This is a genomic window from Delftia sp. (genome assembly GCF_059499305.1).
The window spans coordinates 1-56164 of record NZ_JCABYI010000038.1; the positions used below are offsets into that span (position 1 = coordinate 1).

Consider the following 56164-nt stretch of genomic DNA (forward strand, 5'->3'; position numbering starts at 1 on the left):
CCGATGACCTCTTGCATGCCATGCAAGCGCTCTCCCAGCTGAGCTATACCCCCTTCATGCTGCAATCGCTGCTTCTTGTTAGTTGCTGCGTTTGCATCAGAGACTCGAATTATAGACAGGTTTTCAGCGGTTTTTCAAACGCGCCAGAATTTTTTCACGACCCAGCAGCTCCAGCACCGCATCCACCGAAGGCGTGTGCGCCGTGCCCAGCGTCAGCACGCGCACCGGCATGGCCAGTTGCGGCATCTTCAGGCCCTGGGCCTTGAGCACTTCCTTGATCAGGGCAGCAATGGCTTCCTTGCTCCACTCCACCGAGGCGATGCCTTCGGCGAAGGCGTCCAGGGCGGGCGCCACGGCGTCGGTCACGTGCTTTGCCAGGTCCTCGGCGTTGCGGTCGAAGGCGTCCACATAGAACAGGCGCACCCAGCCGGCCAGATCGACCAGGGTTTCGCAGCGGTCCTTGAACAGGGCGCAGATGCGCGGCAGGCGGTCGTCTGCGTCGAGCAGGGCCTGGTCCAGGCCGGTCTTGAGCACGAAGGGGCGCACCAGCTCTGCCAGGGCCGCGTCGTCCAGCGCCTTCAGGTGCTGGGCGTTGACCCAGCGCAGCTTGGCCTCGTCGAACTGGCCAGCGCTGCGGCCCAGGTGGTCCAGGTTGAACCACTCCAGGAACTGGGCGCGGCTGAAGATTTCGTCGTCGCCGTGGCTCCAGCCCAGGCGGGCCAGGTAGTTGACCATGGCGTCGGGCAGGTAGCCTTCGTCGCGGTACTGGGTGACGGCCTTGGCGCCGTTGCGCTTGCTCATCTTCTCGCCCTGCTCGTTGAGCACGGTGGGCAGATGGGCGAACACTGGCACGCTGGCGCCCAGGGCCTCGAAGATGTGGATCTGGCGCGGCGTGTTGTTGACGTGGTCGTCGCCACGGATGACATGGGTGATGGCCATGTCCATGTCGTCCACGCAGACGCAGAAGTTATAGGTGGGCGTGCCATCGGGGCGCGCGATCACCAGGTCGTCCAGCTCGCTGTTCTGGAACTCGATGCGACCCTTGCACTTGTCTTCCCAGGCCACGACGCCGCCCTTCGGCGTCTTGAAGCGCAGCACGGGACGCACGCCTTCGGGCACGGGCGGCAGCACCTTGCCTTCCTCAGGGCGCCAGGTGCCGTCGTAGCGCGGCTTTTCCTTGTTGGCCATCTGGCGCTCGCGCAGGGCGTCGAGTTCTTCCACGCTCATGTAGCAGGGGTAGACATGGCCCGAAGCCTGCAGGCCGGCCAGCACCTCCTTGTAGCGGTCCATGCGCTGCATTTGATAGAACGGACCTTCGTCATGGTCCAGCTGCAGCCAGGCCATGCCCTCGATGATCACGTCCACCGAGGCCTGGGTGGAGCGCTCCACGTCGGTGTCCTCGATGCGCAGGATGAAATCGCCGCCCGTGGCGCGCGCAAAGGCCCAGGGATACAGGGCCGAGCGGATGTTGCCCAGGTGGATGAAGCCCGTGGGAGACGGGGCAAAACGGGTACGTACTTTTTGTGTCATTGCAGGGTATCCAGTCCGCGGGAGAGATCGTTCTTGAGGTCGCCCAGGTATTCCAGTCCGACGGAGATGCGCAGCAGACCCTGGCCGATGCCGGCGGCACGGCGCTGCTCTTCGCTCAGGCGGCCATGCGAGGTGCTGGCCGGATGGGTAATGGTGGTCTTGACGTCGCCCAGGTTGGCCGTGATCGAGCACACCCGGGTGCTGTCGGCCACATGGAAGGCGTTGGCGCGCAGCTGTTCGGCGCCCTCGCCCACCACGTCGAAGGACAGCACGCCGCCGCCCATGCCGTTTTGCTGGCGCATGGCCAGCTCGTGCTGCGGGTGGCTGGCCAGGCCCGGGTAGTAGACGCGGGCGACCTTGGGATGGGCTTCCAGCCAGGTGGCCAGCTCCAGCGCGGAGGCGCTTTGCGCCTTCACGCGCAGGGACAGCGTCTCCAGCCCCTTGAGCACCACCCAGGCGTTGAACGGCGCCAGGTTCAGGCCGCCGCTGCGCAGGAAGGTGCCCATGACCTTGTCCACCAGTGCCGTCGTGCCGCAGACGGCGCCCGACATGACGCGGCCCTGGCCGTCCAGCAGCTTGGTGCCGGAGTGCACGACCAGGTCGGCACCGAACTTGGCAGGCTGCTGCAGCACGGGCGAGGCAAAGCTGTTGTCCACGGCCAGCAGCGCGCCATGGGCGTGCGCCAGCTCGGCCAGCGCGGCGATGTCGCACAGGTCGGTCAGCGGGTTGGTCGGCGTCTCGGCGAACAGAAGGCGCGTGTTGGGACGGATGGCCGCCTTCCAGGCCTGCACATCGGTCTGCGAGACAAAGCTGGTCTCCACGCCGAAGCGCGCCATCTCGCCGCCCAGCAGCTTGATGGTGGAGCCGAACATGGACTGCGAGCAGATCACATGGTCGCCGGCCTTGAGCGTGGTCAGCGCCACGAGCAAGATGGCCGACATGCCCGTGGACGTGGCCACGGCGCATTCCGTGCCCTCCATGGCGGCCAGGCGCTGCTCGAAGCTGGTGACGGTGGGGTTGGAGGTGCGGCTGTAGGTGTAGCCGGGCTCTTCATTGGCGAAGCGGCGTGCAGCCGTTGCACAGTCGGGCTGCACGAAGCTGCTGGTCATGTACAGGGCTTCGCTGTGCTCACCCCACTGGCTTCGCTCCACGCCCACGCGCAGGGCCAGCGTATCGGGATGCAGGCCTTCGGGAAGTGTCTTGTTGGTCACGTTGATGGTCCTTGGGGATCGGGCGCAGCCCGCCAGCGGTGGCGGTGCCCGGAAAAAAGGAGCTAGAAGCACTTGTCACCTGGCGGCTTCCAGGGCCTTGCGGCCCTGGACGCTCCAGCACCAGCGCTTTTAGCTCATTTGTCAAAAAAGGCGGGCCACAGGCCCGCCCGACATTGTCACTGAATGCCCTGGCGCTCAGGCTTCCTGGGCATTGGGCAGGGACAGGCGCGACGCATCGCTGGCCTCTTCCTCCCCGCCCCGGTTACGACCCTCGTTGAGCGCCGTGACCTCGTCCTCGGAGATGTCGCCCGTGATGTAGACGCCGTCGAAGCACGAGGCCTCGAAGCCCTGCACCTGCGGATTGATCTTGCCCACGGTCTGCTTCATGGCGGCCACGTCCTGGTAGATCAGCGCGTCGGCGCCGATGACCTGGCGGATTTCCTCGACCGTGCGGCCATGCGCCACCAGTTCGGCGCGCGTGGGCATGTCGATGCCGTAGACGTTGGGATGGCGCACCGGAGGAGCGGCCGAGGCCAGGTAGACCTTGACGGCGCCGGCGTCACGCGCCATCTGCACGATTTCCTTGGAGGTGGTGCCGCGCACGATGGAGTCGTCCACCAGCAGCACCTTGCGGCCCTTGAACTCGCTGCCGATGGCGTTGAGCTTCTGGCGCACGGATTTCTTGCGCGAGGCCTGGCCCGGCATGATGAAGGTGCGGCCCACGTAGCGGTTCTTGACGAAGCCTTCGCGGTAGGGAATGCCCAGCAGCTGGGCCAGCTGCATGGCGCTGGGCCGGCTGGATTCCGGAATCGGGATGATGGCGTCGATCTCGTTGGGCGGCACGGTGGAGACCACGCGCTTGGCCAGCGTCTCGCCCATGTTCAGGCGCGCCTGGTAGACGGAGATGCCGTCGAGCACCGAGTCCGGACGGGCCAGGTACACGTACTCGAACACGCAGGGGTGCAGCTCGCTCTTTTCGGCGCACTGGCGGGTTTCGACCTGGCCGTCGCTGTGCACGAACACGGCTTCACCCGGAGCGACATCGCGCTCGAGCTGGTGCAGCGTGCCTTCCAGGGCCACGGATTCGCTGGCCAGCATCACCGTGCCGTCGGCGCTGCGGCCCATGCACAGGGGACGGATGCCGAAGGGGTCGCGGAAGGCCAGCAGGCCGTAGCCCGCAATCAGCGCGATCACGGCGTACGAGCCCTTGATGCGCTTGTGCACGGCGCTGACGGCCTGGAAGACGTCTTCGCTCTTGAGCGGTGCGCCGCTGCTGGCGCGGGCCAGCTCGTGGGCCAGCACGTTGAGCAGGACTTCGGAGTCGCTCTCGGTGTTGGTGTGGCGGTGGTCGGTGTCCGACAGTTCCTCGCGCAGCTGCTTGGCGTTGGTAAGGTTGCCGTTGTGCACCATGACGATGCCGAAGGGCGCGTTCACGTAGAAGGGCTGGGCCTCTTCCTCGCTGGTCGCGTTGCCGGCCGTCGGGTAGCGCACCTGGCCCAGGCCCACCGTGCCCGGCAGGGCGCGCATGTTGCGGGTGCGGAACACGTCGCGCACCATGCCCTTGGCCTTGTGCATGAAGAACTTGCGCTCCTGCTGGGTCACGATGCCGGCGGCATCCTGGCCACGGTGCTGCAGCAGCAGCAGGGCGTCATAGATCAGTTGATTCACGGGCGCGGTGCTGACTACACCAACGATTCCACACATAGTTGCGTTCCATCCGTTTGCGAAGGTCGCCCTTCGCTGTCTGGGCCGTAGCAGCCACCCATTGGCCACGCCTGCGCCCGATTTCTCTATCCAAACTGTTTCTGCCAGCCGACTCCTGCGCTGCAGCGCCTTGTCATGCAGCCGGCAGATAGCGTCCCCATTCCTGCGGCAGCTGCGGCAAAACCGCAGCCAGCGCCTGCATCAGCCACGGCGCCAGGGCTGAATCCTGCCACCACTGTCCCTGGTGCAGCGGCGTGTAGCTGATCACCATCGTTGCCACCAGGGCCAGCAGCGCCCCGCGCAGCACGCCGAACAGCGCGCCCAGCGTGCGGTCCACGGGCCTCAGGCCCACCGCCTCGATCAGCCGGCGCGACAGCCAGGACACCAGGCCCCAGCCGAACAGCGCCAGCACGAACAACAGCACAAAGCCTGCGGCATAGCGCAGTTGCATGTCCCAGTCCTGCATGGGCAGCCACAGCGCCACGTCGGCAGCCCAGATGCGTGCCACGACGAAGGCCACCAGCCAGCCGAGCAGCGACAGCACCTCATACACCAGCCCGCGCCAGGCGCCTAGCAGCATCGATGCCAGCACGCAGGCCAGCAAAACCCAGTCCACCGTGGACATACGCTATCTCTGTGCGCCTGTGCTGCTTTGCAAGATGTACGTCACCGCCTCAGAGCTTGAGCACCGAAGCCGGCAGGCCCTGGCCCTTGACGCGCGCCGCCGCCTTGTCGGCTTCGGCACGGCCGTTGAACGGACCCACACGCACACGCGTGCGCTTGCCGTCCTTGGTGTCCACCACCTGCGTGAAAGTCTTCAGGCCCGCCAGCTCCAGCTTGGCGCGGATTTCCTGGGCCTTGCCGGCATCGGAGAAGGCGCCGACCTGCACGATGAAGCGCTCGTCCGTCGCCGCAGCAGCCGCCGGTGCGCTGCGACCTTCCAGCAGGGCCCGGGCACGCGCGGCGTCGTCGCTCCTGGGCGGCTCGGGCTTGGGTTCGGGCTTTGGCTTCGGCTCGGGTTTGGGTTCGGGCTTGGGCTCCGGCTTGTGTTCGGGTTTGGCCGGCTCGGGCTTGGGCCTGGGTTCCGGCTTGGGCTCGGGTTTGGTCTCAGGCTTGGCGGCGGGCTTGGGCTCAGGCTTTGCCTCGGGCCGGGTTTCGGGCTTTGCTTCCGGCTTGACCGGAGCCACCTGCGAGACGGCTGGCGCCACGGGCACGGAAGGCCTGCCCATGGGAACCTCTTCCTCGTCGGCGCCCAGCGAGGCCTGGGCCGGCACGCGGCCTGCCGGGGAAGCGGCGCCCTGGTGCGGATGGGCGTCCACGGCATTGGCACCGGGCACGACCAGAGGAGCGACCTTGTCGCGGTCGGGAATCTCGATGGGGATGTCCACGGGAATCGGACGCGGCTGGGTGTCGAACAGCAGGGGGAAACCCACCACGCCCGCCAGGACCAGCACGGCAGCGCCGATGAGGCGGTGGCGCGCCCGGCGGCGCATGACATCGACGCTTTCCGCCTGTCCCAGCCGTGTGGGCCGCCTCGATGCGGACGACGAATCACCGTCGTCTTTTTTGCCGGGCCAACGAAAATTGAAAAATGCCATGGAGTGCGGACTCGTTCAGATCGGCCACCACAGGCAGCCACGATGGCCGTTTGCGGTGCGGATCACTGGATTCAGGTGCCCAGATGCTTGGCGTTCAGCCGGGGCGGGCCGTCCTGCAGCACGCCGCCCACCGTGAAGAACGAGCCAAAGACCACGATTCTATCAGTGGGACCTGCTGCAAGAACCGCGGCATCCAGCGCCAGCTGCGGGTTTGCGAAGGTGGCCAGCGAGATCTCGCGCGGCACGCCCGGCGCGGGCGGCAGGGCTTCGATCTTCTGGCGCAGCACCTCAGCGCTCTCGGCGCGCGGCGTGGGCAGGTCGGTGAGATACCAGCGGTCGATCAGCGGGGCAATCCTGGCCAGCATGGGCGCCAGGTCCTTGTCGTGCATGGCGCCGAAGACCGCATGCGTGCAGGGAAAGTAGCCCATGGCATCGAGGTTGGCCGTCAGCGCCGCCACCGAATGCGGGTTGTGTGCCACGTCCAGCACCAGCGTGGGCTGGCCCGGAATGATCTGGAAACGGCCCGGCAGCTCGACCATGGCCAGCCCCGTGCGCACGGCCTGGGCCGTGACGGGGAGGCGGCTGCGGATGGCCTCGAGCGCGGCCAGCGCACCCGATGCATTGACCAGCTGGTTGGCGCCGCGCAGCGCCGGATAGGCCAGGCCCGCATAGCGCCGCCCGCGTCCGGCCCAGCCCCACTGCTGCTTGTCGCCCGAGAAGTTGAAGTCCTGGCCCAGGCGCCAGAGATCGGCACCAATGGCCTGTGCATGGTCCAGCACGCTTTGCGGCGGCATGGGATCGCTGACCACCACCGGCCGGCCGGCGCGCATGATGCCGGCCTTCTCGCGGCCGATGCTCTCGCGGTCCGGCCCCAGGAATTCCACATGGTCGATGTCGATGCTGGTGATGACGGCGCAATCGGCGTCGATCACATTGGTGGCATCCAGCCGCCCGCCCAGGCCCACCTCGAGAATCGCCACATCCAGCCTGGACTGGCTCATCAGCCGCAGGATGGCCAGCGTGGTGAACTCGAAATAGGTGAGCGCCACTTCCGTGCCCTGCACGCGCGCCTGCTCCACGGCCTCGAACTGCGGCAGCAGCTCGGCGGCCTTCACGATCTCGCCGCCCACGCGGCAGCGTTCCTCGAAATGCACCAGATGCGGCGATGTGTAGACGCCGGGGCGAAAGCCCGATTGCAGCGCCACGGCCTCCAGCATGGCGCAGGTCGAGCCTTTGCCGTTGGTGCCCGCCACCGTGATCACGGGGCAGTCGAAACGCAGGTCCAGGCGCTGGGCAACTTCGCGCACGCGATCCAGGCCCAGCGCAATATTCTTGGGGTGCAGGCGCTCGCAATAGGCGAGCCATGCATCCAATGTGGGAAATGAGGTGTGCATACTGCGCGCTATTGTTACCCAGGGACAGTGTCCTTATGGGGTCCTCGCCATCCATTGACTGCGGCAACTGCAACCAATCATGACCACTGCAAACACTGTGACGCTCTACGGCATTCCCAACTGCGACACCGTCAAGAAGGCCCGCGCCTGGCTCACCGACCAGGGCATCGCCTACGAATTCCACGACTTCAAGAAACAGGGTGTTCCCGCCGAGCAGTTGCCCGCCTGGATGCAGGCTGTCGGCTGGGAAAAGCTGCTCAACCGCCAAGGCACGACGTGGCGCAAGCTCGATGCCGACACCCAGGCCGCCGCCCAGGATGCGGCCGGTGCCGCAGCCCTCATGCAGCAGCAGCCCAGCGTCATCAAGCGCCCGGTCGTCCAATGGCCGCAGGGACGCATCACCGTGGGTTTTGCGCCCGACGCCTGGGCAGAGATGGCCCACGGGGGCAAGCGCTGACTCTGCCATCAGGCCTGGAACAGCTTATTACGTGGATTTACGCGACCGCAAACTGCTTTCCAGGCCCGAGGAATACACTTGCATAGAGCCTGGCAGGAAATACCGCCAGCGCAACAGGAGTGCAATCATGAAATCCCTGGTTCTTTTGACGCTGGCGGCCACGACCGCCACCGTGGCCCTGGCCCAGGAGCAAGGCCGGGTGCTGTCGGTGACCCCGGTGACCCAGCAGGTGGCCGTGCCCCAGCAGGTCTGCCGCGATGAAAACGTCTATACCGGCCAGCGCACCTCGGGCGCGGGCGCCGTTCTGGGTGCCCTGGCGGGCGGCGTGGTCGGCAATGCCATCGGCCATGGCGGCGGACGGGCGGCCGCCACGGCGGCCGGCGTGATCGGCGGCGCCATGCTGGGCAACCAGGCCGAGGCCACGGGCCAGCCCCAGTACCAGACGGTGCGCAACTGCACCACCCAGACCTACTACCAGAACCGCGCCGTGGCCTATGACGTGGTCTACGAGTACGCAGGCCGCAACTACACGACGCGCACCACCACGCCGCCCGGGGACTGGATCGCGCTGAGCGTGCAGCCCGCCGCCAACAGCGCGGCCTATGGCAGCAACGGCTACTACGGCACCAACCAGCCGCCCCAGGCCGCGTACTCCACCGCACCCGTGCCGCCGCCCGTGGTCTACCAGAACAACTACTACGACGGCGGTGGCTACTACGCCCCCCAGCCTGTGCAGCCCGTGTATTCGGCCGGTGACTATGTGGCCCCCGTGGTGATTGGAGCAGCCCTTGCTGCCGGCGTGTACTACGCCTCGCGCCCCAGCTATCACGGCTGGCGCGGCGGCTACCGTCATGGCTGGCGCCGCTGAGACGGACCTGCGCATGCAAAGCCCCGACAAGGGGCTTTTTGCATGGCGGCGGCCAGCACGTACGGGCAGCGGCCGGGTGCTGGCCTAAAATGGGCGGTTTAGTCCACCCTCTGCCCAGCTTCCATGACCACCGAAACCATCTCTGGCATCACCCTGACCACCAAGGCCAATGTCTATTTCGACGGCAAATGCATCAGCCACGGCTTCACGCTGGCCGATGGCACGAAGAAGTCTGCCGGCGTGGTGCTGCCCAGCCAGCTGACCTTCGGCACGGCCGCCGCCGAGATCATGGAATGCGTGGCCGGTTCCTGCGAGTACAAGCTCGACGGCACGGACCAGTGGCTGACCTCCAAGGCCGGCGAGTCCTTCCAGGTGCCTGCGAACTCCAAGTTCGACATCCGCGTGACCGAGGCCTACCACTACATCTGCCACTACGCCTAAGAGCGCCTGAGCGCCTGGGCAGACCGACGCATTCGACCTGACGGCGCCCAGGCGCCTTCCGTGTTTTCCGGCAGCCGCGTCCCGCACGCCAGCCGCCATCGTTATTGAGAGAAGCATCGTATGGAAACCATCCTGCAAAACGTTCCCGTCGGCCAGAAGGTCGGCATCGCCTTCTCGGGCGGCCTGGACACCAGCGCTGCCCTGCGCTGGATGAAGAACAAGGGCGCCCTGCCCTACGCCTACACGGCCAACCTGGGCCAGCCCGACGAGGCCGACTACGACGAAATCCCCCGCAAGGCCATGGAGTACGGCGCCGAGCAGGCCCGCCTGATCGACTGCCGCGCGCAGCTGGCCGGCGAAGGCATTGCCGCCATCCAGGCCGGCGCCTTCCACATCTCCACGGGCGGCATCACCTACTTCAACACCACGCCCCTGGGCCGTGCCGTGACCGGCACCATGCTGGTGGCCGCCATGAAGGAAGACGACGTCAACATCTGGGGTGACGGCTCGACCTTCAAGGGCAACGACATCGAGCGCTTCTACCGCTACGGCCTGCTGACCAACCCCGCTCTGAAGATCTACAAGCCCTGGCTGGACCAGACCTTCATCGACGAGCTGGGCGGCCGCGCCGAGATGTCGGCCTTCATGACCAAGGAAGGCTTCGGCTACAAGATGAGCGCCGAGAAGGCCTACTCGACCGACAGCAACATGCTGGGCGCCACGCACGAAGCCAAGGACCTGGAGTTCCTGAACAGCGGCATCCGCATCGTCAACCCCATCATGGGCGTGGCGTTCTGGAAGCCCGAGGTCGAGGTCAAGGCTGAGGAAGTGTCGGTGACCTTCGAAGAAGGCCGCCCCGTGGCCCTCAATGGCAAGGAAATCGCCGATCCCGTGGAGCTGTTCCTGGAAGCCAACCGCATCGGTGGCCGCCACGGCCTGGGCATGAGCGACCAGATCGAGAACCGCATCATCGAAGCCAAGAGCCGCGGCATCTACGAGGCCCCCGGCATGGCCCTGCTGCACATCGCCTACGAGCGCCTGGTGACCGGCATCCACAACGAGGACACCATCGAGCAGTACCGCATCAACGGCCTGCGCCTGGGCCGCCTGCTGTACCAGGGCCGCTGGTTCGACCCGCAGGCCATCATGCTGCGCGAAACCGCCCAGCGCTGGGTGGCCCGCGCCGTGACCGGCACCGTGACGCTGGAGCTGCGCCGCGGCAATGACTACTCCATCCTGAACACCGAATCGCCCAACCTGACCTACGCGCCCGAGCGCCTGTCGATGGAAAAGGTCGAGGACGCGCCCTTCAGCCCCGCCGACCGCATCGGCCAGCTGACCATGCGCAACCTGGACCTGATGGACACCCGCGACAAGCTGGCCATCTACGCCAAGGCTGGCCTGCTGTCCCTGGGCACCAGCACCGCCCTGCCCCAATTGGGCGGCAAGGAATGACCTACACCCCCTGAGCGGCTGACGCCGCTTCCCCCCGTTGCACGGCGCCTCTCTACTCGCTTCGCGAGGGAGGGGGACGACGCCCTCGCTGCGGGGCGGCCCTTGCTCGGCGTCCCTGGCATGGGACGCGCCCGCCAAGCACGCGACGCCATGGGCCAGAAAATCGCACACTTGCATCCCACAAGCCGCCGCAAGGCGGCTTTTTTTACGCCCCTGCTACCAGCGCGCGCCCTCGAAGCGCTGCACGAGAAAATCCAGCAGCGCGCGCACGGCCACCGGCAGGTGGCGGCGCGAGCTGTACAGCGCATGCACAGTCAGCGGCTGCGGGCGCCAGTCCGGCAGCACCAGCTCCAGCTGGCCGGCCTGCAGCATGGGCTGGACCAGGTAGGTAGGCTGGAAGGCGATGCCGGCGCCTTCGACGGCAGCGGCGGCCAGCACGGTGGCTTCGTTGGCGTTGAACCAGGTGGTGACGGCGATCTGCTGCTCATCGCTTTCATCGTCACGCCGCGCCAATTGCCAGACATTGCGGCCCACGCGCATATGGCCCAGGCAGCGGTGGGCCTGCAACTGGGCCGGTGTCTGCGGCCGCCCTGCCGCGTCCAGGTAGGCAGGCGAAGCCACCAGCACCGATTCGCACACGGCCAGCGGCCGGCCGATGAGTGCGGCGCCCGGATCGGCGCTGATGCGTATGGCCAGGTCGATGCGCTGCTGCACCAGGTCCAGCGCGCCGTCGTCCACCAGCAGGTCGATCTTGAGGTGCGGGTGCAGCCGCATGAACTGCGCAATGGCCGGCGCCATCTGCGCATGGCCGAAGGACATGCTGCAGGTCACGCGCAGCAGGCCGCGCAACTGGCTGTCGCCGGCGCGCATCTCGCCTTGCACCTCATCGGCCAGGGCCAGCATCTGCTGGCTGTAGCGCAGGCACTGCGCACCGGCATCGGTAAGCGAGACACGGCGCGTGGTGCGGTGCAGCAGGCGCGCGCCCAGCCACTGCTCCAGCGACTCCACATGGCGCGTGGCCATGGCGCGCGACAGGTCCAGCCGCTCGGCCGCCGCCGTGAAGCTGCCGCATTCGGCCACCGTGGCAAACACCTGCATCGCCAGCAATCGGTCCATGGATATGCTCGATTTCTGCAACAAACAAGCGCATATTCTGCCGTTTATCTGCTCGATTTCAAAAACTAAAGTACTACCCATGGCAGCACGGCGCTGCCACCCGTTTCTATCTTGTGCTTTTTTCAAAGGAAATCGACATGCTTCGCACCACCTTGCTTTCGCTCACCCTGGCCCTGTCGGCCGGCCTGTCCCACGCCCAGGCGCCCGCCCCGCTGCAGATGAAGGTCTACCAGGCCGACGAACACAGCTTTGCCGTGACCTCCACCCTGATCACCGGCGCCAAGGAGGCCGTGGTCGTGGACAGCGGCTTCACCCGCGCCGACGGCCTGCGCATTGCCGCCAATGTGCTGGACAGCGGCAAGCAGCTGACCACCATCCTCATCAGCAATGCCGACCCCGACTACTACTTCGGCGCCGAAGTGCTCAAGAGCCTGTTCCCGCAGGCCAAGGTGGTGGCCACGCCGGCCGTGCGCGAGAAGATCGAGTCCAAGCTGCAGGGCAAGCTGGCCTTCTGGGGCCCCAAGATGGGCGCCAACGCCCCCAGCCATCCCGTGCTGCCCGAGGCCCTGCAAGGCAATACGGTGATGGTGGACGGCCAGGTGCTGGAGCTGCGCGGCACCACCGGCCCGCTGGCCCACCGCCCCTATGTCTGGGTGCCTGCGCTGCAGGCCATCGTCGGCAACGTGGGCGTGTTCGGCAACCTGCATGTCTGGACGGCGGACACGCAAAAGAGCGCCGAGCGCAAGGCCTGGCTGGCGCAGCTGGACGAGATGCAGGCCCTCAAGCCCGCTGTCGTCGTGCCCGGCCACATGCAGGCCGGCACGGCCATGGACGCCAGCGCCATCGCCTATACACGCGACTATCTCCAGCGTTTCGAGGCCGCCGCCGCCAAGGCCGCAAACAGTGCCGAGCTGATCGACGCCATGAAGCAGGCCTACCCGCAGGCCGGCATGGCGCTGTCGCTGGACATCGGCGCCAAGGTGAACAAGGGCGAGATGCCCTGGTAAGCATGCACTTTCGCAAAAATCCTCATGGAACCTGCATGCTGCGCCCTTGATCCAACCAGCTGCCGCCCTCATTCGTCGTGGCGGCAGGAGGTGCAGCCATGAAATACATGAAGCATTGGCAGGACCCGCTCAACGTCCTGCTGGGAGTCTGGTTGGCAGTCTCGCCCTGGGTGCTGGGGTTCCAGGACCAGATGGCGCCCACGGCCAACGGCGTGGTCATCGGACTGGCGCTGATTGCCGCTGCGCTGGGAGCCATCTTCATGCCCCGCGCGTGGGAGGAATGGACCGAAGGCCTGCTAGGTCTGTGGATGGTGATCTCGCCCTGGGTGCTGGGCTTTGCCGGCCAGATGGACGCCATGCGCAATGCCGTGGTGTCGGGCATCGTGGTGCTGGTGCTCGCGCTGTGGGTGCTGATGACCGACAAGGACTATATGGACTGGCGCAGTCACTCCGCCCACTGAGGCGCTGATGCGCAGCGGCCCGCAGGCGGCAATGCCCTGCGGGCCGCTGTTTTTTTGCCGCCGTGCCCCTCAAGAACCGCCCAAGGGCCGCCCAAGGCCGCTCAGACCACGACGGGCTCGGGCTCCAGGCGGATGCCGAATCGCTCGTAGACGCTGGTCTGTATCGCTCCGGCCAGCGTCATGACCTCGCCGCCCGTGACGCTGCTGTCCACGCTGTGCCGGTCGCCCCGGTTGACCAGCACCAGGGCCTGTTTGTCATACACCCCGGCGCGGCCCATGGACTTGCCCTTCCAGCCGCAGGCATCGATCAGCCAGCCGGCGGCCAGCTTGATGGAGCCGTCGTCCATGGGGTAGTGCACGATGCGGGGCTCGCGCGCAATGATGTCGGCGCACTGCTCGGGCGTCACCGTCGGGTTCTTGAAGAAGCTGCCCGCGTTGCCGATGTGCTCCGGATCGGGCAGCTTGGCGCGGCGGATCTCGCACACCCAGTCGAAGATCTGGCGGGCCGTGGGCTCGGCCACGCCCGCCTCGGCCTGGCGGCGCTGCAGGTCCAGGTAGCCCAGGCCGGGCTTCCAGTCCTTGGGCAGGGCCAGGCGCACGCGCGTGATCACGGCGCGGCCCTTGAGGCCCATGCCGCGCGGCGGCACGCCGCTCATGCGCGCACGCGCCACGGGCGTGGGCTCGGCCGGCGCATGCTTGAACACCGAGTCGCGGTAGCCGAAGGCGCATTGCGCGGCATCCAGCGTGAAGGACTCGCCCGTGGCCAGGTCGATGGCGTCCAGCGACTCGAAGCGGTCCTGCAGCTCCAGCCCGTAGGCGCCGATGTTCTGCACCGGCGACGCGCCCACGGTGCCGGGAATCAGCGCCATGTTCTCCAGGCCGCCATAGCCCTGCGACAGGGTCCAGGCCACCAGGTCGTGCCAGCGCTCGCCGGCACCGGCCTCGACGATCCAGTGGCGCTCGGTCTCGCGCAGCAGGCGCATGCCCGCTATCTCCATCTTGAGGACCACGGGATCGACATCGCCCGTGATCACCACATTGCTGCCGCCGCCCAGCACGAACACGGGCTGGCGGCCCCACAGCGGATCGGCCAGGAAATGGCGCACGTCCTCGTCGCTGCGCACGCGCACCAGGGTGTGGGCACGGGCGGCGATGCCGAAGCTGTTGCAATGCTGCAGCGGAACATTTTTCTCGACTAACATCGACCGGATTGTCGCACCGCCTCCCTGCGCCGCCGGCCCCGCGCCCGCATCGCCCGGCCGCGCGCTGCGGTACTTTTTCAGAACATTTACAGGAAATATTTGCCATGCCTTCTTTTGACACCGTGTGCGAAGCCGACTTCGTCGAAGTGAAGAACGCCGTGGAGAACACCGCCAAGGAAATCGGCACACGCTTCGACTTCAAGGGCACCTCGGCCGCCATCGAGCTCAAGGACAAGGAAATCACGCTGTTCGGCGATGCCGACTTCCAGCTGCAGCAGGTCGAGGACATCCTGCGCAACAAGCTGACCAAGCGCAGCGTGGACGTGCGCTTCCTGGACATCCAGAAGGCCCAGAAGATCGGCGGCGACAAGCTCAAGCAGACCATCAAGGTCAAGAACGGCATCGAGGCCGAGCTGGGCAAGAAACTGCAAAAGCTGATCAAGGACAGCAAGCTCAAGGTGCAGGCGGCCATCCAGGGCGACGCCGTGCGCGTCACCGGCGCCAAGCGCGACGACCTGCAGGCCGCCATGGCCCTGATCCGCAAGGACCTGGCCGACCATCCCCTGTCCTTCAACAACTTCCGCGACTGATCGCCTGGCACCCGCCTCTGCGCCACAAGCCACCCCATGCGCCACCTACGTGCCGTACTTCTGAGCCTGGCCGCAGCGGCCGCGCTGGCTCCACCATCGGCGACGGCGCAGTCCGTGGCGCTCAGCGGCGTGCTGGGCAGCAAGGCCTTGCTGGTCATAGACGGCGGCACGCCGCGCGCGCTGGCGGCGGGCGAAAGCCTGCAGGATGTGCGCGTGCTGCAGGTATCGGGCGACACGGCCGAGGTGGAAATCAAGGGCCGCCGCCAGACATTGCGCCTGGGCGAGGCGCCCATCAGCCTGGGCGGCCGGGGCGCGGCGGCGGGCGATCCCGCGCTCGGCCGGCGCGTGGTGCTCAAGGCCGACAACCGGGGGCACTTCATCGAACGCGGCCAGATCAATGGCAAGACCATGGTCTACATGGTGGACACGGGCGCCAGCTCGGTCGCCATCGGCCGGTCCGACGCCGAACGCATGGGCCTGCCCTTTCTCAAGGGCCAGCCGGTGATGATGCGCACCGCCAACGGCGATGCCCAGGGCTGGCGCCTGCGGCTGGATTCGGTGCGCGTGGGCGATGTCGAGGTCTTCGGTGTGGACGCCGTGGTCGCCCCTCTTCCCATGCCCTATGTGCTGCTGGGCAACAGCTTTCTTGCCCACGTCCAGATGACCCGCCAGGGCAGCGAGATGGTGCTGGAGCGGCGCTGATGCGGCCTGCATGCGCCCCGCTTCCCGCACCCCGCCAACGATGAGCCGACGCCCCGACGATTCCTACGAAGACCTGCTGGGCCTGTGGTCCGACCTGGAGGCCGCACTGTCCGTGCTGCTGTCCGCGCCGCTGCAGGTGCAGGGCTTCCTGGTCAAGCTGCAGCAGATCGACCTGTGGCTGCAGGAGCTGATCGCCCACGACAGCGATGCCGCGCTGTACCTGATGTTCCAGCGCGCCTGCTCGTCCACCGTGGGCTACAGCGCCTCCCATGCCCTGGTCTGCGCCTGCCTGTGCCATGTGCTGGCGCGCGAGCTGCGCCTGGACGAGTGCGAACACCGCACCCTGGTGTATGGCGCACTGACCATGAACATCGGCATGAACGCGCTGCAGGACGAACTGGCGCTGCAGCGCGAGCCGCTGACCCCCGCCCAGCAGCAGGCCGTACAGCGCCACCCGCTGCACAGCCAGGCCCTGCTGGCGCGGCTGTTCGTCAACGATGCGCTGTGGCTGGAGCTGGTGGGCCACCACCACGAGGCCGTGCCGCAGCAGCCGCTGTCCACGCTGGCGCCCGTGCAGCGGCTGGTCCGCATCCTGGGCACGGTGGACCGCTACGCCGCCCTGATCAGCCCGCGCAAGTCACGCGAAGGCCGCAGCGCCGCCGAGTCGCTGCGCGCGCTCACCCAGCAGCAGCGCTACTCCGACGAGGTGGGCTTCGCGCTGGTGCGCGCCGTGGGCCTGTGCCCGCCGGGCACCTATGTGCGGCTGGACAACGGTGACATCGCCGTGGTGCTGCGCCGTGGCGAGCCGCCGCAGCCGCCGCTGGTGGCCAGCGTGATCGGCGCCGACGGCGCCAGCCTCTACCCGCCCGTCATCCATGAAGGCGAGGACGGCCCCCGCATCCGCTCGGCACTGGCGCGCGCCGCCATCACGCTGGAGCTGGACCCGCGCACGCTGGCCCAGCTGGGCGTGCTGGCCGCACGCGGCAGCCAGTCGCTGTACCGCATGGTGCAGATGCCCGGGCCTGTCTGACCGATCTGGCGCCTGAAGCGCGCGACACCGGCGCCGCGGCCCGTGTCAGGTCCGCGCGCCAGCCCACAGGCCCGCATGGTGGCCACGCGTGAAGGCCTCCTCCAGTACCGAGTAGCCGGCCCAGTCGGAATGTGCGAACCACAGGCGGCGCGTGCCCGGCGTGGGCAGCAGGGCCACGCGCTCGCCGGCGCACAGCGCGCTGCGCCCCCGGTGCAGCGACTGCAGCGCCACCTGGCTGAGCAGCTGCTGGTCACCGGGCCGGGGTATGGCCATGGCGTGGCCGTAGCGCGTGATCTCCATGCGCGTGGCCTTGTGCAGCAGGTCGGGATGGGGGACGAGCAGGCTGCCGACGATGCGGTCCCGCCAGAAGCCGAAGGGCTGGCCCAGCAGTTGGGCGCGCCCGTCAGGCCAGTCGCCCAGCGCCTGGTAGTAGCTGAGCACCGTGGGCCGGGGCGTGAGCCGGTCCAGGCCCTGGTGGCCCGCGTCCACGTAGCCCAGGCCGCCCGCATTCGGATCGGCAAACAGCACGTTGTCCCAGGCCGGATCGGCGCCGGGCCGGTCGGCCAGCGGCCGCTGCAGATGGATGTTGGCCACCAGCCAGGGCGCCCAGTCCAGCCGGCCCGCCACCGCGCGCAGGAAGTCCGGCGCATCGCGCACCACGCGTGCCGCGATGAAGCTGGGCAGGGCCACGATGCAGCGCGCGGCCAGCCAGCGCTCGTGCTGCTGGCGACCGTGGTGGTAGACGTCGATCTCCACGCCATCGGCACTCTCGGCAATGGATAGCACGCTGCAATCGGTCTGCAGGTCGGTGGAGCCCAGCCCGGCCACCAGTTGCTGCGACAGCCAGCCATTGCCCTGGGGCCAGGTCAGCACGGCGTCGCCGGCCTCTTCTGCCGTGCGCTCGTCCTGGCGGCGCGGGGCCGAGAAGCCATGACGGCTGGCGAAATAGTGCAGGCCCGCCCAGGCCGACACGCGCGCCAGGCCCGCGCCAAAGTCGTCGCGGCAGCAGTACTCCAGATACCAGATCAGTTGCGCATCATCGATGCCCTGCTGGACCAGCCAGGCCTGCATGGTCTGGCCGTCCAGCGCGGCATGGGCGGCGGGCAGCCGGCCCTGGCGCTGCCAGACACGGATGGACGGCATGGCAAAGGGCGCCCTGTCCATCTCCTGGGCCACACTGCGCGCAAAGAGTTCGTACTGCTCCAGCGTGCGCGGCGCCACGCCATCGACGGGCAGCAGGCCCTCATGCCAGGCGCCCTGCCAGAACAGGCGCTCCTGCGGGCTGTGGCACAGATGGCGCTCGTCGTACTGCCAGCGGCCTGCGCGGCGCTGGCGCAGGCCCAGGGCCTCCAGCCAGTCCTGCACCTCGGCCGCATCGTCGCCGGGCAGGGGCAGATAGTGGGCACCCAGCGGACAGGGCAGGCCTGCAATGCTGCCGCCCTGGCTGTTTCCGCCCATGGCCGGCTGCGTGTCCAGCAGTGCCACACCCTGCACCCCCGACAGCTCCAGCGCCCGCGCAGCCGCCAGGCCCGCCATGCCGCCACCGGCAATCACCACGTTGGCGCGGTGCACCACGGCCGGCGCCGGCAGCGCCAGGCCCTGGCCCAATCGCTGCCAGAACGCGCGCAAGGCATGGCCGCGCTCCAGCGCCACGCCGCTGAAGCCACCAGGCAGGTCTTCCAGACGAGGCGGCGTTGGCGTGCAGCCGGCCAGGCCTGCGGCCGCACCGCCGGCCAGGCCCTGCAGCCATTGGCGCCGGCTCCACAAAGACGGGCGGTCGGGGCTCAACGCTCCACCCTGCCCCATTCGCGTTCGTAGGTATTGACCAGCACCTGGTTGGACAGGCGGTTGACCTCGGCCGGCACACGCGCCATGTCCAGCGGAAAGTCGAACATCAGCGCCATGGTCTGCGCGCTCAGAAAGCGCAGGCCCGCAGGCAGTGCATCGGGCTCGCGCCAGGGCCGGTGGCTGGCGATGACGAAGCCCCACTCGCCAAAGCTGGGCACATGGGCGTGGTAGGGCGTGGCCTGCAGGCCGATGGATTCGATGGTCTGCACCACGGTCCAGTAGCTCTTGCGCGCGATCAGGGGCGACGTGGTCTGCACCACGGCATAGCCGCTGGCGGCCAGGCGCTTGTCCAGCAAGGCATAGAAGCTGTTGGTGAACAGCTTGCCGATGGCGAAATTGGTCGGGTCGGGGAAATCGACGATGACGACGTCGAAGGTGTCCTGGTCCTGCTGCAGCCAGTGGAAGGCATCGGTGTTGACGATGCGCACGCGCGCATCGCTGAGCGCATCGCCGTTGAGCCGGCGCAGCATGGCGTTGTCCTTGAACAGGTCGGTCATGGCCGGGTCCAGTTCCACCAGGGTGACCGACTCCACCGAGGGGTACTTGAGCACCTCGCGCACGGCCATGCCGTCGCCGCCGCCCAGCACGGCCACGCGCTTGGGCGCGCCATGCGCGGCCATCACGGGATGGACCAGGGCCTCGTGGTAGCGGTACTCGTCGCCTTGCGCGAACTGCAGGTTGCCATTGAGGTACAGCCGCGCGCCCTGGCGTCCCTGCGTCACCACGATGCGCTGGTAGGGCGAGCTGCTGGAGAGCACGATGCGGTCCTGGTAGAAATGGTCGTCGGCCAGGCGCGTCAGATGGTCGGCTCCCCAGATGCCCGTGCCCAGCAGGGCCAGCACGGCCGCGCAGGCCAGGGCATGGGCGCGCGGGTGCCGCAGTTCATGGCGAAACAGCAGCAGTGCCCAGACCGCCACCGCCGCGTTCATGAAGCCGAACAGCAGCCCCGTGCGCACCAGGCCCAGCTTGGGCACCAGCAGCAGCGGAAATGCCAGCGACACGGCCAGCGCCCCCAGGTAGTCGAAGGTCAGCACCTGGGACACCAGCTCCTTGAGCGTCACATTGCGCTTGAGGATGCGCATCACCAGCGGAATCTCCAGCCCCACCAGCGTGCCCACCACCAGCACCATGCCGTACAGCAGGAACCGGAACGCGCCGGGCGCGTAGGCATTGGCAATGAACAGCGTGGCCGGCAACGCACCGCCGATCAGGGCCACCATCAGCTCGATGCGCAGAAAGTGCGCAGGCAGGTGGTCCTCGAAATAGCGCGACAGCCAGGAGCCTATGCCCATGGCGAACAGGTAGCTGCCGATGATGGTGGAGAACTGCAGGACGGAATCGCCCAGCAGATAGGAAGCCAGCGCGCCCGCAGCCAACTCATAGAGCAGGCCGCAGGCCGCGATCACGAAGACGCTGACCAGCAGGGCGATGTCGATGGGGCGCGCCGGCTGCGCGCCGGCAAGAGAGGCTGAGGTTTGCACGGCCGGTATTGTGCGCGATGCGCCCCCCGTGTGCGCGAGAGGCGCCGTGCAACGGGAGAAGGCGCCGCGCGCCTCCTGGGGGTTCCGTCAGAACTGGTAGTTGGCGCTGACCAGCACGCTGCGCGGTGCGCCCGGCATGGAGCTGGAGCGCCAGTACTGCTTGTCGAACAGGTTGGACAGGGCCACGGTCACGGTCCAGGCGTCCTGGCGCCAGCCCACCAGCGCATCCCAGCGCGAGTAGCCGGGCAGGATGGCCGTGTTGGCGGCGTTGGTGAAGCGGCTGCCCGTGTAGGTCACGCCGACTTCGCCATACCAGGGTCCCTTGGGCGCATAGCGCAGGAACAGGTTGCCGTTGCGCTTTGCCGTGTCACGCAGGTACAGGCCCACGTTGGCGGGGTTTTGCGCGTCTTCAGCCACCTTGGCCTGCATGAAGGCCACGCCGCCGCGCACATACCAGGAACCGGCCACGCGGCCGGCCGCGCTGAACTCGATGCCGCGCGAACGGTCCTTGCCCCGGATGGCCCAGGTGTAGGGATCATTCTCGGGATCGGGGCGGTAGCGGATGTTGTACTTCTCCAACTGGTAGACGGAGACCTGGGTGGACAGCGCACCGCCCAGCCAGTCGCTCTTGACGCCGACCTCGGACTGGCGCGAGTACTGGGGCTCGTCGTCCGGCACCGCGCCCACGGCGGTTTCCACGGTCAGGATGCCGCGCCCGCCATAGGGCGAGTAGCTCTTGTTCCAGGACGCATAGAAGCTGTGCTCGCGCACCGGCTGCCACACCACGCCCACGCGCGGGCTGAAGCCGTTGCCGTCGGTCTTGCGCGTGAGGTTGGCGATCTTGTTGGTGCTCTGGAAGTCATAGCTGTCGTAGCGCAGGCCCAGCAGCAGCTTCCACTGCTCGGTCAGGCTGACCAGGTCCTGCATGTACAGCGCCTGGCCTTTGCCCTTGTGATAGTTGTCCTGGGTCGGCTTGCCCTGCGCCGGACGGCTGGGCCAGACGATGGGCTGCAACGGGTCATAGGCGAAGGTGCTGCCGGGCTGGCCGACGCGCGGCGCGCGCTCTTCCTCGCTGGCCTCCAGGCCCACCAGCAGATCGTGCCGGATGCTGCCCGTGCTGAACTTGCCCGTCAGGTCCAGCGTGTTGGACAGCGTGGTGTTGCGGGTCTGCTGCCAGGCGTAGTTGGGCGTGATCTTGCCGGTGGCGGCACGGTAGGTGCCGGCGAAGTAGTGGTCGAAATCCTGGCTGGCCTCGCGCTTGCTGGCCACCCAGCGCAGACTCCAGCGGTTGTTGAAGTCGTAGGACAGGTCGGAGCGCAGCACGCGCAGGCGGTCTTCCACATAGTCGCCCGGCGCCGCAAAGCCCTTGCGGATGGAGACACCGGCCGGCAGCTGGTCGTAGACCGGACCGCGATCGGGCACGCGCCAGACGTTGTCATAGGTGTACTGGCCGGTCCAGCGCCAGCCCGTGCGCGAGTCCACCAGGATGCTGGGCGAGACCATCTCGTTGCGGTTGCGTATGCCTTCGCGGAAGCTGTGGGCCTGCTCGCGGTCGGCCGTCAGTCGCACGGCCACGTTCTCGTTGAGCACGCGGTTGATGTCGATGGTGCCGCCCACGTTGTCCCAGGAGCCGCCGCGCAGCGTGATGCTGCTCTTGGCATCGAAACGCGCCTGCTTGCTCACCATGTTGACCACGCCGCCGCCTGCGCTGCGGCCATAGAGCACCGAGGCCGGGCCCTTGAGGATCTCGATGCGCTCCACATTGGCGGTGCTGCGGCGCACCTGGCCGCTCTCGCGCACGCCGTCGCGGTAGATGTCGCTCTCGTCGGCCTTGAAGCCTCGGATGTACACGCCTTCGCCGCGCATGTCGTAGCTGGTGTTCACGCCGGGAACGCCGTCCAGCATGGTGGCCAGGTCGTTGATGCCGTAGCTCTTGTACTTGTTGACCTCCAGCGTGTCGATGGTCTGCGGGATGTCCTTGGGCGCCAGGTAGGTCTTGGTCGCCGTGGTCACGCCTTCGGGCCGCACATCGTCAGGGTCGTACTGGGAGGCGTTGACCTGCAGCGTGGGCAGGGTGTGGGCCTGTTGAGGCTGCGTCTGCGTCTGCGTCTGCGTCTGTGCCTGGGCCGGATCGGCTGGGGCGGCCTCCTGGGCATGGACCGCGCCTGCCAGCGCGGTGGTGATGATGCCAGCGGTCACACCCACTGAAAGCCTTGCCCTGCGGGCAGCTTGATGGTCTGTCATGGAAACCCTCTCTTCGAATGAAGGGGGCGATTTTATTTAGAATGCAAACGAATATCATTTGCAAACTCACTATCGACAAGGAATTTGTTGCGACGCAGCAACGCCGCCATGCGCAGCGCAGCCGCACCTTTTCAGGCGGGCTGCGTGTCGGCAGGAGATGGGGAATGCGGGGGCCAGGCGGCCCCGTTCAGTGGATGGCGGCAGCGACGATGATGCTGATTCCCAGGCACATGGCGGCCACCACCATGGCCAGCGCCTTGTTGTGCTTCTCGACGATCTCGGCCCACATGTCCACGGGTGTGATCTTGTCGATGATGAAGAAGCACAGCCAGAACACCACCACGCCCACCAGCGCATAGAGGATCGAGCCGAAGAAGGCGGCGGGGTTGAGCCAGTCGAAGTTCATGATCAGTTTCTCCGTTGTTTACTTGTGGCTGCCGCCCGAGGTGTAGCCACCCCAGGAGCCGCCGCTGCTGCGGGTGTAGCTGTTGCAGTTGGCGTCGGTATTGGGGTCGCAGTTGGGGCGCGATGCGCAGCCGCGCAAGGTGACGAACACCAGCCAGAGGATGAGCAGCCCGATGATGATGGTCCACAGCCCGAAGCGGCTGCCCGACATCACACCGACCTGCGAGCGGTCACGCAACTGCTTGAGGCCGAAGGCCATTGCCAGCGTGGTGGCCGAGACGGCGCTGCCATGCGACCAGGTGGTCTCGCCGCTCTCGGTCTCGCTGGCCAGGAAGGCCTTGTTCTGCGCGCCTGCGCTCACATAGTCCACATTGCGCGTGGTCTGGCCGCGCTGCACGGGCCAGTAGAACTCGCCCAGGGCGTAGGTGGTCTCGGCCGTGTAGCGCGATTCAAGCTGGTACTGCCGGCCCATGTACTTGGCCGTGCTGCGGTTCTTGGAGAGCTTGGGCACGCCCGTGGTCACGCGGGCCATGCTCCAGCCATCGGAGGAATCGACCAGGAATGCGAAGCCGGCCTTCTGGTTGAACAGCAGGTACTCCTCCCAGCCAAAGCTCTCGTCGTCGCCAGGCTCCTGGCCCATGCGGTGCTGAAAGCCCACCACCTGCCATTGCTGGCCTTCCAGCACACCCTTGCTGCCCAGCGGGATGGCCGGGCGCACGGGCTCGTTCTGTTCCGCATAGGCCAATTCCTTGCCAATGCCCTGGCTCAGGTCCACCAGCGACCCGCAGCTGGGGCAGCTCAGGCTCTTGGTGGTGGAAAAGCGCACGGGCACCACAGCGCCGCACTTGGGGCAGTTGAAGTGCCGGCCCTGCTCACCCTTGAGCGAGGCGCCGTCGCGCAGCCCCTGCATCCTGAGGTCGTCCAGCACCACGCGCTCGCCCAGGCTCAGCGCGGGCGGCTGGACGGAGAAGTCCACGGACAGCACCTGGCCCTGCTCGCTGCGCAGCTCCACCAGCCGGTACGGTGTGCCGGGCTCGGGCAGCTGCGCCAGCTCGCCCTGGGCCGATACCAGCCGCGCGTTCTGCACGCTGCTGACCGTGAAGCTCTTGCCGCCCAGCACACGCTGCGAACCCAGCAGCCAGTCGGAGGCCTTGAACGGCCCGTTGCGCAGGGCCTCGGCCTCCCAGGGCCAGGACCAGACGAACTGGCCGTTGTCCTCGCTCAGGAAGCCCAGCGCGCCATCGCTGAACGCGGCCACCCATTCGCTCCAGGCGCCCGCCTCGCTCTTGAGCTGCAGCCGCCCGACCAGGGTGAAGTGCTCGGGCTTGCCGTTGCGCAGCATCTGGCCCGTGGCGCCGATGCGCAGGGGGCTGTAGTCCTCGAAGACCTCGGCCATGGAGCCACGGCGCTGCAGCACATCGCCCTGGCGCACCACGGTGCTGCGGCAGAACTCGCAGACGGCATAGCTGGCCTGGGCGCTGGCAAATTCCACGGGCGCGCCGCAGCCGGGGCATGGTGCGCGGTACACGCGCTGCGATGGACTGGATGCCATGTGAGAGGGTCGTCAGTGAGGAGAGGGCCTGGAGCGTGACCGGCCGGCCACGCCCCGCACGCAAGCTGCGCCCGTGGTGCGCAGCGCGGCGGCGACGGTCAATGCGGCTTGCCTTTGGCCGTGCCGGGCTTGGCCGCGGCGGCTGCCGGGTCGGCCTTCTTGCTGCCCAGCCTGGATTCCTTGCCGGCCATCAGGCGCTGGATGTTCTCGCGGTGGCGCCAGATCAGCAGGGCCGCCATGGCGACGATGGCGGCGGCAATCGGTGTCTCGGCATACCAGACCACGCCGCTGCACAGCAGGTAGTAGACGGGGGCGAACACGGAGGCCACCAGGGCCGCCAGCGAGGAATAGCGGAAGAACACGGCAATGATCAGCCAGGTCAGCGCCACCGCCAGGCCCAGCCAGACGCTGATGCCCAGCAGCACGCCCAGGGCCGTGGCCACGCCCTTGCCGCCCTTGAAGCGGAAGAACACCGGGTACAGGTGGCCCAGGAAGGCAGCCAGCGCCACCATGGCCACCGTGCCGTCGCCCATGCCGAAGCGGCTGCCGAACCATTGCACCAGGGCCACGGGCAGCCAGCCCTTGGCGGCGTCCAGCAGCAGGGTGACGGCCGCTGCCGCCTTGCTGCCGGAGCGCAGCACATTGGTGGCGCCGGGGTTGCCGCTGCCATAGGTGCGCGGATCATTCAGGCCCATGGCCCGGCTGACGATGACGGCGAACGACAGCGAGCCGATCAGGTAGGCCGCCACGGTGGCGAGAAGGGGGTAGAGCGCGTTCAATTGAAGTCCTTGGCCGGTCTGTGGAGCGCCGGCGCGCGATCCGGCCGGCCCTGATGGCCCGCCCTCCCTGATCGCCGACACATGTTTTTCATCAGGACCTGCGCGAACCCGGTGGAGGCGGCGGCCGCCTTCCCGTGTGCGCAAGTCGTGTTCATTTCTTCAGGGCATCTATTCTGCCAGCGCGCAGTGCACGGGCCGTGCATCCAGCAGCCGCACGCAGACCTGCGGGTCCAGCTGCACCAGAAAGCCCCGGCGCCCGCCGTTGATGGCGATGCGCGGCAGCGCCAGGATGCTCTCTTCGATATAGACCGGCATGTCGCGTCGCGTGCCGAAGGGCGAGGTGCCGCCGACCAGGTAGCCGCTGTGGCGGTTGGCCACCTCGGGCTTGCAGGGCTCCACGCTCTTGGCCCCGATCTGCCGCGCCAGGTTCTTGGTGGAGACCTTGCAGTCGCCATGCATGAGCACGATCAGCGGCCTGGCGTCCTGGTCCTGCATCACCAGGGTCTTGACCACCATGTGCTCGTCCAGCCCCAGGCTGGCCGCGCTGTGCTCGGTGCCGCCGTGTTCCAGGTACTCATAGGGATGCTCGGTGAACTCCACCTTGTGGGCGCGCAGCAGCTGCGTGGCCGGTGTCTCGCTGACATGAGAGTTTTTCTTGGACATGAATTTTTTATCGTTTTACAATAATTTTTTATCGATTCATCAATACAAGGCTGTGCCATGAACTATACGCCCCACGCCGCGGGCAACGCCCTCAGGCGCCACTCCCAGGCGGCGCGCATCCTGATTGCCCTCGGTGCCGTCGCGCTGCTGGCCCTGCCGGCAGCCGCCCTGCTGTCGCCGCAAGATCTTTCGGGCCAGGCGCAAGGCCTGCTGGGCATGCCGCCCGGCCAGCCGCTGGACATGGCTGCGCGCTGGCGCACCGCACTGGTCAGCCTGCTGCCCGTGGGCTGCGGGCTGTATGCGCTGCGCCAGCTGTGGACACTGTTCGGCGAGTACCTGCAGGGCCGTGTCTTCGGCCAGCAGGCGCAGCACGCCCTGATGCGCTTTGCCTGGACGGTGCTGGCGGGCGCGCTGGCCCTGCCCTTCACGCGCGCGCTGATGTCGGTGGCGGCCAGCATGGGCAATCCGCCAGGGCAGCGCTTCGTCACGCTGGGCCTGTACTGGCACGATGGCCTGCTGGTCCTGCTCGGCGTGGTGCTGGTCTCCATCGCCCATGTGATGCTGCAGGCGCGGCGCATCGCCGACGAGAACGCGGGCTTCGTCTGAGCATGCCCATCATCGTCCACCTCGATGTGATGCTGGCGCGCCGCAAGATGCGTTCGCGCGAACTGGCCGAGATGGTCGGCATCACCGAACAGAATATTTCCCTGCTCAAGAGCGGCAAGGTGCGCGGCGTGCGCTTCGACACGCTGGAGCGCATCTGCGAGGCGCTCCAGTGCCAGCCCGGCGACCTGCTGGAATGGGTGGCAGGGCCCGAGGCTTGAGCAGCGGACGGCTGCGACTGATCGCGGGCCTGCTGCTGTCGCTGCTGCTGCATGGGGTGCTGCTGTGGCGGGGTCTGGCCCCGGACATTGCGCGGCCCGGCACCGGGCAGGCCGAGGCGCACCGCCTTCAGGTGGTCTGGGTCGAGGCGCCGACGCCGGCCCCCTCTCCTGCTCCAGCGGCTGCCCGGCCCGGACCGGCGCCCGCGCCCGCGTCCCCGCCTACGCGACGGCCGGACACTGCCGCCGTCGCACCGCCTTCAAGGCAAGGCGCAGGGGCTGCAAAGGCCACGGAGCAGGCCGCGACAGCCGCCGCGCCGCAAGCGCCTGTCCCCGCCGACACCGAGGCCGCTCCGGACGCCGCGCGCAGCGCCAGGGCCATGGGCCGCCTGCTGGACTCGGCCGCAGGCCGCGAGGCCGTGCAGTCGGCGGCCCGGCAGGGCCTGGTCAGGCCCCAGATTCATGCGCAGCGCGAGGACCCGCTGGCCAGCGGCATGCGCGAGGCCGCCCAGGGCGACTGCATGAAGGGCGAGTTCAAGGGCGGCGGCATGGGCCTGCTGAGCCTGCCCATGCTGGCGGCCGCTGCGCTCAAGGGCGAGTGCAGCCGCTGAAGGCGCAGAGCCTAGGCCTATTGCGCAGGGCCGAGGCCTATTGCGCAGGGTCGCGCACTTCCCAGCGGATGGCGTCGATGGCCGACAGCAGTTCGGGCGACAGTTGCGTGCCCCAGGCGTTCAGGTCCTCATCGAGCTGGGCCACCGAGGTCACGCCGATGATGGTGCTGGCCACCTGCCACTTGGTGTAGCAAAACGCCAGCGCCAGCTGCGTGGGCGTCATGCCGTGCTCGCGCGCCAGCGCGTTGTAGCGGCGCGCGGCGGCCAGGGCTTCGGGCCGGCCCCAGCGCTGCTTGCGCACGGACTCGTAGCGCGCAATGCGTGCGGCCTGCGGCGCAGCGGGATCGGTGGGAGCATGCACGTCGAACTTGCCCGTGAGCAGGCCGAAGGCCAGCGGCGAATAGGCCAGCAGCGAGACACCCAGGCGGTGGCAGCTTTCATCCATGCCGTTTTCCCAGCTGCGGTTGAGCAGGCAGTAGGCGTTCTGCACCGAGGCCACGCGCGGCAGGCCGTGCTGCTCGGCCAGGCGCACGAATTCGTGCACGCCCCAGGGGGTTTCGTTGGACAGGCCGATGTGGCGCACCTTGCCTTCCCGGACCAGGCGGCCCAGCGCCTCAAGCTGCTCGTGGATGCCGGTCTGCGAGCTTTCCTTGGCCGGGTCGTAGTACAGCTGGCCGAAGGCCGGCACGTTGCGCTCGGGCCAGTGGATCTGGTAGAGGTCGATCACGTCCGTGCCCAGGCGGCGCAGGCTGCCTTCGCAGGAGGCGGCGATGTCGGCCGCCGTCATGCCCTTGCCCTCGCGCACCCAGGGCATGCCCCGCGAAGGACCGGCCACCTTGGTGGCCAGCACGACCCTGGCGCGCGCGCCAGGGCGCTGGGCGAACCAGCGGCCGATGATGGTTTCGGTGGCGCCGCAGGTTTCGGCGCGTGCGGGCACGGCATACATCTCGGCCGTGTCGAAGAAGTCCACGCCGCGCTCCAGCGCGCGGTCCATGATGGCAAAGGCCTCGGCCTCGCCGACCTGCTCGCCGAACGTCATGGTGCCCAGGCAGATGGGGCTGACTTGCAATGCGCTTTGACCGAGCGCCACCGGTTGCATCGAGGGGGAATTCATGGGCACCGAGTGTAGGGCCGCCCGTGTTTACCCTGACGACAGCGCGCCCACCCGGCCAGGGCCGGGCGGGCGCGTTGCGTCCGTCGGGATCAGGCGCCCTGCGGTGCCTCGGTCTGCAGCACGCCGCGGTTGATCTGGTCGCGCTCCATGGACTCGAACAGGGCCTTGAAATTGCCTTCGCCGAAGCCTTCGCGGTAGTTGCCCTTGCGCTCGATGAACTCGAAGAACACGGGGCCCAGCATGGGCTGGGAGAAGATCTGCAGCAGCAGGCGCGGCTGGCCGCCCTCGGTCGTGCCGTCCAGCAGGATGCCGCGCGCCTGCAGCTCGCCCACGGGCTGGCCGTGGCCGGGCAGGCGGCCTTCCAGGTTCTGGTAGTAGATGTCGTTGGGCGCGGTCAGCAGCGGAATGCCGGCCATCTGCAGCTGGTCGATGGAGTCCAGCAGGTTGTCCGTCAGCAGCGCGATGTGCTGGATGCCCTCGCCGTTGAACTGCATGAGGAATTCCTCGATCTGGCCGCCGCCCTGGCGCGATTCCTCGTTCAGCGGAATGCGGATCAGGCCGTCGGGCGCCGTCATGGCCTTGGAGGCCAGGCCGGTGTACTCGCCCGAGATGTCGAAGTAGCGGATCTCGCGGAAATTGAACAGCTTGCTGTAGAAGTCCGCCCAGTAGGTCATGCGGCCGCGGTAGACGTTGTGCGTCAGGTGGTCCACCACCTGGAAGCCGTGGCCCTTGGGGTTGCGGTCCACGCCGGGCAGGAACTCGAAGTCGATGTCGTAGATGGACTTGCCTTCGTCGAAGCGGTCGATCAGGTACAGCGGCGCGCCGCCGATGCCCTTGATGGCCGGCAGGCGCAATTCCATGGGGCCGGTGGGAATTTCCACGGGCTGCGCGCCCAGCTCCAGCGCGCGCTTGTAGGCCTGGTGCGCATCCTTGACGCGGAAGGCCAGGCCGCAGGCCGAGGCGCCGTGCTCGGCAGCGAAATAGGCGGCCTGCCCCGGCTCATTGTTGATGATGAAGTTGATGCCTCCCTGGCGGTACAGCAGCACGTTCTTGGAACGGTGCCTGGCCACCAGCGTGAAGCCCAGCTTCTCGAACAGCGGCTCCAGCACGCCGGGCGTGGGCGATGCGAATTCCACGAATTCGAAGCCCATCAGGCCCATCGGGTTGTCGAACAGGTCTGCCATGGTTGGTTCTCCTTGAAGGTTTCAACGGGGGATGTGCGCGGGTTCCAGTACGGATTCCAGCACAGGCGTGGGACGTTGGCGGAACACGAGGCGATAGGCCCCGTAGACCACCAGGACCCAGATCGGAATGGCCAGCGCGGAGGACCGCACCGACGGTGTCAGCAGCATCACGCCCACCACCAGGGCCATGGCGGCCAGGCAGATGGCATTGGTCAGCGGCGCGGCCGGTGCGGGAAAGCCCAGCACGGTCCCGCGTGCCGCATGGGCCCGGCGAAAGCGCCAGTGCGCCACGATGATGATGGTCCAGGTAATCACCAGCGCCGCCACGATCAGCGACATCAGCAACTCCAGCACGCCGGCCGGCGCCACATAGTTCAGCACGATGGCCAGCGCCGTGAAGATGGCCGGATAGACGATGGCCCGCACCGGCACGCCGCGGCGGTTGACCTGCATCAGCGAGCGCGGCGCATTGCCTTCGTTGGCCATGCCGTACAGCAGGCGGCTGTTGCTGTAGACCATGCTGTTGTAGACCGACAGCGTGGCCGTGAGGATCACGAAGTTCAGCAGGTGGGCGGCCACGTTCTCGCCCAGGCCCGAGAACACCAGCACGAAGGGACTGCTGCTGTAGGTGTCGCCGCCGGCCTTGAGCTGGCCCAGCAGGTCGGTCCAGGGCATCAGCGACATCAGCACGGCCATGGAGCCGATGTAGAACACCAGCACGCGGTAGATGAGCTGGTTCACGGCCTTGGGGATGACGGTGCGCGGCTGGTCGGTCTCGGCCGCCGCGAAGCCCAGCATCTCCACGCCGCCGAAGGCGAACATGATGAAGGCGAAGGCCATCACCAGGCCTGAGAAGCCGTTGGGGAAGAAGCCGCCGTGCGTCCACAGGTTGCGCACGGTCTGCTCGGGCCGGTCGGCGCTGAACAGCAAATACAGGCCTGCGCCGATCATGGCCATCACGGCCACGATCTTGATCAGCGCGAACCAGAACTCGAACTCGCCATAGGCCTTGACGTTGATGAAGTTCACGCCGTTGATCAGCACGAAGAACACCGCCGCCGTCACCCAGGTGGGTATGCCGGGCCACCAGAACTGGATGAACTTGCCTGCGGCCGTCAGCTCCAGCATGCCCACGAGCACATACAGCGCCACACAGTTCCAGCCCGCCAGAAAGCCCGCGAAGCGGCCCAGGTAGCGGTTGGCGAAATAGCTGAACGAGCCCGCGTTGGGCTCCTCGACCAGCATCTCGCCCAGGAAACGCATGATGAAAAAGATGATCAGCCCGCCAATGGCGTAGCCGAGCAGCACGGACGGGCCGGCCAGCTCGATGATGCCGGCCGAGCCCAGGAACAGGCCCGTGCCGATGGTGCCGCCCAGCGCGATGAGCTGGATATGGCGGTTCTTGAGCCTGCGCTCCAGATGGCCCTGCGAAGAAGAACTGTGCATCAAGGGGGTGCTCCGGCTCTCAGCAAGGCGCGCGGCGGCGCAGGGGTTGGAACACTTCGGTGGTCTTCACGGCAATGTCTCCTCGTGGGGTGCCTGTTGGAATGCGGGGCCTTGTGCGCCCCTTGTTGATGGGTATCAACTATAAAAAACAATAAATTATTATTTCTTGTAATTTATCCCTATGGACAAGCCCAAAAAGAAGGAGTAGCAAAGGCCATCGACGCATTGCCGCCCGCCATGCCGCACTCCGGCAACGGTTGAACGCCCGCAACAAACAAAAACAATCTACTATTATTTTTTTGCCCTCTGGAGCCCAGAACATGACGACGTCCGCCACGCAGCGGCGCGCACGCACGCCGCAGACCGAGCGTGTGGAGACAACGCAACGCAAGATCATCGACTCCGCCCTGGCGCTGCTGCGCGAGGGCGGCTTCAAGAGCGCCACGCTGCAGGCCATCGCGCGCGGCGCCGATGTGTCGCTGGGCGCGCTGCAGCACCACTTCGAGAGCCGCGATGCGCTGATGGAGCGGCTGGTCATCGAGGTCATGGAGCCGCTGAGCGACCAGGGCACGGTCTGGCCCGACAAGGCCCTGCCCCTGCGCGAGCGTGCACAGACCTTCGTCACCCTGGCCTGGGACAACATCTTCGGCGCGGCCAACTACCAGGCGGCCTGGAGCATGTTCTTCGGCTGCAAGGCCTCCCCCTCGCTGTTCGACCGCGTGGACGCGCGCCGGGTACATGTGGACAGCGTGTTCTACACCCGCTTCCTGGACGTCTTCCCCGAGATCGCGGCCCACCATCCCCGCCCCCAGGGCTTTGCGGCCATGGCCTTCGCCATCCTGCGCGGCACCGGCGTGCTGGAGCTGTTCGAGGTGGGCGAGCAGGAACGCCAGGGCAGCCTCGATGCGCTGGTCGAGGCCATCGTCCAGGCAGGGACCCCTCAGGCCGGCGGCGGCGCCGCCGCCTGAACCTCGGTCAGCCCCCAGACCCTGCGCAGCTGCGACAGCGTGGCCACCAGGGCCGGGTCGTGCTCGGCCTCGCGCGGATGGATGAAGCCCAGCTGCGCCGACACGCGCGCATGCGGCCAGATGGCCACGCAGCCATGCTCGGCCGCGGCCAGGGCGCGGTCCTCGCGCAGCAGCGCCAGGCCCAGGCCGGCGCGCACCAGGCTCTCGGGCGCGGCGGCGGCATCGCTTTCCACGATCTGATTGGGGCTCAGCCCCTGGCGGGCGAACAGCGCCAGCAGCAGGGCCTGCTCATGGTGCTGCGCTGGCGCGCCGATCCAGGGCAGTTGCGCCAGGTCCTTCCAGCCCGATTGCAGGACGCGTTCGCGCAGCGCGGGCGGCGCCGCCACGCGGTAGTGCAGTGTCTGCAGCACCAGCGCGCCCAGGTCGCGCGGCATATGGGCGCCGATATAGAACGCGCCCTGCAGGCCGCCGGCCGCGACCTGCGCGCGCAGCTCCTCGGCCCAGCCCTGGCGTGTCTTGATGTCCAGCAGCGGCAGCGCCTCCACCAGGCCATGCAGCAGCGAGCCCAGGCGCAGCGCCTCGGGGTCGGCCACCGTGCCCAGCAGCAGCTGGCCGGTGACCTCGCCCTGCAGCTCGCGGGCCTGGCCCTGCAGGCGTCCTGCCGCATCCAGCACCTGCCGGGCGGGCTCCATCAGGGCCTCGCCGGCCCGCGTGAGGCTGATGCGGCCCGGGCGCCGGTCGAACAGCGCCACGCCCAGCTCTTCCTCCAGCGCCTTGATCTGGGCCGTGATGGCGGGCTGCGTCAGGTGCAGGGCCTCGGCCGTGCGCGTGACGCTGCCCAGTGTGGCCGCCGTGACGTAGGCGCGCAGCTGATACATCTCCATGGGCGGCCAGCCTAGCGCAGGCGCCAGGGCCTGCGGCCCGGGCAGGCCCGGGTTTCAGGGAACATCCCTAGCCGTCTCATCGTTCACTCATCGAGGTAGCGCAGCTGCGTGGGCTCGATGCCCAGGCGCACCGGCATGCCCATGGGGAACATGGCAATGCCTGCGTAGTGCGCCTGGTCGGCGACCACGGCCACCTCGCCCACGCGCACGCGGTAGCGCGAGAACTCGCCCAGGAATTCGGCGCTCTCGATCTGTCCTTCCACCCACACACGCGAGGCATCGCCCGCATCGTCGCGCACCGCAATCTGCACCTGGTGCGGCCGGAAGGCCAGCGCAGCGCGCCCCGGCACGGGCGGCTGGGCCGGGCGCGGCAGGGTCAGCGTGCCCAGGCCCGGCACCTTGAAGACCAGCGACTCGCCTGTCGTTGGCAGCACCTCGCCCTCCAGCACATTGGCCGTGCCGACAAAGCCCGCCACGAAGCGGTTGGCCGGATAGTCGTACAGTCCCGCCGCCGAGCCCACCTGCTGCAGCACGCCCTTGTCGAGCACGGCCATGCGGTCGGCCGTGGTCATGGCCTCCTCCTGGTCGTGGGTGACGAAGATGGTGGTCAGGCCCAGCTTGCGCTGCAGGCTGCGCAGTTCCTCGCGCATCTGCACGCGCAGCTGCTTGTCGAGGTTGGACAGCGGCTCGTCCAGCAGCAGCAGCTTGGGCGCGATCACCACGGTGCGCGCCAGCGCCACGCGCTGCTGCTGCCCGCCCGACAGCTGGCCCGGGCGGCGCTGCGCGTACTGCGACAGGCCCACCAGCTCCAGCACCTCGCCCACCTTGCGGCGGATGGTGTCGCGGCTTTCGCGGCGCTCGACCAGGCCGAAGGCCACGTTGTCGTACACCGTCATGTGCGGCCACAGCGCGTAGTTCTGGAACACCATGCCGATGTTGCGCGCATGCGGCGGCACGCCCGTGATGTCCTGCCCGCCCACCAGCAGCTCGCCGCGCTGGTGCCGGTTGAAGCCCGCGATCAGCCGCAGCAGCGTGGACTTGCCCGAGCCCGAAGGCCCCAGCAGCGCGAAGAACTCGCCGGGCTCGATCTTGAGGTTGACGTCGCGCAGCACTTCGTTGCTGCCGTAGCTCAGGCTGATGTGCCTGCATTCGAGGGAGACAGGGTCCAGGTGCATGGCGGTTCACTCCGAAGTCGATTGCACGGTGGCGCGCGAGCGCTCCACGAAGCGGTGCGAGAAATACGTGCCCAGGCCGACCACGACCACGGCCAGCACGCCCAATGCCGCACCGGGTCCGCGCCCCGAGATGCTTTGCATGTACAGGTAGATGCCGTAGCTCATGGGCGCCTGGCTCTGGGCCGAGGCCAGCATGATGGTGGCCGACAGCTCCACCGCCGCCGTGATGAAGCTGGTGACGAAGCCGGCCAGGATGCCGCCGGCCATCAGCGGCACCATCACGCGCCGTATCACGCTGGTGCGGCCCGCGCCCAGGCTTTGCGCGGCCTCCTCCAGCGAGATGTGCACCTGCTGCAGCGCCGCCATGCACGAGCGCAGCGCATACGGCAGCCGCCGCACCGCATAGGCCAGCATGATCAGCACCCAGGTGGTGACGATGGGCGTATCGGTGAAGGGCAGGTTCACGCCCTTGAACAGCCGCAGGTAGCCGATGGCCAGCACCAGCCCCGGAATCGCCAGCGCCACCGAGGCCAGGTAGTCCAGCCACTGCCGGGCAGGCAGCCGGGTGCGCAGGATCAGGTAGGCGATGGCCGTGCCGATCACCACGTCGATGCCCGCCGCCATCAGGCAGTACAGCAGCGTGTTGCCGATCATGTAGCCCGAGTCGGTGAACACCGTGGCGTAGTGCTCCAGCGTATAGCTGTCGGGCAGCACCGAAAAGCTCCAGACCTTGGAGAACGACATCAGCAAGATGCCGATGTGCGGCGCCAGCACCACCAGCAGCACCAGGGCGATCCAGCCATAAGCCAGCAGCGCCTCCCAGGCCGACAGCCGGCGCTTTTGCAGCGCGCTGCCGCCCTTTTGCAGCGTGGCGTAGTCCTTGCCCTTCATCACCCGCGCAGCCAGCCACAGGGCGACGATGGAGAACGCGATCATGATCACGCTGATCACATAGCCCAGCGGATCATCGAGCCCCACCGAGGTGATGCGCAGATAGGCCTGGGGCGCCAGCATATTGGTCACGCCCATCACCAGCGGCGTGCCCAGGTCGTCGAACACCTTGACGAACACCAGGGCCGCGCCCGCCAGGTAGCCGGGCATGGCCAGCGGAAAGATCACGCGCCGGAACAGCCGGAATCCACGCGAGCCCAGGTTCAGCGCCGACTCCTCCATGGCCCCGTCGATATTGCGCATGGCCGCCACGAGGTTGAGCAGGATGAACGGGAAGTAGTGGATGCTCTCCACGAAGATCACGCCCGTCAGCCCCTCCATGATGGGCACGGTGAAGCCGAACCAGTCGTCCAGCAGCAGGTTGACCGAGCCGCTGCGCCCGAAGATCAGCTGCAGCGCCACCGCCCCCACGAAGGGCGGCATGATCAGCGGCAGCACGCCCAGCGTCTGTATCAGCAGCGCGCCCCGGAACTCGAAGCGCACGGTCAGGTAGGCCAGCGGCACGGCGATCAGGCTGGCGAAGAACACGCTGGCCAGGGACACGCCCAGGCTGTTGAAGAACGACTCGCGGAAGACGGTCTGGCCGAAGAAATTGCCGAAGTGCCCCAGCGTGAGCCCGCCGCCTTCATTGACGAAGGCGGTGTAGACCACCATGCCCACGGGCACGATGAGAAAGGCCAGCAAAAAGGCCAGGATCAGCGCGAAGGCCAGCCACGGCCCCCAGCCCGACGGAATGCGCCGTGCGCGCGCAGCAAGGGGGGCGACGACGGGCGCCGCCATGGAATCGATGCTCATGCGAATGCTCCGCAGCGAAAGAGACTGTCAAGGGGAGTGCATGCAGGCGCCCGGTGCCGGGCCCCTGCGCCCGCCACTTACCGGGCCAGGCCGCGCGCCTCGGCGGCCAGCTTGCCTGCGCGCTCGTAGTTGGCACGCGCCTTGTCGGCCCACATCTGCTCCAGGCCCGTCAGCTCCTTGGACACGGCCACGTCGCGCCGGCTCTTGCGGAACAGCTCCAGGAACTGCTCGTCCTTCACATTGGCTTCGCCCACCAGCGGCGAGTAGGCGATGTCGCGCGCCTGCGCCAGCAGCTCCTGCCCCTTGGCATTGGGCTTGGCCTGCAGGGCCTTGTGCGCCTCCTGGATGGCGCGCGTGGCCGCCTGCAGCTCCTTGAGGCGGAAGGTCACCATCTGGTCGAACAGGCTGATCACCACGGCATAGCGCGACTCGGACAGGTTGGCATCGAACTGCACCTTGGCGCGCTGCGCCACCTCCTGCGGCACGGGGTAGCCGGCCGGCGCCTTGAGCTGGCTGTAGGGCAGGATGGGCAGGCGGCTGATCTTGGGGTCGAACAGCAGCTGCTGGCCCGGCACCGACATGGTGAAGGCCATGAACTTGCGCGCCTCGTCGGCATTCTTGGCGCCCGCGATCAGCGCGATGTTGGCCGGCACCACAGCCGTCATCGCCGGGTAGGCGAAGTCCACCGGGAAGCCCGAGTACTTGCCCGCCAGCCCGAAGAAATCGATCACGATGCCTATGCCGTACTGGCCGTTGTTCACGCCATCGGGCACGGCAAAGCTGCGGTCGGTCACGGCGGCGGCGTTGCCCATCATGGACAGCAGCTGGCGCCAGCCCTTGTCCCAGCCCTCGCCCTGCAGGATGGTCTCCACCGTCAACTGCGTGGTGCCCGAACGCGAGGGCGAGGAGATGGCGATGTGGCCGAAGTACTCGGGCCGCGTCAGATCGCTCCACTCCTTGGGCGCCGCCAGCTTGTGCGCCTTCAGGTAGCGCGTGTTCCACATGATTCCGTAGCCTGCCAGCGCCTGGCCGTAGTACAGGCCCTGCGGGTCGTTGAGCGGGTAGTTGCCGATCTTGGCGGGCGCGGCCGGATTGCGCGTCTCGGGCGCGGCGGTCAACAGCTTGTTGCGCGCCAGCACCTCGAAGGCATCAGGGGCGCTGGCCCACATGATGTCGGGCCGCTGGCCCTCGGGCAGCTCGCGCACATAGGCCACGGCGGCCGTGGTGTTCTTGTTCAGGATCTCGATCTTGATCCCCGGATTGGCCGCCTCGAAGGCCTTCTGGTAGGCCGTGGTCAGCTCCTTGGGAAACGACGTCAGCACCGTCACCGTGCCGGCCTGGGCCGCCATGGCGGCGCCCCACAATCCTGCGGCCATGGCGGCCGTCAGCCATCTGCGTTGCTGCATTGCTGTCTCCTTCGGGTTGTTGTGCGGTCGATCTGCAACCCACTGTAGGCAGCGCCGGCCCGGCCGGCCAATCATTGTTTCTGATGCCGTGCATCAGCGGCGGCGGCGCTCGGGTTACTACCTGCGGGTCTGCCGCCACAGGGAAATCCCGCGCCACCGCTGTCCCGCCCCTGACTGCTGCACAGCAGCAAACCGGAATAATCGGCGGGATGCTGCAAGCCCCCTCTTCCCTCCCCGCCACGGCCGCTGAAGAAGCGCCCATCTACGCTCCCACACGCCCCTGGCGCTCGCGCATGGTGCCGGTGCGCACCATGGAGTACCACGTGCGCGAGTGGGGACCTGTGGATGGCGATCCCGGGCTGGCGCCGCTGGTGCTGGTGCACGGCTGGATGGATGTGGCGGCCTCCTACCAGTTCGTGGTCGATGCCTTTGGCGAGGCCTTCATGGCGGGGCGCCGCATCATCGCGCCGGACTGGCGCGGCTTCGGCCTGAGCCGGCCGGCCTGGCCTGCCGACCGGCATGACTTTGCCGACTACCTGGGCGACCTGGACCATCTGCTGGACACCCTGGCGGGCGATACGCCCGTGGACCTGGTGGGCCACAGCATGGGCGGCAACGTGTCCATGATGTATGCGGGCGCGCGGCCTGCGCGCATACGCCGGCTGGTCAACCTCGAAGGCTTCGGCATGCCGGCCACCCGGCCAGACCAGGCGCCTGCGCGCTATGCGCAGTGGATGGACGAGCTGCGCCAGCTGCGCAGCGGCGGCATGGAACTCAAGAGCTATGACAGCGTGCAGGACGTGGCGCGCCGGCTGATGAAGACCAACCGCCGCCTGCCCGAGGACAAGGCGCTGTGGCTGGCCCACCACTGGGCGGCGCCCAATGCGCAGGGCCGCTGGGAAATCCTGGGCGACACGGCGCACAAGCTCATCAGCGCGCAGCTGTTCCGCGTGGAAGAAATCCTGGCCCTGTACCGTGCCATCACCGCGCCCGTTCTGGCCATCGAAGCCAGCGACGACAGCCTGGGCATGTGGTGGAAGGACCGCTACACGCTGGCCGAGTACCACGAGCGCATCGGGCAGATTGCCGACTGCCGCACGGCCGTGGTCCAGGACGCCGGCCACATGCTGCACCACGACCAGCCGGCGGCCGTGGCCGGGCTGATCGAGCAATTCCTCGGCACCTGAGGCCTGCGCGCGCCGCTGCTGCAGCCTGCTGCAACCTACTGGGGCCGCAGCATCATGGAATGGCGCCAGCGCGCGGGCGCCATCTGCAGCGGCCGGTAGCGGCCGTCGGCCCATTCGGCAGACATGTCCGCATAGCGGCTGGACAGGGCCACGCCGCTTTGGCCGGTCTGGTAGATGAACAGCGAGCGCTCGGGCTCGGCCAGGTCGTAGATGGCGCGCAGCGATGCCGCATGGCGGTTGGCGAACGGCGCCCTGGCATCGCCGGGCAGGTACTGGCCCACGTTGACGGTGTAGCTGTCGCCGCCCGAAGGCACGCTGACATTGAAGATGCCCGCCAGCAGCCCCACGCTGCCCAGCGGCCGGTGGCTGCTCAGGGCCGCATGCACCGCGCCCCAGCGCCAGCGGCCCAGGTCGCTGCCCTGCGTGGCCTGCAGGCGCGCCAGCGCCCGGTCCAGCGCCTGGCTGACCTGGGCGCTGCAGCCCGCCGCTGCGCACCACCAGCCATCGCGGCGCTCCAGCATGCCTTCGATGCCCGCGCGGTAATCGCGCTTGCCATAGGTGGCCGCAAAGGTCTGGGCGCCAATGCGCGGGATCACCAGGCCGCGCGTGAGTTCGTCCACCCAGGCGGCAAAGATCAGGGGCGCGGCCTGCGCGGCATCCATGCGGCCGTCGAACTGCGCCATCACCCGGCGCGCCTGCCCGGCCAGCGGATGTGCGGCCGGCGCTTCGTCCAGGGCCTTGAGCATTTGCGGCAGCAGGGCGCGGGCGGCCAGCGAGGTCTGGTCGTTCTGGATGGAGGCCATGCTGACCACGTCGTGCCTGTCCTTCGCATCGATGAGTTCGGTGATGCGCAGGTGCCGGTACGGCAGGCTCCAGTCCTGGGTGAGGAAGTGGGCATAGCCCTCGCGCGTGATGCGCTGGTTGGCGGTGGCCAGATAGCCCTGCGCCGTTCCATCGTCCTGCGGGGCCTGGTCGTAGGGCAACCAGCCCTGCCAGTCGTAGCGTGCCTCCCAGCCCGGCGCGGGCGCCACGCCGCGCAGGTCGTTGTCGGCCGCGCGCAGCGGCACCCGGCCTGCGGCCTTGAAGCCGATGTCGCCATGGACATCGGCCGCGACGATGCTCTGCATGGGCGAGTGGTAGTCGGCAAAGGCCTCGAACAGCTGGGCCACGCTGCGCGCCTCGTTGGCGCGCAGGCCGGCCTGCACGGTGAGGTTGTCGGTGTCCAGCGCCGCCCAGCGCAGGGCCACGGCGTAGCGGCGCTTGTCGAGCACGGCCTCGTACTGGGGCTGCACATCGCTGATCACGGGGCCGTGGCGCGTGCTGCGCAGCGTGAGCTGCACATCGGCCCGGCCCTTGACCCTGATGCGCTCGCTGCGCTCGGTGAAAGGCGCCCAGCCGTCCGGCGTGCGGTAGCGGCCCGGGTTGCCTGGATCGATCTGCTCCAGGTACAGATCCTGCACATCGGGATTGGTGTTGGTAAAGCCCCAGGCCACCTCGCGCGTGCGCCCCAGCACCACGAAGGGCAGGCCCGGCAGGGTGGCCCCCACCACATCGATGGGCGCCAGCGGCGTGCCGTCCTGCGCATGGCCGGCGGGCGACTGCAGACGCGCGTAGTACCAGATGGCGGGCGCGCTCAGGCCCAGATGGGGATCGTTGGCCAGCAGGGGCTTGCCGCTGACCGTGCGGCTGCCCGAGAGCACCCAGTTGTTGCTGCCCTTGCCGTCGTTGGTGCCCGCATCGCGCACCATGTCGCGGGACCAGCGGGCCCAGGCATCGCTCGCCTCGCCGGCGGCAGCCACCTTGGGCGCAGACGCCGCCTGTGCCTCCTGGCGGTACACGCCCAGCCCCCGGTAAAGCGCGGCCAGATCGGTGGCGGTGGCCGGCGCCTCGCCCGGATAGGGCGGCATCAGCTGCCACAGCTGCTGTGTGTCCAGTTGCGAGAGCGCGGCCAGCCGCGCGAACTCGTTGCCCCAGTTGCCGCCCAGGTCCAGCGCCATCATCAGCGCCCAGCCCACGCTGTCCTCGGGCGCCCAGGCCGAGCTGTCGCCTCCGCCCGGCGTGGTGCCCAGCAGCATGAATTCGGGCACCTGCGGATGCTGGCGCATGGGCAGGGCCGCATAGAAGGCCGCGATGCCCTCGCTGTAGGCCTGCAGCGCCTCGCGCGCGTTGGCGGGCAGGGATGCGTACTGGCGCCGCGCCGCGCCGCGTATGTCCAGCGCACGCATGAGCTTGTCGGTATCCAGCGTGGCCGGCCCGAGGATCTCCGACAGCGTGCCGTGCATCAGGCGGCGGTTGAACTCCAGCTGCCAGCCGCGCTCCTGCGCATGCACATGGCCCAGCGCGCGCCACAGGTCCTGCGGCGTGAAGGCGCTGATGTGGGTGATGTCGGCCTCGTCGCGCCGCACACGCACGGGCTGCTCCAGGCCGGCCAGCGTGAGCTGTCCGTCGAGCACCGGCTGCACGCGCACGGCATAGATGGCCACCGCGCTACCGGCCAGCAAGGCCGAGCCGACCAACGCCACGGCGCCCACGCTCCACCATCGCGAGTTCAGGATTCGCATGATTCCCATTCTTCTCCCTTCCCCCTGCTTTTTTTCATATCGTAGTGTTGCAGTTTGTAGCATATGAACTGGTCCATTGCTCACATTGCTCACGACGAATCGTCAGCAAGTCTGGCCCCGCCTTCAGGCGACAATCAGCGCCCGCCCTGCGCAAATGGATGCAGGGCGCCAGACAGAAACAGGAAGTACCAGGAATGTGGCCTTTCAGCCTCTTGAAGAAGCTCAGCCAGGACCCGCCCGTGGGCCAGCCCCGTGGTGACTACATAGGCTGCTACCTGCTGGGAACCGAGGCGCCGGGCCAGGCCGGCGTCAGCTACGTCTCGCTGGCCACCACGCGCGAGCAGCTGCAGGCCGATGCCCGCGCCTACCTTGAAGGCTTCGTGCGCGACCACCCCGAAGCGGCCGACACCGACCTGTCCGCCATCCGCTCCCTGCTGGAGAACCTGCCCCAGCGCCTGGATGCCCACCTGTCCGGCGACACACGCGCGCCGCTGGCCGAGCAAGGCGGCACCGTGCTCTTCCTGCGCACCGGCATGCGCGCCCGCCGCAAGGAAAACGGCCGCTACCTCGAATAGCAGTCAGCCCCCCGCCACCGTACAGAGCCTCAAAAACTGGTGCGGCCAAGAACAAGGGACAGCGAGCAAGGGCCTACGCCGGCCGCGCCGCCCCGCATCGAGGCTGTCGTCCCCCCCCGCGAAGCGAGAGGGGAAGGCGCGCAGCGCCTCAGGGGGAGTTCTGCTTGTGCACGTCTTGCCAGCGCAGCATGTCGGTCACGCGCTCGGCCTTGTCGGCATCAAAGCCCAGGCGCTCCACCCGCTCGGCCGGATTGGCCCAGGTGCCGAACAGCAGATCCCAGACGGGCAGGCCGTAGTTCTGCGCATGGTGGCCGTACTGGTGGTGCACGGTGTGCATCTCGGGCCGCTGCACGATGTATCCCAGCCAGCGCGGCGTGCGGATGTCGGCATGCAGGAACAGGTCGAACGCCCCCGTGAGGCCGATGGCGAAGGCGGCAGCCAGCGGGCTGGCCCCCAGCACCCAGTAGCTGGACAGCGCGCTCAGCAGCACGGCGGCCGCCGTGTCCATGGGGTGGGCGAAAAACGCCGTGAGCGCCTCCACGCGCGGCGCGCTGTGGTGCAGCTGGTGGAACAGGCGCCACAGCGTGTCCGACCGGTGCGTGGCGCGGTGCCACCAGTAAAAGACAAAGCTGGTGAGCACAAAGCTCAGTGCGCCCACGGCCCAGGCCGGCCATTGCCGGCCCACGTCCAGCAGCGCATGGCGGCGGATGCCGTCCGAGAACAGATGGCCTACCGCCAAGGTGGTGGCCAGCGTGCCCAGGCCCAGCAGCGTGGACAGGATCAGCCAGCGCCGGTCGCAATGGTTGCGCGAGGCCGGCGCGATCACCTCGCGCGTGAAGATGCCGACGAACATCAGCGCCAGCAGCGGGTAGGCCGCGAACTCCCACATCTGCAGCATGCCGTCTGCTCCTTGCCGCTCAGTGCACGTGGCCCCAGTAGATCAGCGCATCGCGCCCTTCGACCGACAGCGACACGGGCGCGCCCACGGGCAGCATCACCTTGGTCGGCACATGGCCGTAGGGCAGGCCCTGCAGCACGGGGCACTTGACCTGGCTGCGCAGCCAGTCGATCACGGTCTGCAGCTTGAAGCCCTTGTCATGCGAGCTGAGCTTGAACTCGCTGAACTGGCCGAACACGATGGCCTTTTGCTGGGCCAGCACGCCCGCATGCAGCAGCTGGGTCAGCATGCGCTCCACGCGGTAGGGATGCTCGCCCACGTCTTCCAGGAACAGGATGCCGCCCTTGATCTGCGGGAAGTACGGCGTGCCCAGCAGGGACACCAGCACGGCCAGGTTGCCGCCCCACAGCGTGGCGCCGCCGCTGATGTAGAAGTCCTTGACGGCAGGCTTGCCGTCTTCGCGCAGGCCGATCTTCGGCATCTGCCAGCCTGCGCCCTCGCCCTGGCCGCTGAGCAGGTCGTTGAAGCAGTCCAGCATGATGTCGTCCACGCCGCCCTCGTCGTCGGGGCGGCCGAAGTCGTGCACCAGCAGCGGGCCGGCCCAGGTGGTGGCGCCGGTCCTGGCCAGCAGGGCCAGCGACAGCGCCGTGAAGTCGCTCAGGCCCACGAAACGCGTGCCGCCTGCGATGGCCTTGGCCACGGCCTTGTACTTGATGCCCGGCAGGATGCGCGTGAGGCCGTAGCCGCCGCGCGTGGGCAGCGCCAGGTCGGCACCGCTGGCCGCCGCACGGTCGATGGCCGCCAGGCGCGTGGCGTCGTCGCCGGCAAAGCGCTGGTGGCTGCTCAGCGCATCGGCATCGATCTCCACCTGGTGGCCCATGGCCTCCAGGCGGCGAACAGCCCGCTTGAAACCGGCCTTGTCGCGCACGGCGCCGGCGGGCGAGTAGATATAGATGTGGCGCGGACCCTGGTCATGCGCGTGGCCGCAGCAGCTGCCGTCGGCGGCGTGCACATGCTCGTGGTCGTGGGCATCCCCATGGTCATCGGCACGCCCGTGGCCATGCGCGCAGCACTGGCCGTCGGCTGAATGCACATGCTCGTGCGAGTGATCTGCGGGAGCAGAAACGGGGGCTGAAACGGTAGCGGTAGCGGCTGCCGTTTTGCGGGGGGTGCGGGAACTGCGCGAAGTGGCCAAGGTGGTTCCATGCCGGCCCTGGCCGGCATGCTCCATATTGCAAGGGGAGTGAAGACGGGGACCTGGCGCCGCGCAGCCCCGGCAAGGGGCCGGCGGCGCTGGCCTATGGGCGGAAGTATTCCACAGCGTCGGCCACCATGCCGGCTGCGCACAGGGGAACCCAATGGCCGCACGGGGATAGGCGCAGCTGCGCCGGCGGCAGCTGTGGCAGCGCCTGCAGCCAGGCCTGTCGCCATGCGGGCGCGGGCAGCAGCACATCGTGCTCGCCGCCCTGCACCCACAGGCGCTGCTGCTGGCTCCACTGCGCCAGCAACGCCATCGGCAGCGCAGGCATTTCGGCCCGCACGCGGGGCCAGGCCTGCAGCGCGGCGCGGTGGCCGGGTTGGGAAAACGGCAGGTTCCAGGCCTGCGGCTGTGCGCCAGCCTCCTCACCCGCCTCGCGCATGGCGCGGCCCACGGGCCATGACGGCTTGCGCGCCGCCTGCGCAAACCATTGCATGCAGGCATGGGGCGCCGGGCCTGCGGGCCAGGCATTCATGAGCCAGGCGCCGCAAAAACGGGCGGGCTCGGCCTGCGCCACGGCCAGGCCCAGGTGCGCGCCATCGTCATGGCCGACCAGCACGATGTTCCGCAGGTCCAGCGCCAGCACCAGCTCAAGCAGCACTTGCACATGCCAGGCCGCGCTGTGCGCCTTGTCCTTCTTGGGCTGGTCGCTGCGGCCAAAGCCCGGCAGGTCGGGAACGACCACGCGATGGCCGGCCTGGAGCCACCCGGGCAGCATGGGCTGGAACAGCTGGCCCCATGCCGGGCTGCCGTGCAGGCACAGCCAGGTCAGCGGTGCATCGTGCGGTCCTTCATCGACCACGGCCAGGCGCAGGCCTGCCAGCGCCGGCAGGTCGCTGCGCCACTGCGGCTGGGCAAAGCCGCCGAAGGTGGAATCCGCATGGCGCAGCGCCGTGTCCTTGAGCGGATGCGGCTGGGCCGCGCGCTGCTCGGCGCGGCGCATGCGAAAGAAGTCCGACATCAGGGCCGCGCATTCGCCGGCCAGCACGCCGCGCGTCACCTGCGTGTGGTGGTTGATCTGCGGCAGCGCAAACACGTCCAGCACCGATCCGGCCGCGCCCGTGCGCGGCTCGGCCGCGCCATAGACCACGCGGCCCAGGCGCGCATGCAGCATGGCGCCGCTGCACATGGTGCACGGCTCCAGGGTCACGTAGAGCGTGCAGTCGTCCAGCCGGTAGTTGCCCAGGTGCGCGGCCGCATCGCGCAGCGCCAGCACCTCGGCATGGGCCGTGGGATCGCCGTGGGCCACGGGCGCGTTGCGGCCCCGGCCGATGATGGCGCCGCCCTTGACGATGACGGCGCCCACGGGCACCTCGCCCGCCCCGGCAGCGGCGCGTGCCAGCTCCAGGGCGGCGCGCATCCAGGCCTCGTCGTCGGCCTGCGGCAAGAAAGGGGGTTCGGCAGCCACGTTGTCAGCGCGTCAGGGCAGCGCCTTGCGCACGCCCTGCGCGTAGTGGTACAGCGTGACCACCGGCGCCTGCAGCTCGCCCTGGGGCGTGAAGGCAATCGGCGCCGTCACGCCCTCATACCGGGTCTGGCGCAGATAGGGGATATAGGCATCGGGCCGGATGGAATCGGCCCGCACCATGGCCTGGGCCAGCACCATGGTGGCATCGTAGGCGTAGGGGCTGAAGACCTGGTACTGGTCGGCAAAGCGCTGGTCATAGCGCTGCTTCCAGGCGGTGCCGCCCGGCATGCGCTCCAACGGGCTGCCGCCGACGGCGCAGGTCACGTTGCGCAGCGGCGCCGCGTTGCCGGCCAGCTCGGGCAGGCGCAGCGTGCACTGGCCGTCGCCGCCCAGAAAGCGCACCTTGTCCATGGCCAGCTGGGCCATCTGCCTGAGCATGGGGCCGGCCTGGGCATCCAGGCCGCCGAAGAAGATGGCGTCGGGCTTCTTGCCCTTGATGGCCGTGAGGATGGGGACGAAGTCCGTGGACTTGTCGCCGGTGTACTGCTTGTCCACGATCTCGATGCCCTGCTCGCGCGCCTGGGCCTCGAACAGCGCCACGATGCCCTGGCCGTAGGCCGAGCGGTCATCGATGATGGCCACGCGCTTGACGCCCAGCTTGCCCACGGCGTGGGACACCAGCGCATCGACCATGGCGCGGTCGTCGGCGATCACGCGGTACGTGGTGTCATAGCCCGACTGGGTGATGGCCGGGTTGCTGGCCGCAGGCGTGACCATGACGATGCCGCAGTCGTGGTAGATGGACGTGGCCGGCAGCGTGGTGCCCGACTGCAGGTGGCCGACCACGGCCGCCACCTTCTTGTCGCACAGGCGCCGGGCCAGGGCCACGGCCTGGCCGGGGTCGCCGCCGTCGTCGCCGGCCTCCAGCTTCCAGTGCAGCTTGCGCCCGCCGATCTCCAGGCCCTTGGCATTGAGATCGTCCAGGGCCATGCGCACGCCGTTTTCCTCATCCTTGCCCAGGCTGGCAATGGGGCCGGACACCGGCCCGGCATGGGCAATGCGCACCACCAGGGGCGCATCGGCTGAACCCGGTGCAGCGGGCGCAGCGGGTGCAGCGGCCGTACCGGGTGCAGCCGCCGCAGCGGGAGCGCCTGCCGCCTGCCCGTTGGCCGGGCCGCTTCCCGGCAGCGCCCAGGCCAGGCCACCGCTGCCCAGCATGGCGCACAGCAGGGCAGGGCCGGCCCACGGGAAATGGCGAATCGAGGCGTGCATGGCAACTCCTGGAAAAAACGGTCAATCAGTGAAACGGCGCCTTGGCCAGCGAAATCCGCTGCGGCGTGGCCAGTCTGGCGCTGCCCGGCCGGTCAAGGACTGGCGCAGCGAAAGCGCACCAGGCAGAGGGCGGAGCAGGCACGGGCCAGGGTGTCCGGCATGGCGGCCCGGCCCGTGCAGTGCGCATCCTAAAGGATAGGCAAAAACCGGCGCTGCGCGTCCGGGCATCGGGCGCATACCCCCTGGCGCGCGTTTTTTCGGGGCTGCGGCGATAATGCTGCGCCTCACCGCAAGCGGGCTGCGAGGTTTTCGTCGCCGGACCGCCCCAAGACAAAAAGCGGCCCCCTTGGGGGGCAGCGGACCTTGCGCAGCAAGGGTAGCGTGGGGGCCAGTTTCCCCCGCATTGCGCCCGACGCCCGGCACCCCCACGCCGGTGCGGGTACGAACACAGAACACCACAAAGCCCCATGTCCCTCCTGCCCCACCAGCTCGAACTCCTGTCTCCCGCGCGCGATGCCGACATCGGCATCGAGGCCGTGAACCATGGCGCCGACGCCGTCTACATCGGCGGCCCGGCCTTCGGCGCGCGCGCCACGGCGGGCAACGACATCCGCGACCTGCAGCGCCTGATCAACCACGCGCACCGCTTCGGCAGCCGCATCTTCATCACGCTCAACACCATCCTGCGCGACGATGAACTGGAGGCCGCGCGCAAGATGGCCTGGCAGATCTACGAGGCCGGTGCCGACGCGCTGATCATCCAGGACATGGGCCTGCTGGAGCTGGACCTGCCGCCCATCCAGCTGCACGCCAGCACCCAGACCGACATCCGCACCCCCGAGAAGGCGCGCTTCCTGCAGGACGCCGGCCTGTCGCAGATCGTCGTTGCGCGCGAGCTGGACCTGCAGCAGATCGCCGCCGTGCGTGCGGCCACCGACCCGGCGCGCACCACCATCGAATTCTTCGTGCACGGCGCGCTGTGCGTGGCCTACTCGGGCCAGTGCTACATCACCCACGCCCACACGGGCCGCAGCGCCAACCGCGGCGACTGCAACCAGGCCTGCCGCCTGCCCTACGAGGTGCTGGACGCCAGCGGCCGCATCATTGCCCACGAAAAGCACGTGCTGTCCATGAAGGACAACAACCAGAGCGACAACCTGCGCGCACTGATCGACGCCGGCGTGCGCAGCTTCAAGATCGAGGGCCGCTACAAGGACATGGGCTACGTGAAGAACATCACGGCCCACTACCGCAAGCTGCTGGACGAAATCATCGAGGAGCGCGAATTCTCCGACACGCCGCTGGCGCGCTCGTCCTCGGGCAGCACCACGTTCAGCTTCACGCCCGACCCCGACCAGAACTTCAACCGCGAGTTCACCGACTACTTCGTCAACGGCCGCAAGGACGACATCGGCGCCTTCGACACGCCCAAGACACCGGGCCGCGCCATCGGCTGGGTCACCAAGGTGGGCGAGAACTTCGTGGAGATCGAGACCTCGAGCCGCGACACCGAACTGCACAACGGCGACGGCCTGTGCTACTACGACCTGCAAAAGGAACTGGTGGGCCTGCAGATCAACCGCGCCGAGTCGGTGGATGCGAAGAAGTCGCTGTGGCGCCTGTTCCCCAAGGACCCCATCGCCGGCTTCAAGGATCTGCGCAAGGGCCTGGAAGTCAACCGCAACCGCGACATGGCCTGGGTGCGCACGCTGGACAAGAAGTCCAGCGACCGCCGCATCGGCCTGTGGGCCGAACTCAAGGAAACGCCCGACGGCTTTGCGCTCACGCTGACCGACGAGGACGGCTTCACCGCCACCGCCGCCATCGTGCAGGAACACCAGGCCGCCACCGACGCAGCCCGTGCCGAGGCCACGCTGCGCGAGCAGCTGGGCCGCTTCGGTGCCACCATCTTCTCCGTGCATGACATCGGCCTGCAGCTGAGCCAGCCCTGGTTCGTGCCGGCCTCGGCCCTGAACCAGCTGCGCCGCGACGCCGTCGCCGCGCTGGAGGCCGCGCGCCAGGCCGGCTTCGTGCGCCTGCCGCGCGCCCTGCCCGTGGAGCCGCCCGTGCCCTTCCCCGAGGACACGCTGACCTACCTGGCCAACGTCTACAACCAGAAGGCGCACGACTTCTACATCAAGCACGGCGTCAAGGTCATCGACGCGGCCTACGAGAGCAAGGAAGAAGAAGGCGAAGTCAGCCTGATGATCACCAAGCATTGCGTGCGCTTTTCCATGAGCCTGTGCCCCAAGCAGGCCAAGGGCGTCATCGGCGTCAAGGGCACGATCAAGGCCGAGCCGCTGCAGCTGATCAACGGCAAGGAAAAACTCACGCTGCGCTTCGACTGCAAGCCCTGCGAGATGCACGTGGTCGGCAAGATGAAGCGCGCGGTGATCAACCAGCACGCCAAGGAAATGCAGGAGTTTCCGATGCAGTTCTACCGCACGCGGCCCGTGCCCTCGGCCAGCGCCTGACAGGCCTCGGCCTCCACCCACAAGCGCCCGCGCTCCGTCAGGGCCGCCAGCCACCGCCCCTCTTCCTGCTCCAGCCTGACCCAGCCCGGCCCCGGTGTGCCGGCAATGGGTGCATCGCCCATCAGCGCCAGGCAGCGCATGAGCACGCTGGCGCCCTGCCCCAGTCGCTTGCCCAGCCTGGGCAGGGACATGGGTGCGGGTTCGGTGGCCAATTCGCGCAGGATGGCGGCGGCCAGTTCTTCCATGCCTTGCACTTCAGGCAGCCATTTCTTCCAGCGCGGGAGACGGCACGGCAGGCAGCCTGTGCGCCACCAGCTGCACGGGAATGGACTTGGAGCTGGGCGTACCCGCCACGATGGCCGTGGCCGACAGCGGCACCAGCGGATTGGTCTCGGGATAGTAGGCAGCGATGCAGCCGCGCGGAATGTCATAGGCCACGAGCTTGAAGCGCTCGGCGCTGCGCTGCTGGCCGTCATCCCACACCGTCTGCAGGTCCACCCAGTCGCCATTCTTCATGCCCAGGGCGCGGATGTCCTCGGCATGGATGAAGACCACGCGGCGCTGTCCGAAGACGCCGCGGTAGCGGTCGTCCATGCCGTAGATGGTGGTGTTGTACTGATCGTGCGAGCGCGTGGTGAACAGCGTGAACACCGACGATGCGCCGGGGCTGCGCGCGGCGCGCGCGCGGTGCACGGGCGTGTCGCGCGGCACGGCGTGCACGAAGAAGCCGGCCTTGCCCCGGGGCGTCTCCCAGATGCGCTCGCTCGCCGCATTGCGCAGCTTGAAGCCGCCCGGCACGGCCACGCGCGCGTTGAAGTCGTGGAAGTCGTCGAAGACCTGCTCGATCAGCTCGCGTATGCGTGCATAGTCGCCAGCCAGCTCCAGCCAGTGCACGGGCCGCTGCGCGCCCAGCGTGGCGGCGGCCAGGCGCGCGACGATGGCGATCTCGCTGAGCAGGTGCTCGGACGCAGGCGGGTTGATGCCGCTGGAGATATGGACCATGCCCATGGAGTCCTCCACCGTCACGCCCTGCGGGCCGCCGGCCTGCATGTCGATCTCGGTGCGGCCCAGGCAGGGCAGGATCAGCGCCTCGCGGCCGTGCACCAGGTGGCTGCGGTTGAGCTTGGTGGCCACATGCACGGTCAGGTCGCAGCGGCGCAGCGCCTGCCAGGTGGCATGCGTGTCGGGCGTGGCCGCCGCGAAGTTGCCGCCCAGCGCGAAGAAGACCTTGCCCCTGCCTTCGAGCATGAGGCGGATGGACTCGACCACGTCCACGCCGTGGGCACGCGGCGGCTCGAAGCCGAAGACCTGCTGCAGCCGGTCCAGCAGCGCGGCCGGCGGCTTCTCCCAGATGCCCATGCTGCGGTCGCCCTGCACATTGCTGTGGCCGCGCACCGGGCAGGCGCCCGCACCCGGGCGGCCGATGTTGCCGCGCAGCAGCAGCAGGTTGACCAGCATCTGCACGGCGGCCACCGAATGCATGTGCTGCGTGATGCCCATGCCCCAGCAGACGATGGTGCTGCGGGCGGCGATGTAGACCTCGGCCGCCGTCTGCATCTGCGCGCGGCTCAGGCCGGACTCGGCCTCGAGCAGGCCCCAGTCCTCGGCCCGCAGGTCCTCGGCCAGGGCCTCGAAGCCGGTCGTGTGTTCGGCGATGAAGGCATGGTCGAGCACGCCGCCGCACCCGTGCCCCAGTGCATCGTCCTGCGCGATCACATGCTTCATGATGCCCTTGACGGCCGCGATGTCGCCGCCCACGCGCAGCTGGAAGTAGTGCGTGCTGATGGGCGTGGCGCCCAGGGTGGCCATCTCCAGCTTGCTTTGCGGGTCCTGGAAGCGCTCCAGCCCGCGCTCGCGCAGCGGGTTGAAGCTCAGGATGCGCGCGCCGCGCTTGTGGGCTGCGCGCAGCTCGCCCAGCATGCGCGGGTGGTTGGTGCCGGGGTTCTGGCCGAAGATGAAGATGGCATCGGCCTGCTCGAAATCGGCCAGCTGCACCGTGCCCTTGCCCACGCCGATCTGCGGCTTCATGCCGCTGCCGCTGGGCTCGTGGCACATGTTGGAGCAGTCGGGGAAATTGTTGGTGCCGTAGGCGCGCACGAACAGCTGGTACAGGAAGGCCGCCTCGTTGCTGGCGCGGCCCGAGGTGTAGAAGATGGCCTGGTTCGGGTCGGGCAGCGCGTTCAGGTGGCGGGCAATCAGTGCAAAGGCGTCGTCCCAGGCGATGGGCCGGTAGCGGTCGCTGGCCGCGTCGTACACCATGGGCTCGGTGAGCCGGCCCTGGTCTTCCAGCCAGAAATCGCTTTGCGCCATGAGCTCGGCCACCGTGTGCCGGGCAAAGAATTCGGGCGTCACGCGGCGCGCCGTGGCCTCGGCCGCCACGGCCTTGGCGCCGTTCTCGCAGAACTCGAAGGTGGAATGGTGGTTGCGGTCGGGCCAGGCGCAGCCCGGGCAGTCGAAGCCGTCGGGCTGGTTGGCCGACAGCAGCGTCTTGGCGCCCTTGACGGCGATATCCTGGCGCATCAGGGCCTGGCTCACGCTGCGCAGTGCGCCCCAGCCGCCAGCGGCCCCCTTGTAGAACTCGATCTTTTGTTCGGACATGGGCCGGGAGTGTTCCGCCTATCCATGATCCAGGTCAAATCACATCTCCAAATGGAGAGATTCAGCAAAGATATGAGCACGGCATCCTTGCCCTGCGCCATGCTGGCAACCTCCGCCCCGGACCACCGATGAACTCCACAGCCATACACACCGCCATCCCCGAAGACGCCGCGCTGATCGCCCCGCTGTTCGATGCCTACCGCCAGTTCTACGAGCAACCTGCGGATGCCGACGCGGCGCTGGCCTTCATCACGGCGCGGCTGGAGCGCGGCGAATCCGTGATCCTGCTGGCCCGCCGACCGGACGGCAGCGCCCTGGGCTTTTGCCAGCTCTACCCCTCGTTCTGCTCGGTGCTGGCCGCGCCCATCTACGTGCTCTACGACCTCTTCGTGGTGCCCGATGCGCGCCGCCTGGGCGTGGGCCGCGCCCTGCTGCTGGCGGCCGAAGCCCATGCCCGCGCCACGGGCCATGCACGCATGGACCTGACCACGGCACGCAACAACCTGCGCGCCCAGGCGCTGTACGAGTCGCTGGGCTGGGTGCGTGACGAAGTGTTCCTGACCTATGCGCGCCATCTGCAGGCTTGAGCCGCCAGCGGCCTAGCGCAAAACCCGCAGCTCCCGCGCCAGCGCCACGGCCTGGGTGCGGCTGCGCGCGCCCAGCTTGAGGTTGATGCTGCGCAGGTGGGTGCGCACCGTGCTGTCGGAGACGAAGAGTTTCTCGGCCATGGCCGCATTGGAGTAGCCCGAGGCCAGCAGCTCCAGCACGCGCAGCTCCTTGCGGGTCAGGGGCTCGGCAAGCGCCGTGGCCGGCGCCGGGCCCTGGGGCGCATCCGCTGCCTGCAGCTCGGGGGGATCGGCGGGCTCGGCAGGCTCGCCCAGGGCAGACAGCAGCCGCTGCGCATGGGCGGCAGCCTCCGGCTCCGCCGCTTCCGTGCGGCGCGACAGTGAGGACGACAGTGAAGGAGACAGTGAGGGCGACAGCACGCGCTGCAGCACAGGCGCGAGCAGCGGCCCCTCATCGAGCATCAGGCGCACAAAGCCTTCGCTGGCACCGTGGCGCAGCGGCTGGGCCAGCATGGCGGCGGCGGCGTCCAAGTCGCCGCCGCCCGCCTCGGCCAGCGCGCACAGCACCTGCAGCTTGAGGCTGCGGTGGCGGCGCCCGCGCAGTTGCGCATCGGCCAGCAAGGGGGCGATGGCATCGCGCACGTCACGGCAGTCGCCAAAGTGCAGCCCCCAGCGCAGCCGGGCGATGGCGATGTCCTCCACCTCGTGCGGCGGCAGGCGCAGGCGTTCCACGCGCGGCCATACGCCAGGGTCGTCGGCACGCTCCAGCGCCTCGGACGCGGCCGCCCGGTTGCCCTGCAGCACGAAGATGCGCGCATGTTCCAGCCGCGCGCTGGCCGTCACGCGCGGCAGCTGGCGCTCGTGCCCCAGGTATTCCAGTTCGGTGAGCAGGCCCACGGCGGCATCCACGTCGCCGCGCAGGAAGGCGATGCGCGCGCGCATGCGGTAGCTGGCGATCACGTGGTCGGGCAGGCCCACATCGCGTGCCAGCGGCAGGTAGACCTGCAGCAGGTGATCGGCGCCGTCGATGTCATTGCCCTCGTAGAGCACCCCCGCGTACAGGACGCCTGCCCAGGCATTGCCGTTGGTGGGGTTGTAGGCCGCGCTGCGCGGCGTGGCAGCCAGCGCCACCCTGAAACGCGCTGCCGCCTGGCGCAGCCGGCCGGCGGACAGGTCCAGCACGCCTTCCATGGCCTCGGTGTACATGCGGCTGAACAGGCTTCCGGCCTGGGTGCTGCGTGCCGCATCCAGCAGGCGGCGGGCCTCGTCGGTATCGCCCAGCACCGATGCCACGTAGGCCATGGCATTGGTCAGCGAGCTGTCCGCAAAGGGCCGGCAGCTGGGCAGGCGCGCCAGCGCCTCGCGGCCCAGGGGCGCAGCCTCTTCCACGCGGTCCATCATGGCCAGCAGCAGCGGCCGCAGGGCGATGACCAGGGCCTGCGCCGCAGGGTCGGCGGCCATGCCGGGCTCCAGCGCATCCAGCCACAGCTGTGCCTGCACGGGACCACGGGTGAAGCAGTCGGCATAGGCGGCCACGGCCTGCAGCAGCGGCTCGCGCGCCAGCAGCGGCGCCGGCAGGGCCGTGAACCAGCGCGACAGCAGGCGCATGCGGCCCTGCTCCATCAGCGCCTCGGCATGGCGCGCCAGCAGGGACAGGGCATGCGGCAGGTCGCCGCCTTCCAGCGCATGCTCGATGGCTGGCACGGGCCGGCCGCAGGATTCGTACCAGCCGCTGGCCGCCAGATGCAGGCGCTGCACCTCGCCGGGGCGCTCGCGCTGCAGCTGGGCGCGAAGAAAGTCGGCAAACATGCTGTGGTAGCGCCAGCTGCGCCTGCCCTGCCCTTCGTCGGCCAGCGGCAGCAAGAACAGATGGGCCTGCTCCAGCGCCTGCAGCATGGCGGCGCCATCGGCGCGCGGCACCAGGGCCTGGCAGACCTGGGCATCCAGCGTGCGCAGGATGCTGGTGCGCAGCAAAAAATCGCGCACGGGCGCGGCCTGCTGTGCCAGCACGTCCTCGGCCAGGTAGTCGGCCACGGCGCGCTCCGAGCCCGAGAAGCGCTCGATGAAATCGCTGTGCGCCCCATGCCGCTCCAGCGCCAGCGAGGCCAGCCACAGCGCGCCTATCCAGCCTTCGGTCTTGTCCACCAGGCGCGCCACGGCCTCGCGCGGCAGCGCGCAGCCGCGCAGGCGAAAGAACTCCTCGGCCTCGGCCGCTGAAAAGCGCAGCAGCGCCGCATCGATCTCGAGCAGCTGGCCGCTGGTGCGCAGCCGCCCCAGCCCCAGGGCCGGCAGCGCGCGCGAGCCTATGACCAGCCGGCCGTGCACGGGCAACTGCTCCATCAGCTGGCGCACCAGGCCCAGCACGGCATCGTTGTGCAGCACCTCGAAATCGTCGATGAACAACGCAAACGACCGGCCCTCGCCGGCCAGCGACTGCAGCGCCCGGGACAGCTCGCCCGGCCCGTCCGCCTCGCGCTCGGCCATGCCACCCAGGCCGCGCACGGCCGCACCCAGGCATTGCAGAAAGCGCGAGACATCGTTGTCGGCGGCATCCAGCGTGAGCCAGGCCGTGGCCTGCCCTTCGGCCTGCAGGCGCTCGCGCATCTGGCGCATGGCCGTGGTCTTGCCGAAGCCGGCAGGCGCACGCACCAGCACCACGCGGGCGCGCAGCGCCTCGGGCCAGCGCGCGGCCACCGCCAGGCGCGCCACCTGGGCTGCGGCCGCGCGCGGCGGGCTCAGCTTGGCCTGGGGCACATAGCCGGAACCGGGAGCAGGAATGGGCACTGGGGACGGCATGCGGGCGAGGAGCACATGGCAGGAGTGAAGGAGCGGGCACTTTCGTCGGTTTCGACGATGGCGGCAATGCGGGGTGATTCCTAGACTGGCCTGCAGATCATAGGCAGCGCAGCGCGCCCTGTCGCGAGCCAAGGCGACAGAGCGCGCGGCAAAGACTCTCACAAAGGAGACCCACACATGCAGCTTGACGCAAGCATCAGCGCCGTCGTCACGGGCGGGGCATCGGGCCTGGGCGCGGCCACCGCGCGCCGCCTGGCCGCCAGGGGCGTGCGCGTCGCCCTGTTCGACCTCAACGAGACGGCCGGGCAGGCGCTGGCGCGCGAGACAGGCGGCCTGTTCTGCCGCGTGGACGTGACCGACGAGGCCAGCGTGGACGCGGGCTTTGCCCAGGCCCGCGCGGCCCACGGGCAGGAGCGCATCCTGGTCAACTGCGCGGGCACGGGCAATGCCGTCAAGACGGCCAGCCGCGACAAGGCCACGGGCGAGATCCGGCACCTGCCCGTGGCCAATTTCGACCGCATCATCCAGATCAACCTGGTGGGCACCTTCCGCTGCATCGCCAAGTCGGCCGCGGGCATGCTCACGCTGGAGCCGCTGGCCGACGGCGAGCGCGGCGCCATCGTCAACACGGCCTCGGTGGCGGCGCAGGACGGGCAGATGGGCCAGGCCAGCTACTCGGCCAGCAAGGCCGGCATCACGGGCATGACCCTGCCCATCGCGCGCGACCTCATGGGCGAGGGCATCCGCGTGAACACCATCCTGCCCGGCATCTTCGACACGCCGCTGCTGCAGGGCGCGCCCGACAACGTGAAGGCGGCGCTGGCCGCCTCCGTCCCCTTCCCCAAGCGGCTGGGCCAGCCCGACGAATACGCCCACCTGGCCGAGACCATGATCACCAACGGCTACTTCAACGGCGAGTGCGTGCGCCTGGACGGCGCCATCCGCATGGCGCCGCGTTAGGCGTACCGCCCAGCCACTAACCGTCCCCGCGTTTTCCCTGGCCGGAATCGTCGCTTGCGACGATGCCCGGCCCGCGCCGGCCGGGCCACCATCCCCCCAGGAATACAGGAACAGGAGACATATCCATGGCACAGGCATACATCGTTGCCGCCACGCGCACGGCAGGCGGCAAGCGCGGCGGAAAGCTCTCGGGCTGGCATCCGGCCGATCTCGCGGCCCAGGTGCTGGACGAGCTGGTGCGCCGCAGCCAGGCCGACCCGGCCCAGGTCGAGGACGTGATCATGGGCTGCGTCAGCCAGGTCGGCCAGCAGGCGACGAACGTGGCGCGCAACGCCGTGCTGGCCTCGTCCCTGCCCGAGTCCGTGCCGGGCACCACGGTGGACCGGCAGTGCGGGTCGTCCCAGCAGGCCCTGCATTTCGCGGCCCAGGCCGTGATGTCGGGCAGCATGGACATGGTGATCGCCGCAGGCGTGGAGAGCATGTCGCGCGTGCCCATGGGCACGCCCAACGCCCTGCCC

Annotated in this window: 49 protein-coding genes (1 of these 49 cut by a window edge); 19 read left to right on the forward strand and 30 right to left on the reverse strand. The window is 68.5% G+C overall.

Annotated elements, in window-relative coordinates:
- Positions 1 to 123: 123 nt before the first annotated feature.
- The 6 genes from gltX to folC form a co-directional block, all read right to left on the reverse strand.
- On the reverse strand, positions 124 to 1530 hold the full coding sequence (gene gltX / locus AC5I49_RS26790; protein ID WP_047218421.1) for a glutamate--tRNA ligase: 1407 nt from the start codon (positions 1528 to 1530) through the stop codon (positions 124 to 126).
- On the reverse strand, positions 1527 to 2741 hold the full coding sequence (locus tag AC5I49_RS26795) for an O-succinylhomoserine sulfhydrylase (RefSeq protein ID WP_016449260.1): 1215 nt from the start codon (positions 2739 to 2741) through the stop codon (positions 1527 to 1529). Before AC5I49_RS26795 ends, gltX begins: the two co-directional genes overlap by 4 nt.
- Before the next feature lie 195 nt (positions 2742 to 2936).
- Positions 2937 to 4445: an amidophosphoribosyltransferase gene (gene purF, locus AC5I49_RS26800; protein ID WP_016449259.1), complete on the reverse strand. Its 1509-nt coding sequence runs from the start codon at positions 4443 to 4445 to the stop codon at positions 2937 to 2939.
- A 133-nt stretch (positions 4446 to 4578) separates the two neighbouring features.
- Positions 4579 to 5070 carry a CvpA family protein gene (locus AC5I49_RS26805; protein WP_016451425.1) on the reverse strand — a complete coding sequence of 164 codons (492 nt, stop codon included), beginning with the start codon at positions 5068 to 5070 and terminating at the stop codon, positions 4579 to 4581.
- A 49-nt stretch (positions 5071 to 5119) separates the two neighbouring features.
- Complete coding sequence (locus tag AC5I49_RS26810) at positions 5120 to 6043, reverse strand: SPOR domain-containing protein (RefSeq protein ID WP_133072539.1); 924 nt, start codon at positions 6041 to 6043, stop codon at positions 5120 to 5122.
- A gap of 71 nt (positions 6044 to 6114) precedes the next feature.
- The gene (folC, locus tag AC5I49_RS26815) at positions 6115 to 7437 is read right to left on the reverse strand and encodes a bifunctional tetrahydrofolate synthase/dihydrofolate synthase (protein WP_016449256.1); all 1323 of its coding nucleotides are present in this window, start codon (positions 7435 to 7437) and stop codon (positions 6115 to 6117) included.
- 79 nt (positions 7438 to 7516) lie between these two features.
- Here folC and AC5I49_RS26820 point away from each other — a divergent pair, with 79 nt between their 5' ends.
- The 4 genes from AC5I49_RS26820 (at position 7517) to argG (ending at position 10658) form a co-directional block, all read left to right on the forward strand.
- Positions 7517 to 7894, forward strand: a complete 378-nt coding sequence (locus AC5I49_RS26820; protein ID WP_016449255.1) for an ArsC family reductase — start codon at positions 7517 to 7519, stop codon at positions 7892 to 7894.
- 127 nt (positions 7895 to 8021) lie between these two features.
- Positions 8022 to 8762, forward strand: coding sequence for a glycine zipper 2TM domain-containing protein (locus AC5I49_RS26825; protein ID WP_016449254.1), 741 nt, complete (start codon positions 8022 to 8024; stop codon positions 8760 to 8762).
- A gap of 123 nt (positions 8763 to 8885) precedes the next feature.
- Positions 8886 to 9203 carry a pyrimidine/purine nucleoside phosphorylase gene (ppnP, locus tag AC5I49_RS26830; protein WP_016449253.1) on the forward strand — a complete coding sequence of 106 codons (318 nt, stop codon included), beginning with the start codon at positions 8886 to 8888 and terminating at the stop codon, positions 9201 to 9203.
- Between the two features lie 120 nt (positions 9204 to 9323).
- The gene (gene argG / locus AC5I49_RS26835; protein WP_016449252.1) at positions 9324 to 10658 is read left to right on the forward strand and encodes an argininosuccinate synthase; all 1335 of its coding nucleotides are present in this window, start codon (positions 9324 to 9326) and stop codon (positions 10656 to 10658) included.
- A 216-nt stretch (positions 10659 to 10874) separates the two neighbouring features.
- Here argG and AC5I49_RS26840 read toward each other — a convergent pair whose 3' ends face one another.
- Positions 10875 to 11774, reverse strand: coding sequence for a LysR family transcriptional regulator (locus AC5I49_RS26840; RefSeq protein WP_012206576.1), 900 nt, complete (start codon positions 11772 to 11774; stop codon positions 10875 to 10877).
- Positions 11775 to 11911: 137 nt separating this feature from the next.
- Between AC5I49_RS26840 and AC5I49_RS26845 the strand changes: the two genes are divergently transcribed.
- Both AC5I49_RS26845 and AC5I49_RS26850 read left to right on the forward strand, forming a co-directional pair.
- Entirely contained in the window at positions 11912 to 12781 is an 870-nt protein-coding gene (locus AC5I49_RS26845; protein WP_126312112.1) for an MBL fold metallo-hydrolase, read from the forward strand.
- 98 nt (positions 12782 to 12879) lie between these two features.
- On the forward strand, positions 12880 to 13242 hold the full coding sequence (locus tag AC5I49_RS26850; protein WP_016451422.1) for an SPW repeat protein: 363 nt from the start codon (positions 12880 to 12882) through the stop codon (positions 13240 to 13242).
- A 101-nt stretch (positions 13243 to 13343) separates the two neighbouring features.
- Here AC5I49_RS26850 and murB read toward each other — a convergent pair whose 3' ends face one another.
- Positions 13344 to 14444, reverse strand: coding sequence for a UDP-N-acetylmuramate dehydrogenase (gene murB / locus AC5I49_RS26855; protein ID WP_495790142.1), 1101 nt, complete (start codon positions 14442 to 14444; stop codon positions 13344 to 13346).
- Positions 14445 to 14548: 104 nt separating this feature from the next.
- Here murB and AC5I49_RS26860 point away from each other — a divergent pair, with 104 nt between their 5' ends.
- Genes AC5I49_RS26860 through AC5I49_RS26870 form a run of 3 tightly spaced genes read left to right on the forward strand, consistent with a single transcriptional unit; the run spans position 14549 to position 16766 of the window.
- Complete coding sequence (locus AC5I49_RS26860; protein ID WP_012206580.1) at positions 14549 to 15034, forward strand: YajQ family cyclic di-GMP-binding protein; 486 nt, start codon at positions 14549 to 14551, stop codon at positions 15032 to 15034.
- Between the two features lie 36 nt (positions 15035 to 15070).
- Entirely contained in the window at positions 15071 to 15736 is a 666-nt protein-coding gene (locus AC5I49_RS26865) for a retropepsin-like aspartic protease family protein (RefSeq protein ID WP_016451421.1), read from the forward strand.
- A gap of 40 nt (positions 15737 to 15776) precedes the next feature.
- Positions 15777 to 16766: an HD-GYP domain-containing protein gene (locus AC5I49_RS26870; protein WP_126312113.1), complete on the forward strand. Its 990-nt coding sequence runs from the start codon at positions 15777 to 15779 to the stop codon at positions 16764 to 16766.
- Between the two features lie 45 nt (positions 16767 to 16811).
- Here AC5I49_RS26870 and AC5I49_RS26875 read toward each other — a convergent pair whose 3' ends face one another.
- From AC5I49_RS26875 to ybaK, 7 genes are all read right to left on the reverse strand, one after another.
- Positions 16812 to 18572 carry an FAD-dependent oxidoreductase gene (locus tag AC5I49_RS26875; RefSeq protein ID WP_495790143.1) on the reverse strand — a complete coding sequence of 587 codons (1761 nt, stop codon included), beginning with the start codon at positions 18570 to 18572 and terminating at the stop codon, positions 16812 to 16814.
- Complete coding sequence (locus AC5I49_RS26880) at positions 18551 to 20095, reverse strand: polyamine aminopropyltransferase (protein WP_495790144.1); 1545 nt, start codon at positions 20093 to 20095, stop codon at positions 18551 to 18553. The genes AC5I49_RS26875 and AC5I49_RS26880 overlap by 22 nt, the downstream gene beginning before the upstream one ends.
- Positions 20096 to 20182: 87 nt before the next feature.
- The gene (locus AC5I49_RS26885; protein WP_495790145.1) at positions 20183 to 22339 is read right to left on the reverse strand and encodes a TonB-dependent receptor; all 2157 of its coding nucleotides are present in this window, start codon (positions 22337 to 22339) and stop codon (positions 20183 to 20185) included.
- A 187-nt stretch (positions 22340 to 22526) separates the two neighbouring features.
- Positions 22527 to 22745, reverse strand: a complete 219-nt coding sequence (locus tag AC5I49_RS26890) for a DUF350 domain-containing protein (RefSeq protein ID WP_016449242.1) — start codon at positions 22743 to 22745, stop codon at positions 22527 to 22529.
- 18 nt (positions 22746 to 22763) lie between these two features.
- The gene (locus AC5I49_RS26895; RefSeq protein WP_016449241.1) at positions 22764 to 24296 is read right to left on the reverse strand and encodes a DUF4178 domain-containing protein; all 1533 of its coding nucleotides are present in this window, start codon (positions 24294 to 24296) and stop codon (positions 22764 to 22766) included.
- Positions 24297 to 24394: 98 nt separating this feature from the next.
- Positions 24395 to 25075, reverse strand: a complete 681-nt coding sequence (gene plsY, locus AC5I49_RS26900; RefSeq protein ID WP_016451416.1) for a glycerol-3-phosphate 1-O-acyltransferase PlsY — start codon at positions 25073 to 25075, stop codon at positions 24395 to 24397.
- A 168-nt stretch (positions 25076 to 25243) separates the two neighbouring features.
- Positions 25244 to 25738, reverse strand: a complete 495-nt coding sequence (gene ybaK, locus AC5I49_RS26905) for a Cys-tRNA(Pro) deacylase (RefSeq protein WP_017404114.1) — start codon at positions 25736 to 25738, stop codon at positions 25244 to 25246.
- A gap of 57 nt (positions 25739 to 25795) precedes the next feature.
- Between ybaK and AC5I49_RS26910 the strand changes: the two genes are divergently transcribed.
- From AC5I49_RS26910 to AC5I49_RS26920, 3 genes are read left to right on the forward strand one after another with little or no spacing between them, the layout of a single operon-like run.
- Positions 25796 to 26344: a DUF2975 domain-containing protein gene (locus AC5I49_RS26910; protein ID WP_016449239.1), complete on the forward strand. Its 549-nt coding sequence runs from the start codon at positions 25796 to 25798 to the stop codon at positions 26342 to 26344.
- A 2-nt stretch (positions 26345 to 26346) separates the two neighbouring features.
- Positions 26347 to 26562: a helix-turn-helix domain-containing protein gene (locus AC5I49_RS26915; RefSeq protein ID WP_013801570.1), complete on the forward strand. Its 216-nt coding sequence runs from the start codon at positions 26347 to 26349 to the stop codon at positions 26560 to 26562.
- The gene (locus AC5I49_RS26920) at positions 26559 to 27170 is read left to right on the forward strand and encodes a hypothetical protein (RefSeq protein WP_495790146.1); all 612 of its coding nucleotides are present in this window, start codon (positions 26559 to 26561) and stop codon (positions 27168 to 27170) included. The genes AC5I49_RS26915 and AC5I49_RS26920 overlap by 4 nt, the downstream gene beginning before the upstream one ends.
- Positions 27171 to 27207: 37 nt before the next feature.
- Here the strand turns inward: AC5I49_RS26920 and AC5I49_RS26925 are convergent, their stop codons facing one another.
- The 3 genes from AC5I49_RS26925 to AC5I49_RS26935 form a co-directional block, all read right to left on the reverse strand.
- Entirely contained in the window at positions 27208 to 28269 is a 1062-nt protein-coding gene (locus tag AC5I49_RS26925; RefSeq protein WP_034347720.1) for an aldo/keto reductase, read from the reverse strand.
- 104 nt (positions 28270 to 28373) lie between these two features.
- Positions 28374 to 29468: a 4-hydroxyphenylpyruvate dioxygenase gene (hppD, locus tag AC5I49_RS26930; RefSeq protein ID WP_016451413.1), complete on the reverse strand. Its 1095-nt coding sequence runs from the start codon at positions 29466 to 29468 to the stop codon at positions 28374 to 28376.
- A 21-nt stretch (positions 29469 to 29489) separates the two neighbouring features.
- Complete coding sequence (locus AC5I49_RS26935) at positions 29490 to 30914, reverse strand: amino acid permease (protein ID WP_151019897.1); 1425 nt, start codon at positions 30912 to 30914, stop codon at positions 29490 to 29492.
- A gap of 320 nt (positions 30915 to 31234) precedes the next feature.
- On the opposite strand from AC5I49_RS26935, the gene AC5I49_RS26940 reads away from it, so the two are divergent.
- Positions 31235 to 31882, forward strand: coding sequence for a TetR/AcrR family transcriptional regulator (locus AC5I49_RS26940; protein WP_047218409.1), 648 nt, complete (start codon positions 31235 to 31237; stop codon positions 31880 to 31882).
- Here AC5I49_RS26940 and AC5I49_RS26945 read toward each other — a convergent pair.
- From AC5I49_RS26945 to AC5I49_RS26960, 4 genes are all read right to left on the reverse strand, one after another.
- The gene (locus AC5I49_RS26945) at positions 31855 to 32766 is read right to left on the reverse strand and encodes a LysR family transcriptional regulator (RefSeq protein WP_016451411.1); all 912 of its coding nucleotides are present in this window, start codon (positions 32764 to 32766) and stop codon (positions 31855 to 31857) included. The two genes, AC5I49_RS26940 and AC5I49_RS26945, sit on opposite strands and share 28 nt — an antisense overlap.
- Positions 32767 to 32849: 83 nt before the next feature.
- Entirely contained in the window at positions 32850 to 33941 is a 1092-nt protein-coding gene (locus AC5I49_RS26950) for an ABC transporter ATP-binding protein (protein WP_016449231.1), read from the reverse strand.
- A gap of 6 nt (positions 33942 to 33947) precedes the next feature.
- Entirely contained in the window at positions 33948 to 35687 is a 1740-nt protein-coding gene (locus AC5I49_RS26955; RefSeq protein ID WP_123690991.1) for an ABC transporter permease, read from the reverse strand.
- Positions 35688 to 35764: 77 nt separating this feature from the next.
- Positions 35765 to 37093, reverse strand: coding sequence for an ABC transporter substrate-binding protein (locus tag AC5I49_RS26960; RefSeq protein ID WP_013801562.1), 1329 nt, complete (start codon positions 37091 to 37093; stop codon positions 35765 to 35767).
- 209 nt (positions 37094 to 37302) lie between these two features.
- On the opposite strand from AC5I49_RS26960, the gene AC5I49_RS26965 reads away from it, so the two are divergent.
- Positions 37303 to 38280 carry an alpha/beta fold hydrolase gene (locus tag AC5I49_RS26965; RefSeq protein ID WP_126312119.1) on the forward strand — a complete coding sequence of 326 codons (978 nt, stop codon included), beginning with the start codon at positions 37303 to 37305 and terminating at the stop codon, positions 38278 to 38280.
- A gap of 35 nt (positions 38281 to 38315) precedes the next feature.
- Here AC5I49_RS26965 and AC5I49_RS26970 read toward each other — a convergent pair whose 3' ends face one another.
- On the reverse strand, positions 38316 to 40850 hold the full coding sequence (locus AC5I49_RS26970; RefSeq protein ID WP_495790147.1) for a penicillin acylase family protein: 2535 nt from the start codon (positions 40848 to 40850) through the stop codon (positions 38316 to 38318).
- A 185-nt stretch (positions 40851 to 41035) separates the two neighbouring features.
- On the opposite strand from AC5I49_RS26970, the gene AC5I49_RS26975 reads away from it, so the two are divergent.
- The gene (locus AC5I49_RS26975) at positions 41036 to 41416 is read left to right on the forward strand and encodes a hypothetical protein (protein ID WP_034363630.1); all 381 of its coding nucleotides are present in this window, start codon (positions 41036 to 41038) and stop codon (positions 41414 to 41416) included.
- A gap of 148 nt (positions 41417 to 41564) precedes the next feature.
- Here the strand turns inward: AC5I49_RS26975 and AC5I49_RS26980 are convergent, their stop codons facing one another.
- From AC5I49_RS26980 to AC5I49_RS26995, 4 genes are all read right to left on the reverse strand, one after another.
- The gene (locus AC5I49_RS26980; protein WP_016449226.1) at positions 41565 to 42314 is read right to left on the reverse strand and encodes a sterol desaturase family protein; all 750 of its coding nucleotides are present in this window, start codon (positions 42312 to 42314) and stop codon (positions 41565 to 41567) included.
- Positions 42315 to 42333: 19 nt separating this feature from the next.
- Positions 42334 to 43326: an LD-carboxypeptidase gene (locus AC5I49_RS26985; RefSeq protein WP_252653222.1), complete on the reverse strand. Its 993-nt coding sequence runs from the start codon at positions 43324 to 43326 to the stop codon at positions 42334 to 42336.
- A gap of 286 nt (positions 43327 to 43612) precedes the next feature.
- Positions 43613 to 44932 (reverse strand): tRNA adenosine(34) deaminase TadA, encoded by a 1320-nt coding sequence (tadA, locus tag AC5I49_RS26990; RefSeq protein ID WP_495790178.1) that lies wholly within the window; start codon positions 44930 to 44932, stop codon positions 43613 to 43615.
- A 60-nt stretch (positions 44933 to 44992) separates the two neighbouring features.
- Positions 44993 to 46252 (reverse strand): ABC transporter substrate-binding protein, encoded by a 1260-nt coding sequence (locus AC5I49_RS26995; protein ID WP_017404104.1) that lies wholly within the window; start codon positions 46250 to 46252, stop codon positions 44993 to 44995.
- A gap of 467 nt (positions 46253 to 46719) precedes the next feature.
- Between AC5I49_RS26995 and AC5I49_RS27000 the strand changes: the two genes are divergently transcribed.
- Entirely contained in the window at positions 46720 to 48726 is a 2007-nt protein-coding gene (locus tag AC5I49_RS27000) for a peptidase U32 family protein (protein WP_016451402.1), read from the forward strand.
- Here AC5I49_RS27000 and AC5I49_RS27005 read toward each other — a convergent pair.
- On the reverse strand, positions 48690 to 48971 hold the full coding sequence (locus AC5I49_RS27005; protein WP_012206611.1) for a hypothetical protein: 282 nt from the start codon (positions 48969 to 48971) through the stop codon (positions 48690 to 48692). The genes AC5I49_RS27000 and AC5I49_RS27005 overlap by 37 nt on opposite strands.
- 10 nt (positions 48972 to 48981) lie before the next feature.
- Positions 48982 to 51324: an FdhF/YdeP family oxidoreductase gene (locus tag AC5I49_RS27010; protein WP_495790148.1), complete on the reverse strand. Its 2343-nt coding sequence runs from the start codon at positions 51322 to 51324 to the stop codon at positions 48982 to 48984.
- A gap of 128 nt (positions 51325 to 51452) precedes the next feature.
- Between AC5I49_RS27010 and AC5I49_RS27015 the strand changes: the two genes are divergently transcribed.
- Complete coding sequence (locus AC5I49_RS27015) at positions 51453 to 51911, forward strand: GNAT family N-acetyltransferase (protein ID WP_013801551.1); 459 nt, start codon at positions 51453 to 51455, stop codon at positions 51909 to 51911.
- 12 nt (positions 51912 to 51923) lie between these two features.
- Here the strand turns inward: AC5I49_RS27015 and AC5I49_RS27020 are convergent, their stop codons facing one another.
- Complete coding sequence (locus tag AC5I49_RS27020) at positions 51924 to 54686, reverse strand: winged helix-turn-helix domain-containing protein (protein WP_495790149.1); 2763 nt, start codon at positions 54684 to 54686, stop codon at positions 51924 to 51926.
- A gap of 177 nt (positions 54687 to 54863) precedes the next feature.
- Between AC5I49_RS27020 and AC5I49_RS27025 the strand changes: the two genes are divergently transcribed.
- Positions 54864 to 55646, forward strand: coding sequence for an SDR family NAD(P)-dependent oxidoreductase (locus AC5I49_RS27025; RefSeq protein WP_013801549.1), 783 nt, complete (start codon positions 54864 to 54866; stop codon positions 55644 to 55646).
- Positions 55647 to 55771: 125 nt separating this feature from the next.
- Positions 55772 to 56164: the 5' portion of an acetyl-CoA C-acetyltransferase gene (locus AC5I49_RS27030; protein WP_016449218.1), read on the forward strand. It continues 792 nt past the right edge of the window; only the first 393 of its 1185 coding nucleotides appear in the window; it begins with the start codon at positions 55772 to 55774; its stop codon lies off the right edge, out of view.

Excerpts from the sequence above, each read along its gene's own strand:
- AC5I49_RS26910 (WP_016449239.1), top strand. The coding sequence starts at position 25,796 with ATGAACTATACGCCCCACGCCGCGGGCAACGCCCTCAGGCGCCACTCC.
- AC5I49_RS26820 (WP_016449255.1), top strand. The coding sequence starts at position 7,517 with ATGACCACTGCAAACACTGTGACGCTCTACGGCATTCCCAACTGCGAC.
- AC5I49_RS26850 (WP_016451422.1), top strand. The coding sequence starts at position 12,880 with ATGAAATACATGAAGCATTGGCAGGACCCGCTCAACGTCCTGCTGGGA.
- AC5I49_RS26955 (WP_123690991.1), bottom strand. The coding sequence starts at position 35,687 with ATGAGCATCGATTCCATGGCGGCGCCCGTCGTCGCCCCCCTTGCTGCG.
- AC5I49_RS26945 (WP_016451411.1), bottom strand. The coding sequence starts at position 32,766 with ATGGAGATGTATCAGCTGCGCGCCTACGTCACGGCGGCCACACTGGGC.
- AC5I49_RS26950 (WP_016449231.1), bottom strand. The coding sequence starts at position 33,941 with ATGCACCTGGACCCTGTCTCCCTCGAATGCAGGCACATCAGCCTGAGC.
- AC5I49_RS26860 (WP_012206580.1), top strand. The coding sequence starts at position 14,549 with ATGCCTTCTTTTGACACCGTGTGCGAAGCCGACTTCGTCGAAGTGAAG.
- AC5I49_RS26805 (WP_016451425.1), bottom strand. The coding sequence starts at position 5,070 with ATGTCCACGGTGGACTGGGTTTTGCTGGCCTGCGTGCTGGCATCGATG.
- hppD (WP_016451413.1), bottom strand. The coding sequence starts at position 29,468 with ATGGCAGACCTGTTCGACAACCCGATGGGCCTGATGGGCTTCGAATTC.
- AC5I49_RS26885 (WP_495790145.1), bottom strand. The coding sequence starts at position 22,339 with ATGACAGACCATCAAGCTGCCCGCAGGGCAAGGCTTTCAGTGGGTGTG.
- AC5I49_RS27025 (WP_013801549.1), top strand. The coding sequence starts at position 54,864 with ATGCAGCTTGACGCAAGCATCAGCGCCGTCGTCACGGGCGGGGCATCG.
- ybaK (WP_017404114.1), bottom strand. The coding sequence starts at position 25,738 with ATGTCCAAGAAAAACTCTCATGTCAGCGAGACACCGGCCACGCAGCTG.
- AC5I49_RS26980 (WP_016449226.1), bottom strand. The coding sequence starts at position 42,314 with ATGCTGCAGATGTGGGAGTTCGCGGCCTACCCGCTGCTGGCGCTGATG.
- AC5I49_RS26865 (WP_016451421.1), top strand. The coding sequence starts at position 15,071 with ATGCGCCACCTACGTGCCGTACTTCTGAGCCTGGCCGCAGCGGCCGCG.
- AC5I49_RS27005 (WP_012206611.1), bottom strand. The coding sequence starts at position 48,971 with ATGGAAGAACTGGCCGCCGCCATCCTGCGCGAATTGGCCACCGAACCC.
- tadA (WP_495790178.1), bottom strand. The coding sequence starts at position 44,932 with ATGCGCGCCGCCCTGGAGCTGGCACGCGCCGCTGCCGGGGCGGGCGAG.
- purF (WP_016449259.1), bottom strand. The coding sequence starts at position 4,445 with ATGTGTGGAATCGTTGGTGTAGTCAGCACCGCGCCCGTGAATCAACTG.
- murB (WP_495790142.1), bottom strand. The coding sequence starts at position 14,444 with ATGTTAGTCGAGAAAAATGTTCCGCTGCAGCATTGCAACAGCTTCGGC.
- AC5I49_RS26870 (WP_126312113.1), top strand. The coding sequence starts at position 15,777 with ATGAGCCGACGCCCCGACGATTCCTACGAAGACCTGCTGGGCCTGTGG.
- AC5I49_RS26995 (WP_017404104.1), bottom strand. The coding sequence starts at position 46,252 with ATGCACGCCTCGATTCGCCATTTCCCGTGGGCCGGCCCTGCCCTGCTG.
- AC5I49_RS26840 (WP_012206576.1), bottom strand. The coding sequence starts at position 11,774 with ATGGACCGATTGCTGGCGATGCAGGTGTTTGCCACGGTGGCCGAATGC.
- folC (WP_016449256.1), bottom strand. The coding sequence starts at position 7,437 with ATGCACACCTCATTTCCCACATTGGATGCATGGCTCGCCTATTGCGAG.
- AC5I49_RS27010 (WP_495790148.1), bottom strand. The coding sequence starts at position 51,324 with ATGTCCGAACAAAAGATCGAGTTCTACAAGGGGGCCGCTGGCGGCTGG.
- AC5I49_RS26965 (WP_126312119.1), top strand. The coding sequence starts at position 37,303 with ATGCTGCAAGCCCCCTCTTCCCTCCCCGCCACGGCCGCTGAAGAAGCG.
- argG (WP_016449252.1), top strand. The coding sequence starts at position 9,324 with ATGGAAACCATCCTGCAAAACGTTCCCGTCGGCCAGAAGGTCGGCATC.
- AC5I49_RS26875 (WP_495790143.1), bottom strand. The coding sequence starts at position 18,572 with ATGGGGCAGGGTGGAGCGTTGAGCCCCGACCGCCCGTCTTTGTGGAGC.
- AC5I49_RS26940 (WP_047218409.1), top strand. The coding sequence starts at position 31,235 with ATGACGACGTCCGCCACGCAGCGGCGCGCACGCACGCCGCAGACCGAG.
- AC5I49_RS27000 (WP_016451402.1), top strand. The coding sequence starts at position 46,720 with ATGTCCCTCCTGCCCCACCAGCTCGAACTCCTGTCTCCCGCGCGCGAT.
- AC5I49_RS26810 (WP_133072539.1), bottom strand. The coding sequence starts at position 6,043 with ATGGCATTTTTCAATTTTCGTTGGCCCGGCAAAAAAGACGACGGTGAT.
- AC5I49_RS26925 (WP_034347720.1), bottom strand. The coding sequence starts at position 28,269 with ATGCAACCGGTGGCGCTCGGTCAAAGCGCATTGCAAGTCAGCCCCATC.
- AC5I49_RS26895 (WP_016449241.1), bottom strand. The coding sequence starts at position 24,296 with ATGGCATCCAGTCCATCGCAGCGCGTGTACCGCGCACCATGCCCCGGC.
- AC5I49_RS26975 (WP_034363630.1), top strand. The coding sequence starts at position 41,036 with ATGTGGCCTTTCAGCCTCTTGAAGAAGCTCAGCCAGGACCCGCCCGTG.
- ppnP (WP_016449253.1), top strand. The coding sequence starts at position 8,886 with ATGACCACCGAAACCATCTCTGGCATCACCCTGACCACCAAGGCCAAT.
- AC5I49_RS26915 (WP_013801570.1), top strand. The coding sequence starts at position 26,347 with ATGCCCATCATCGTCCACCTCGATGTGATGCTGGCGCGCCGCAAGATG.
- AC5I49_RS26825 (WP_016449254.1), top strand. The coding sequence starts at position 8,022 with ATGAAATCCCTGGTTCTTTTGACGCTGGCGGCCACGACCGCCACCGTG.
- AC5I49_RS27020 (WP_495790149.1), bottom strand. The coding sequence starts at position 54,686 with ATGCCGTCCCCAGTGCCCATTCCTGCTCCCGGTTCCGGCTATGTGCCC.
- AC5I49_RS26935 (WP_151019897.1), bottom strand. The coding sequence starts at position 30,914 with ATGCACAGTTCTTCTTCGCAGGGCCATCTGGAGCGCAGGCTCAAGAAC.
- AC5I49_RS26890 (WP_016449242.1), bottom strand. The coding sequence starts at position 22,745 with ATGAACTTCGACTGGCTCAACCCCGCCGCCTTCTTCGGCTCGATCCTC.
- AC5I49_RS26845 (WP_126312112.1), top strand. The coding sequence starts at position 11,912 with ATGCTTCGCACCACCTTGCTTTCGCTCACCCTGGCCCTGTCGGCCGGC.
- AC5I49_RS27015 (WP_013801551.1), top strand. The coding sequence starts at position 51,453 with ATGAACTCCACAGCCATACACACCGCCATCCCCGAAGACGCCGCGCTG.
- AC5I49_RS26960 (WP_013801562.1), bottom strand. The coding sequence starts at position 37,093 with ATGCAGCAACGCAGATGGCTGACGGCCGCCATGGCCGCAGGATTGTGG.
- gltX (WP_047218421.1), bottom strand. The coding sequence starts at position 1,530 with ATGACACAAAAAGTACGTACCCGTTTTGCCCCGTCTCCCACGGGCTTC.
- AC5I49_RS26970 (WP_495790147.1), bottom strand. The coding sequence starts at position 40,850 with ATGGGAATCATGCGAATCCTGAACTCGCGATGGTGGAGCGTGGGCGCC.